The 57,671-nt window shown below is 71.5% G+C and carries 48 protein-coding genes (1 of these 48 only partly in view); 20 read left to right on the forward strand and 28 right to left on the reverse strand.

All coding sequences use genetic code 11. The features are described from left to right. Both LO762_RS28790 and LO762_RS33755 read left to right on the forward strand, forming a co-directional pair. A protein-coding gene (locus LO762_RS28790) for an FxsB family cyclophane-forming radical SAM/SPASM peptide maturase (RefSeq protein WP_230619276.1) crosses the window boundary here: on the forward strand, positions 1 to 957 show its 3' portion. The gene continues 240 nt to the left of window position 1, outside the view; 957 of the gene's 1,197 nt are visible here — the last part of the coding sequence; the start codon falls outside the window, past its left edge; it ends in the stop codon at positions 955 to 957. A 289-nt stretch (positions 958 to 1,246) separates the two neighbouring features. Continuing rightward, positions 1,247 to 1,600 carry a hypothetical protein gene (locus tag LO762_RS33755; RefSeq protein ID WP_230619277.1) on the forward strand — a complete coding sequence of 118 codons (354 nt, stop codon included), beginning with the start codon at positions 1,247 to 1,249 and terminating at the stop codon, positions 1,598 to 1,600. Positions 1,601 to 1,631: 31 nt separating this feature from the next. Here LO762_RS33755 and LO762_RS28800 read toward each other — a convergent pair whose 3' ends face one another. After that, positions 1,632 to 2,069 (reverse strand): MarR family winged helix-turn-helix transcriptional regulator, encoded by a 438-nt coding sequence (locus LO762_RS28800; RefSeq protein ID WP_230619278.1) that lies wholly within the window; start codon positions 2,067 to 2,069, stop codon positions 1,632 to 1,634. Positions 2,070 to 2,156: 87 nt separating this feature from the next. Here LO762_RS28800 and LO762_RS28805 point away from each other — a divergent pair, with 87 nt between their 5' ends. The 3 genes from LO762_RS28805 to LO762_RS28815 all read left to right on the forward strand — a co-directional run bounded on the left by LO762_RS28805 (position 2,157) and on the right by LO762_RS28815 (position 5,077). Then, complete coding sequence (locus LO762_RS28805; RefSeq protein ID WP_230619279.1) at positions 2,157 to 2,789, forward strand: maleylpyruvate isomerase family mycothiol-dependent enzyme; 633 nt, start codon at positions 2,157 to 2,159, stop codon at positions 2,787 to 2,789. A 123-nt stretch (positions 2,790 to 2,912) separates the two neighbouring features. Further along, positions 2,913 to 3,686, forward strand: a complete 774-nt coding sequence (locus LO762_RS28810) for an SDR family oxidoreductase (RefSeq protein WP_230619280.1) — start codon at positions 2,913 to 2,915, stop codon at positions 3,684 to 3,686. Between the two features lie 17 nt (positions 3,687 to 3,703). Further along, on the forward strand, positions 3,704 to 5,077 hold the full coding sequence (locus LO762_RS28815) for a sugar porter family MFS transporter (protein ID WP_230619281.1): 1,374 nt from the start codon (positions 3,704 to 3,706) through the stop codon (positions 5,075 to 5,077). 79 nt (positions 5,078 to 5,156) lie between these two features. Here LO762_RS28815 and LO762_RS28820 read toward each other — a convergent pair whose 3' ends face one another. Both LO762_RS28820 and LO762_RS28825 read right to left on the reverse strand, forming a co-directional pair. After that, entirely contained in the window at positions 5,157 to 6,146 is a 990-nt protein-coding gene (locus LO762_RS28820; RefSeq protein WP_230619282.1) for a malate dehydrogenase, read from the reverse strand. A 218-nt stretch (positions 6,147 to 6,364) separates the two neighbouring features. Further along, positions 6,365 to 7,582 (reverse strand): NADP-dependent isocitrate dehydrogenase, encoded by a 1,218-nt coding sequence (locus LO762_RS28825; protein ID WP_230619283.1) that lies wholly within the window; start codon positions 7,580 to 7,582, stop codon positions 6,365 to 6,367. A gap of 235 nt (positions 7,583 to 7,817) precedes the next feature. On the opposite strand from LO762_RS28825, the gene LO762_RS28830 reads away from it, so the two are divergent. After that, positions 7,818 to 8,849 (forward strand): transposase, encoded by a 1,032-nt coding sequence (locus tag LO762_RS28830; protein WP_230619284.1) that lies wholly within the window; start codon positions 7,818 to 7,820, stop codon positions 8,847 to 8,849. Positions 8,850 to 8,918: 69 nt separating this feature from the next. Here LO762_RS28830 and LO762_RS28835 read toward each other — a convergent pair whose 3' ends face one another. Beyond that, on the reverse strand, positions 8,919 to 9,281 hold the full coding sequence (locus LO762_RS28835; RefSeq protein ID WP_230619285.1) for a DUF3017 domain-containing protein: 363 nt from the start codon (positions 9,279 to 9,281) through the stop codon (positions 8,919 to 8,921). Between the two features lie 221 nt (positions 9,282 to 9,502). On the opposite strand from LO762_RS28835, the gene LO762_RS28840 reads away from it, so the two are divergent. Next, positions 9,503 to 10,093 carry an FHA domain-containing protein gene (locus LO762_RS28840; protein ID WP_230619286.1) on the forward strand — a complete coding sequence of 197 codons (591 nt, stop codon included), beginning with the start codon at positions 9,503 to 9,505 and terminating at the stop codon, positions 10,091 to 10,093. A gap of 88 nt (positions 10,094 to 10,181) precedes the next feature. Here the strand turns inward: LO762_RS28840 and LO762_RS28845 are convergent, their stop codons facing one another. The 5 genes from LO762_RS28845 to purN all read right to left on the reverse strand — a co-directional run bounded on the left by LO762_RS28845 (position 10,182) and on the right by purN (position 14,826). Next, the gene (locus LO762_RS28845; RefSeq protein WP_230619287.1) at positions 10,182 to 11,033 is read right to left on the reverse strand and encodes a bifunctional methylenetetrahydrofolate dehydrogenase/methenyltetrahydrofolate cyclohydrolase; all 852 of its coding nucleotides are present in this window, start codon (positions 11,031 to 11,033) and stop codon (positions 10,182 to 10,184) included. A gap of 65 nt (positions 11,034 to 11,098) precedes the next feature. Continuing rightward, entirely contained in the window at positions 11,099 to 12,175 is a 1,077-nt protein-coding gene (locus LO762_RS28850) for a DNA glycosylase AlkZ-like family protein (protein ID WP_230619288.1), read from the reverse strand. Between the two features lie 77 nt (positions 12,176 to 12,252). Then, positions 12,253 to 12,417 (reverse strand): hypothetical protein, encoded by a 165-nt coding sequence (locus LO762_RS28855; protein ID WP_230619289.1) that lies wholly within the window; start codon positions 12,415 to 12,417, stop codon positions 12,253 to 12,255. Between the two features lie 196 nt (positions 12,418 to 12,613). Continuing rightward, positions 12,614 to 14,173, reverse strand: coding sequence for a bifunctional phosphoribosylaminoimidazolecarboxamide formyltransferase/IMP cyclohydrolase (gene purH / locus LO762_RS28860; protein ID WP_230619290.1), 1,560 nt, complete (start codon positions 14,171 to 14,173; stop codon positions 12,614 to 12,616). Next, positions 14,170 to 14,826, reverse strand: a complete 657-nt coding sequence (gene purN / locus LO762_RS28865; RefSeq protein WP_230619291.1) for a phosphoribosylglycinamide formyltransferase — start codon at positions 14,824 to 14,826, stop codon at positions 14,170 to 14,172. Before purN ends, purH begins: the two co-directional genes overlap by 4 nt. Positions 14,827 to 14,976: 150 nt before the next feature. Between purN and LO762_RS28870 the strand changes: the two genes are divergently transcribed. Beyond that, a complete protein-coding gene (locus LO762_RS28870) occupies positions 14,977 to 15,411 on the forward strand; it encodes a hypothetical protein (RefSeq protein WP_230619292.1) in 435 nt (144 codons plus the stop codon). A gap of 40 nt (positions 15,412 to 15,451) precedes the next feature. Here the strand turns inward: LO762_RS28870 and LO762_RS28875 are convergent, their stop codons facing one another. From LO762_RS28875 to sucC, 3 genes are all read right to left on the reverse strand, one after another. After that, positions 15,452 to 16,807 (reverse strand): DUF6350 family protein, encoded by a 1,356-nt coding sequence (locus LO762_RS28875; RefSeq protein ID WP_230619293.1) that lies wholly within the window; start codon positions 16,805 to 16,807, stop codon positions 15,452 to 15,454. Positions 16,808 to 17,564: 757 nt separating this feature from the next. Beyond that, complete coding sequence (sucD, locus tag LO762_RS28880; protein WP_230619294.1) at positions 17,565 to 18,452, reverse strand: succinate--CoA ligase subunit alpha; 888 nt, start codon at positions 18,450 to 18,452, stop codon at positions 17,565 to 17,567. After that, entirely contained in the window at positions 18,452 to 19,636 is a 1,185-nt protein-coding gene (gene sucC, locus LO762_RS28885) for an ADP-forming succinate--CoA ligase subunit beta (protein ID WP_230619295.1), read from the reverse strand. The genes sucD and sucC overlap by 1 nt, the downstream gene beginning before the upstream one ends. A gap of 268 nt (positions 19,637 to 19,904) precedes the next feature. On the opposite strand from sucC, the gene LO762_RS28890 reads away from it, so the two are divergent. Next, entirely contained in the window at positions 19,905 to 21,263 is a 1,359-nt protein-coding gene (locus LO762_RS28890; protein WP_230619296.1) for a glycoside hydrolase family 15, read from the forward strand. A gap of 195 nt (positions 21,264 to 21,458) precedes the next feature. Here the strand turns inward: LO762_RS28890 and LO762_RS28895 are convergent, their stop codons facing one another. Together LO762_RS28895 and LO762_RS28900 are read right to left on the reverse strand one after the other, a co-directional pair. Beyond that, the gene (locus tag LO762_RS28895; RefSeq protein WP_230619297.1) at positions 21,459 to 23,231 is read right to left on the reverse strand and encodes a tetratricopeptide repeat protein; all 1,773 of its coding nucleotides are present in this window, start codon (positions 23,229 to 23,231) and stop codon (positions 21,459 to 21,461) included. Positions 23,232 to 23,748: 517 nt separating this feature from the next. Further along, entirely contained in the window at positions 23,749 to 24,192 is a 444-nt protein-coding gene (locus tag LO762_RS28900; protein WP_230619298.1) for an SRPBCC family protein, read from the reverse strand. A 75-nt stretch (positions 24,193 to 24,267) separates the two neighbouring features. Here LO762_RS28900 and pcrA point away from each other — a divergent pair, with 75 nt between their 5' ends. Continuing rightward, entirely contained in the window at positions 24,268 to 26,499 is a 2,232-nt protein-coding gene (gene pcrA / locus LO762_RS28905; RefSeq protein ID WP_230619299.1) for a DNA helicase PcrA, read from the forward strand. A gap of 4 nt (positions 26,500 to 26,503) precedes the next feature. Here the strand turns inward: pcrA and LO762_RS28910 are convergent, their stop codons facing one another. The 3 genes from LO762_RS28910 to LO762_RS28920 all read right to left on the reverse strand — a co-directional run bounded on the left by LO762_RS28910 (position 26,504) and on the right by LO762_RS28920 (position 29,768). Continuing rightward, on the reverse strand, positions 26,504 to 27,874 hold the full coding sequence (locus LO762_RS28910; protein ID WP_230619300.1) for an LCP family protein: 1,371 nt from the start codon (positions 27,872 to 27,874) through the stop codon (positions 26,504 to 26,506). A 128-nt stretch (positions 27,875 to 28,002) separates the two neighbouring features. Next, positions 28,003 to 28,632: a response regulator transcription factor gene (locus LO762_RS28915; RefSeq protein WP_230619301.1), complete on the reverse strand. Its 630-nt coding sequence runs from the start codon at positions 28,630 to 28,632 to the stop codon at positions 28,003 to 28,005. After that, positions 28,629 to 29,768 carry an ATP-binding protein gene (locus tag LO762_RS28920; protein ID WP_230619302.1) on the reverse strand — a complete coding sequence of 380 codons (1,140 nt, stop codon included), beginning with the start codon at positions 29,766 to 29,768 and terminating at the stop codon, positions 28,629 to 28,631. Before LO762_RS28920 ends, LO762_RS28915 begins: the two co-directional genes overlap by 4 nt. Positions 29,769 to 29,890: 122 nt before the next feature. On the opposite strand from LO762_RS28920, the gene LO762_RS28925 reads away from it, so the two are divergent. Together LO762_RS28925 and LO762_RS28930 are read left to right on the forward strand one after the other, a co-directional pair. Continuing rightward, positions 29,891 to 31,171: a PspC domain-containing protein gene (locus LO762_RS28925; RefSeq protein ID WP_230619303.1), complete on the forward strand. Its 1,281-nt coding sequence runs from the start codon at positions 29,891 to 29,893 to the stop codon at positions 31,169 to 31,171. Then, positions 31,161 to 31,349: a hypothetical protein gene (locus LO762_RS28930; protein WP_230619304.1), complete on the forward strand. Its 189-nt coding sequence runs from the start codon at positions 31,161 to 31,163 to the stop codon at positions 31,347 to 31,349. The genes LO762_RS28925 and LO762_RS28930 overlap by 11 nt, the downstream gene beginning before the upstream one ends. A 423-nt stretch (positions 31,350 to 31,772) precedes the next feature. Here LO762_RS28930 and LO762_RS28935 read toward each other — a convergent pair whose 3' ends face one another. Further along, on the reverse strand, positions 31,773 to 32,192 hold the full coding sequence (locus LO762_RS28935; protein ID WP_230619305.1) for a cysteine dioxygenase: 420 nt from the start codon (positions 32,190 to 32,192) through the stop codon (positions 31,773 to 31,775). Between the two features lie 281 nt (positions 32,193 to 32,473). Between LO762_RS28935 and LO762_RS28940 the strand changes: the two genes are divergently transcribed. Further along, positions 32,474 to 33,532 carry an SRPBCC domain-containing protein gene (locus LO762_RS28940; protein WP_230619306.1) on the forward strand — a complete coding sequence of 353 codons (1,059 nt, stop codon included), beginning with the start codon at positions 32,474 to 32,476 and terminating at the stop codon, positions 33,530 to 33,532. On the opposite strand, the gene LO762_RS28945 is transcribed toward LO762_RS28940, so the two are convergent. From LO762_RS28945 to LO762_RS28960, 4 genes are all read right to left on the reverse strand, one after another. Then, a complete protein-coding gene (locus tag LO762_RS28945) occupies positions 33,522 to 36,881 on the reverse strand; it encodes a CDP-glycerol glycerophosphotransferase family protein (RefSeq protein ID WP_230619307.1) in 3,360 nt (1,119 codons plus the stop codon). The two genes, LO762_RS28940 and LO762_RS28945, sit on opposite strands and share 11 nt — an antisense overlap. Continuing rightward, positions 36,878 to 40,027 (reverse strand): CDP-glycerol glycerophosphotransferase family protein, encoded by a 3,150-nt coding sequence (locus LO762_RS28950; RefSeq protein ID WP_230619308.1) that lies wholly within the window; start codon positions 40,025 to 40,027, stop codon positions 36,878 to 36,880. Before LO762_RS28950 ends, LO762_RS28945 begins: the two co-directional genes overlap by 4 nt. Further along, positions 40,028 to 41,584, reverse strand: a complete 1,557-nt coding sequence (locus tag LO762_RS28955; RefSeq protein WP_230619309.1) for a CDP-glycerol glycerophosphotransferase family protein — start codon at positions 41,582 to 41,584, stop codon at positions 40,028 to 40,030. It abuts the gene before it with no gap. A 209-nt stretch (positions 41,585 to 41,793) separates the two neighbouring features. After that, complete coding sequence (locus LO762_RS28960) at positions 41,794 to 42,687, reverse strand: hydrogen peroxide-inducible genes activator (RefSeq protein ID WP_230619310.1); 894 nt, start codon at positions 42,685 to 42,687, stop codon at positions 41,794 to 41,796. 130 nt (positions 42,688 to 42,817) lie between these two features. On the opposite strand from LO762_RS28960, the gene LO762_RS28965 reads away from it, so the two are divergent. From LO762_RS28965 to LO762_RS28975, 3 genes are all read left to right on the forward strand, one after another. Beyond that, positions 42,818 to 43,372 carry a peroxiredoxin gene (locus LO762_RS28965; RefSeq protein WP_230619311.1) on the forward strand — a complete coding sequence of 185 codons (555 nt, stop codon included), beginning with the start codon at positions 42,818 to 42,820 and terminating at the stop codon, positions 43,370 to 43,372. 2 nt (positions 43,373 to 43,374) lie between these two features. Further along, positions 43,375 to 43,911, forward strand: a complete 537-nt coding sequence (locus LO762_RS28970) for a carboxymuconolactone decarboxylase family protein (RefSeq protein WP_230619312.1) — start codon at positions 43,375 to 43,377, stop codon at positions 43,909 to 43,911. Between the two features lie 204 nt (positions 43,912 to 44,115). Next, positions 44,116 to 44,781, forward strand: a complete 666-nt coding sequence (locus tag LO762_RS28975) for a DedA family protein (RefSeq protein ID WP_230619313.1) — start codon at positions 44,116 to 44,118, stop codon at positions 44,779 to 44,781. Between the two features lie 74 nt (positions 44,782 to 44,855). On the opposite strand, the gene LO762_RS33760 is transcribed toward LO762_RS28975, so the two are convergent. Then, positions 44,856 to 45,869 (reverse strand): zinc metalloprotease, encoded by a 1,014-nt coding sequence (locus LO762_RS33760; RefSeq protein ID WP_230619314.1) that lies wholly within the window; start codon positions 45,867 to 45,869, stop codon positions 44,856 to 44,858. A gap of 187 nt (positions 45,870 to 46,056) precedes the next feature. On the opposite strand from LO762_RS33760, the gene guaA reads away from it, so the two are divergent. Further along, positions 46,057 to 47,616: a glutamine-hydrolyzing GMP synthase gene (guaA, locus tag LO762_RS28985; RefSeq protein ID WP_230619315.1), complete on the forward strand. Its 1,560-nt coding sequence runs from the start codon at positions 46,057 to 46,059 to the stop codon at positions 47,614 to 47,616. On the opposite strand, the gene LO762_RS28990 is transcribed toward guaA, so the two are convergent. After that, positions 47,600 to 48,190, reverse strand: a complete 591-nt coding sequence (locus LO762_RS28990) for a TetR/AcrR family transcriptional regulator (protein WP_230619316.1) — start codon at positions 48,188 to 48,190, stop codon at positions 47,600 to 47,602. The two genes, guaA and LO762_RS28990, sit on opposite strands and share 17 nt — an antisense overlap. A gap of 182 nt (positions 48,191 to 48,372) precedes the next feature. On the opposite strand from LO762_RS28990, the gene LO762_RS28995 reads away from it, so the two are divergent. Both LO762_RS28995 and LO762_RS29000 read left to right on the forward strand, forming a co-directional pair. After that, positions 48,373 to 49,935 (forward strand): succinic semialdehyde dehydrogenase, encoded by a 1,563-nt coding sequence (locus tag LO762_RS28995; RefSeq protein WP_230619317.1) that lies wholly within the window; start codon positions 48,373 to 48,375, stop codon positions 49,933 to 49,935. A gap of 21 nt (positions 49,936 to 49,956) precedes the next feature. Continuing rightward, a complete protein-coding gene (locus LO762_RS29000) occupies positions 49,957 to 51,690 on the forward strand; it encodes a GMC oxidoreductase (RefSeq protein WP_230619318.1) in 1,734 nt (577 codons plus the stop codon). A 27-nt stretch (positions 51,691 to 51,717) separates the two neighbouring features. Here the strand turns inward: LO762_RS29000 and glpD are convergent, their stop codons facing one another. The 3 genes from glpD to guaB all read right to left on the reverse strand — a co-directional run bounded on the left by glpD (position 51,718) and on the right by guaB (position 56,446). Further along, the gene (gene glpD / locus LO762_RS29005) at positions 51,718 to 53,397 is read right to left on the reverse strand and encodes a glycerol-3-phosphate dehydrogenase (protein WP_230619329.1); all 1,680 of its coding nucleotides are present in this window, start codon (positions 53,395 to 53,397) and stop codon (positions 51,718 to 51,720) included. Between the two features lie 340 nt (positions 53,398 to 53,737). Then, the gene (locus LO762_RS29010; RefSeq protein ID WP_230619319.1) at positions 53,738 to 54,853 is read right to left on the reverse strand and encodes a GuaB3 family IMP dehydrogenase-related protein; all 1,116 of its coding nucleotides are present in this window, start codon (positions 54,851 to 54,853) and stop codon (positions 53,738 to 53,740) included. 93 nt (positions 54,854 to 54,946) lie between these two features. Further along, the gene (gene guaB / locus LO762_RS29015) at positions 54,947 to 56,446 is read right to left on the reverse strand and encodes an IMP dehydrogenase (RefSeq protein WP_230619320.1); all 1,500 of its coding nucleotides are present in this window, start codon (positions 56,444 to 56,446) and stop codon (positions 54,947 to 54,949) included. A 109-nt stretch (positions 56,447 to 56,555) separates the two neighbouring features. Here guaB and LO762_RS29020 point away from each other — a divergent pair, with 109 nt between their 5' ends. Then, entirely contained in the window at positions 56,556 to 56,936 is a 381-nt protein-coding gene (locus LO762_RS29020; RefSeq protein ID WP_230619321.1) for a DUF5319 domain-containing protein, read from the forward strand. 30 nt (positions 56,937 to 56,966) lie between these two features. Here LO762_RS29020 and LO762_RS29025 read toward each other — a convergent pair whose 3' ends face one another. Continuing rightward, positions 56,967 to 57,569, reverse strand: a complete 603-nt coding sequence (locus tag LO762_RS29025; RefSeq protein ID WP_230619330.1) for a sigma-70 family RNA polymerase sigma factor — start codon at positions 57,567 to 57,569, stop codon at positions 56,967 to 56,969. Positions 57,570 to 57,671 lie beyond the last annotated feature (102 nt).

A 57,671-nucleotide genomic window follows, 5' to 3' on the forward strand; every position in this document is an offset into this window, starting at 1 on the left:
GACCAGGTGGGGGTCATCTTCCACGGTGGTGAACCGCTGCTGGCCGGGCTCGACCTCATCGGCGAGGCGGTCGCGAGCGTGCGGCGCGAGGTCGGGCCGGGGGTCCTCACCCGGTTCGGCGTCCAGACCAACGGGCGGATGCTCACCGCCGCCATGACGGCCGGGCTCGCCGGACTCGGCGTGCGGGTGGGCGTCAGCGTCGACGGCACCGCCGAAGCGCACGACAGGCACCGCAGGGGCAAGGACGGCGGGGGCAGCCACGCGGTCGTCCGGCGGAACCTGCTCCGGCTGCGCGACGGCGAGCACGCCGCGATCTTCAACGGCGTCCTGTGCACCGTCGATCTCCGCAACGACCCGCTCGAAACCTACGAGGCGCTGCTGGAGTTCGCGCCGCCGTCGGTGGACTTCCTGCTCCCGCACGCGAACTGGTCGGCGCCGCCGCCGGGCGCCGGCCCCGGCACCCCGTACGCGGACTGGCTGCTGCGCGTCTTCGCGCGGTGGTACGACGCGCCCGTCCGGGAGACCCGGGTGCGCTCGTTCGAGGAGATCCTGCGGCTCCTCCTGGGCCGTCCGGCCCGGCTGGAGAGCCTCGGCTCCGCCCCGCTGCGCTACCTGGTGATCGAGACGGACGGCTCCTTCCGCCAGAGCGACGCCCTCAAGACCGCCTACGCGGGCGCCGCCGACCTGGTGGGCAACGTCCACACCCATCCGATCGACGCCGCGCTGGCCCAGCCCCCCATGGTGGCCCGCCAACTCGGCGTCACCGGCCTAGCCCCAGAATGCCGCCACTGCCCCGTCGTGTCCGTCTGCGGCGGCGGCCACTACGCCCACCGCTACCACCCCGACACCGGCTTCCTCAACCCAACGGTCTACTGCCGCGACCTCTACGCCCTCATCCAGGGAATCCGCCTCCGCCTCGAAGCCGACGTCTCCGCCCTACGCGACACAGCCTCCTGACAACAGGCCGGGACCGCGCTCGGGGGTGGCCCGATGGGGACGGGGGCGTGCGGGGGGTGGGGGTTGTCCTTTATGTTGCGGATTGTCGGGTGAGAGGGCGCTTACCTGTTATGGAATTCTCGGACGTGGGGGCGGGGGACGTGCGAATCTGCTGGTGGCGCCCTGGAGAGTGGGCGGGAAGAGCGCGCGGCGTCCGGACGGGCGGGGGCGCAGGGTCGGCAGGAAGGAGGGCGCTGCCGTGAGCGGTGCCGTGTTCCAGGAACCCCAATTTGGTGAGGCAGTTAGAGCGGTGCTTGAAGGGGAGGCGCCTTACGTCGTGTTCCGGGTGGAGGAGGGTGAGGGCCACGTGGTCGTCAGGGTGGACCCGCCCGAGGTGGAGGAGGCTGCCTTCCTCGCGCGCTTCCCCTACAGCGTCTGCCGGTACGCCCTGTACGCGCTGGACATCAGGGACGAACCCACGCCCGTCCTGGTCCGCTGGACGCCCCCGGCCGCCCCGCGCACCGAACAGCTCCGCTACGCCCGCCACGAACCCGCCGTCCACCGCGCCCTGGGCCCCTCCGTCACGCACACCCTCAGCGCCACCCACCACGCCGACCTCGGCGAACCCCTCCCCCGCCCCAGAACCCACCCCGCCCCCGGCTGACGCCCCGAGCCACACACCGCCCGGCGCGGCTCTAGGAGTCGAGGTAGGGGTCGGTGATGGGGCGGAGGCGGGTGAGGGCGTCCCGGAGGGCGGTGTAGCGGCGCGGGCCCAGGTGGGCCAGCCATTCGGCCTCGACGGCTGCGGTGGCGGCGTCCGCGACGGGGCGGGCCGCCTCGGCGCGCGCGGTGAAGCGGACCAGGCGGGCGCGCGCGTCGGTCGGGTCCAGGACGCGTTCGACGTAGCCCGCGCGCTCCAGTTGGTCCACGAGGTACCCGGCGGTCTGCTTGGTGATCTGGGCGGATTCGGCCAGGTCGGTGACGCGCGACCCGTCGTCGGCGATCCGCGCGAGCAGCCGGGCCTGCGCGGGCGTCAGCTCGTGTCCGGCTTCGGCCAGCGCGGCGAACACACGCCGCTCCATCTCCCGGTACGGGACGAACAGCAGCACCCCGAGGCCGATCTCGTCCGGCACGGCACACCCCACAGGCTTGACGATAGTAAGAACCTCTGCCTAATTTAGACAGAGACACTCACTGATTCTAGCCGTGGAGGAAGGCCCGTGCGACTCACCGAAGCCGAACAGTGGAAGGTGATCGACGGGGAGCGCGCCTCCCTCGCCGTCCTCCTGGCCACCCTCACGCCGGCGCAGTGGGCCGCGCCGTCGCTGTGCGCGGGCTGGACCGTCCGCGAGGTCGCCGCGCACCTGGGCGCCGGGCCCACCGCGCGCCTGCCCCGGGTGCTCCTCGACGTCGCCAGGGCGCGCGGGAACTTCAACAGGTTCGTCGACGCCACCGCCCGCCGCGACGCGCGCAGGCCACCGCACGAACTCGTGGCGACGCTCCGGGGCGCCGTCGGATCGCGACGGCTCGCCCCAGGCCAGAAGCTCTCTTACGCCCTCCTCGACGTCCTCATCCACGGCCAGGACATAGCCCTCCCCCTGGGCCTCGACAGGCCGATGCCGCTGGCAGCCGCCCGCCAGTCCGCCGAAGTCATCTACCGGATGGGCTCCCCCTTCCACGCCCGCAAACACCTCACAGGGCTCCGCCTCCAGGCCACCGACATCAAGTGGAGCGCAGGCGAGGGCGCCTTGGTCGAAGGTCCTATCGCGGCCCTCCTCCTGCTCGTCTCCGGCCGCCCCGCCGCCCTGCCCCGCCTCACCGGCCCCGGCGTCACCACCCTCGCCGTCCGCTGAACCCGCGCCCGTCCCGCGACGGGGGTCCGGGACGGGCGCGCGGGATTTGCCACACGTTGGTCACCGTGCGCGTTTTCGGGTGGCCGGGTGGGGTGAGCACTCTCCTGACAGGGAGGGGTGCCGGTGACCGGTAGCGGACGGGTGCTGGACGGCCGGGCAGGGCTCATCACCGGGGCGGCGCGCGGCATCGGACGGGCCATGGCGCTCGCGTTCGCGGCGGCCGGGGGCAAGGTCGTCGTCGGCGACATCGACGACCACGAGGGGCGCCGCACCGTCGCGCTCATCCACGAGGCCGGAGGCACCGCCGTGTTCGTCGCCGCCGACGCCGCCGTGGACGAGGACGTGCACCTGCTCGTCGCCGCCGTCGTCGACCACTACGGGCGGCTGGACTGGGCCGTCAACAACGCGGGCCTCGGCTCGCCCGCGCAGCCGGGACAGGAGTGCGGCCCCGACCGCTGGAACCAGGTCATGGGCGTCGGCCTTGAGGGCGTCAGGTCGGCGCTCGCGCACGAGATCGAGCAGATGCGCAAGCAGGGCGACGGAGGCGCGATCGTCAACACCGCCGCCTCGCCCAGGCTCAACGTGCAAGGCGGCCTGTCGCCTTGGGTCGCCGCCAAGTCCGGCGTCCTCGGCCTCACCATGGCGGCCGCGCTCAGGTACGCGCAGGACGGCATCCGCGTCAACGCGCTCAGCCCCGGCCGCACGCTCACCCCCGCCGTCGAGCGGCAGATGGCCGAAGACCCGGCGGCCGCCCGCGCGCTTATCGAACGCATCCCCCTACGCCGTCTCGCCACCCCCGAGGAGCAGGCACAGGCCGCGCTCTGGCTCTGCTCGCCGCTCGCCTCGTACGTGACGGGTGTCGCCCTGAACGTCGACGGCGGCGCCTCGATCGCCTGACGTCCGAAGGGGACCCCATGCACGACGCCCGCCTGGCCCGGGTGACGGCCTACGCGGCAGCCGCCGCGATGGGCGGCTTCCTGTTCGGCTACGACAGCGCCGTCATCAACGGCGCGATAGCAGGTATCGAGCACAGGTTCCCGTCGAGCCCCGGCATGACCGGGTTCGTCGTGGCAGCCGACTTGCCTGGCGCGGCCATAGGCGCGGCCATCGCGGGTGCGACAGCCGACCGGCTCGGACGGCTCGGCGCGATGCGCGTCGCGGGTGTGCTGTTCGCCATCACCGCGATCGCCTCGGCCGTGCCGTTCAGCATCTGGGACCTCGCGTTCTGGCGGCTCATGGGCGGCGTCGCGATCGGCATGGCGTCCGTCATCGCGCCGACCTACATCGGCGAGATCGCGCCCGCCGCCTTCCGGGGCCGCCTCGCCTCGCTCCAACAGCTCGCCGTCGTGCTCGGCATCGTCATGTCGCAGCTCGTCAACTACGCGCTGGCGATGGCGGGCGGCGGCTCCGCCGGGCACCTCGGGCCGCTCCAGACGTGGCAGTGGATGTTCCTCGTGAACCTGCTGCCCGCCGCCCTCTACCTGTGGCTCAGCACCGTCATGCCCGAATCGCCCCGGTACCTGGTGCGGGTCGGCCGGGACGACGCCGCCCGGAGCGTCTTCGCCAAGACCGAGGGCGGCGACCCGGCCGAACACGTCGCGGACACCCGCAGGGCGCTCGGCGGCGAGGTGACGTCGAAGCTGGGCGACCTGCGCGGCCCGCACCTGCTCCTCCCGATCGTCTGGACGGGCATCGGCCTGTGCGCGCTCCAGCAGCTGTGCGGCATCAACGTGATCTTCTACTACTCCGCGACGCTCTGGGAGTCCGTCGGCGTCGAGGAGAGCTCCTCGCTGCTGCTGAGCCTCTTCACCTCGGTGATCAACCTGATCGGCACGTTCATCGCGATCTCCCTGGTGGACAAACTCGGCCGCCGCCCCCTCCTCATGACGGGCTCCGCAGGGATGGCCGTCGCCTTGGCGGTGACGGCTTACGCGTTCTCCCATCAGGCCGACGGGGGTGTGCTGCCCTTCGGCTGGGGCCTTGTCGCACTCGTGGGCGCCAGCTTCTTCGTCCTCTTCTTCGCGCTGTCGTGGGGCGCGGTCGTCTGGGTGCTGCTGGGCGAGATGTTCCCGTTGAGCATCAGGGCCGCCGCCATGAGCGTCGCCACCGCGACCCAGTGGCTGACGAACTGGCTGGTGACGCTCACCTTCCCGACGCTCAGCGCGTGGAGCCTTCCGGCGACGTACCTGATCTACGCGGCTTTCGCCGCGCTGTCCTTCTTCTTCGTCCGCCGCAGGGTGGCCGAGACGAAGGGCAGGTCGCTGGAGGCCATCTCGGAGGCGTCCTAGCCCATCCGGGCGCCAGGGCCGTCGCATGAAGGCGGGCCCCGGTCCACGAGGGAACCGGGGCCCGCGGCCGACCTCAGCGTCAGATGAGGCCGAGCCCCTTGACGGCGTCGCGCTCCTCGACCAGCTCGGCGACCGAGGCGTCGATCCGGGTCCGCGAGAACTCGTTGACCTCCAGGCCCTGGACGATCTTCCACTCGCCGTTCTCGGAGGTCACCGGGAACGAGGAGATGATGCCCTCGGGCACGCCGTAGGAGCCGTCCGACGGGATCGCGGCCGACGTCCAGTCACCCTCCGGGGTGCCGTTGACCCAGTCGTACACGTGGTCGATCGCGGCGTTCGCGGCGGACGCGGCCGACGACGCGCCACGCGCCTCGATGATCGCCGCGCCGCGCTTGGCGACGGTCGGGATGAAGTCCTCGGCCAGCCACTTCTCGTCGTTGATCAGCTCGGCCGCGTTCTTGCCCGCCACCTCGGCGTGGAAGATGTCCGGGTACTGGGTCGCGGAGTGGTTGCCCCAGATCGTCAGCTTCTTCAGCTCGGTGACCGGAACGCCGGTCTTGGTGGACAGCTGGGACAGTGCCCGGTTGTGGTCAAGACGGGTCATCGCGGTGAACCGCGAGGCCGGTACGTCGGGGGCCGCGGCGGCCGCGATCAGCGCGTTCGTGTTGGCCGGGTTGCCCACGACCAGCACCCGGATGTCGTCGGCCGCGCCCTCGTTGATGGCCTTGCCCTGCGGGCCGAAGATGCCGCCGTTGGCCTCCAGCAGGTCGCCGCGCTCCATGCCCTTGGTGCGGGGCCGGGCGCCGACGAGCAGCGCCACGTTCGCGCCCGCGAAGCCCTCGGTCGGGTTGTCGAAGATGTCGATGCCCGCGAGCAGCGGGAAGGCGCAGTCGTCCAGCTCCATCGCGGTGCCCTCGGCCGCCTTGACGGCCTGGGGAATCTCCAGGAGGCGCAGCTTGACGGGCACGTCCGCGCCGAGCAGCTGGCCGGAGGCGATGCGGAACAGCAGGGCGTAGCCGATCTGGCCTGCGGCGCCGGTCACCGTGACGTTGACAGGGGTGCGAGTCATTGCGCGATCACTCCAAGATGGGCGGGATCTCTCGGTATCGAGATACTGCACCCGCCAGGCTATCGCGCGCCTCCACGATCAAGGCCGCGCACCCCCGGTGAGGTGCACGACCTTGGACATACGACGGGCGCGGCCCCGAGGATCGCCCGGAGCCCGCGCCCAAGAGGTTCCCGGTGCGGACCGCCCTCCCGTGCCGAGGGCGGGCCCACCGAGGGGAGTTACTGCGCGATCTTCTTCTGGAGGTTGACGTCCAGGGCGTGCAGGAACTCCTCGGTCGTCAGCCACGGGGTGTCGCCGCCGACCAGGAGAGCCAGGTCCTTGGTCATCTGTCCGGATTCGACCGTTTCGATGCAGACCTCTTCGAGCTTGGTCGCGAACTCGGTGACGGCCGGGGTGCCGTCGAGCTTGCCCCGGTGGGCGAGGCCACGGGTCCACGCGAAGATCGACGCGATCGGGTTCGTCGAGGTCGGCTTGCCCGCCTGGTGCTGGCGGTAGTGCCGGGTGACGGTGCCGTGCGCGGCCTCGGCCTCGACGGTCCTCCCGTCCGGCGTCATCAGGACCGACGTCATCAGGCCCAGCGAGCCGAAGCCCTGCGCCACGATGTCGGACTGGACGTCGCCGTCGTAGTTCTTGGTGGCCCAGACAAAACCGCCCTCCCACTTGAGCGCGGCGGCGACCATGTCGTCGATGAGCCGGTGCTCGTAGGTGATGCCCGCGGCGTCGAACTCGGCCTTGAACTCGGCCTCGAAGATCTCCTGGAACAGGTCCTTGAAGCGGCCGTCGTACGCCTTCAGGATCGTGTTCTTCGTCGACATGTACAGCGGGAACTTCCGGTCGAGCGCGTACCGCATGGTCGCGCGCGCGAAGTCCCGGATCGAGTCGTCGAAGTTGTACATGCCCATGGCGACGCCGCCGCCGGGGAACTTGGCGACCTCGAGCTCGATCGGCTGGGAGCCGTCCTCGGGCACGTAGGAGATCGTCACGGTGCCGGGGCCGGGGACGACGAAGTCGGTGGCGCGGTACTGGTCGCCGTGCGCGTGCCGGCCGATGATGATCGGCTGGGTCCAGCCGGGCACCAGCCGCGGAATCGTCTGCACGACGATCGGCTCGCGGAACACCACACCGCCGAGAATGTTGCGGATCGTTCCATTGGGGGAACGCCACATCTTCTTGAGGCCGAACTCCTCGACGCGCGCCTCGTCGGGGGTGATGGTGGCGCACTTGACGCCGACGCCGTACTGCTTGATGGCGTTGGCGGCGTCGATGGTGACCTGGTCGTCCGTGGCGTCGCGGTGCTCGATACCGAGGTCGTAGTACTTCAGGTCGACATCGAGGTAAGGCAGGATCAGGCTGTCCTTGATGAACTGCCAGATGATCCGGGTCATCTCGTCGCCGTCGAGTTCAACGACGGGACCTTCTACTTTGATCTTGGGCATGGCTGGTGGCTTTCCCTTTCCTCGCCCCTGCGGTCCCTTGTAAGGCTCACTGGCGAGCGTATCCGAGCCCCCTCACAGGTCTAGACCGCCACCCCCGGTTTTCTTTACTTGACAAAACCTCCAACGCTGGAGGGCTTCCTGGGACCCGCCGCGTGCTCCCGAACTCCCACGGCGAAGCCGCCGCCAATCCTTCCAGCAAGTCACCAAACATGCACCAGATGTTAGATTCACGCGTGTGCAGTTGCGCTACAGCTTCAGGCTCTATCCGACGCCCGGCCAGCAGTCCGCCTTGGCCAAGGCGTTCGGATGCGCACGCGTGGTGTTCAACGACGGCCTGCGTGCACGGCAGGAGGCCCGCAAGGCCGGTCTGCCGTACATCAAGGTCGCTCCGCCCCGGTATCGGTCGCGCAAGGCCAGCCGTCAGGCGATCCGGCTGACGCGCAACGGGTTCCTGATCCGGCCGGACGGCCGCCTGTACGTGGCCAAGATCGGCGACATCGAGGTCCGCTGGTCACGGGCTCTCCCCTCGCCGCCGTCGTCGGTCACCGTCATCAGGGACGCTTCCGGCCGCTACCACGCCTCATTCGTCGTCCAGTGCCCGGGCACCCCAGCGTCCCCCGTGGACGCGGAGATCGGAATCGACCTGGGGCTGGCGTCGTTCGCCGTCTGCTCGGACGGCACGGTCATCGACAATCCGCGCCTGCTGCGGCGAGCCGAACGGCGGCTCGTGAAAGCACAGAAAGCCCTGTCACGCAAAGCCAAGGGAAGCAGGAACCGGGCCAAGGCACGGGTGCGGGTATCAAAGATCCACGCGAGGGTGGCGGACCTCCGCCGAGACCACGCGCATCAGCTCTCCACACGCCTCATCCGCGAGAACCAAGCGGTGTACGTGGAAGACCTGTGCGTCACGGGTCTGGCCCGAACCCGGCTCGCCAAGTCCGTGTACGACGCGGGCTGGTCTCAGTTCCTTCGGATGCTCGAGTACAAGGCCGCACGCCATGGTCGGTACTTCGCGCGAGTCGGCAGATTCACCCCCACTTCGCAGACCTGCTCCTCATGCGGCGTGAAAGACGGACCCAAGCCTTTGCGCGTCCGGGAATGGACCTGTGGGAACTGCGGATCGACCCATGACCGTGACATGAACGCGGCGAAGAACATCCTGGCCGCCGGGCGGGCGGACAGACTCAACGCCTGTGGAGCACCGATAAGACCGGGCCACGGCCCGGCGCGGCGCTATGAAGCAGGAACCCACCGGAGCATCGCATGAGCGATGTGGGAGGAGTTCCGGCCTTCCCGCCGGGACGGACGCCAAAAGAACCTCACCTCTTGGTTCGGGCTAGGTGGCGGCTCTGGGGGCCAGGAAGGCGAGGATCGCCAGGCCCGTGCCCAGGGCGACCAGGGTGAGGACGTCTGTGGGCTTCTTGCGGGTGACGAGGAAGCCCAGGCGGTCGGAGGGGAGGGTGAGGCGCAGGGCGGCTCCGAGGAGGAGGGCGGCGGCCATCACGTAGGCGCCCGCGCGGAAGTTCTGCCAGGCCGTCGCCAGGCCCAGGAGCACGCCCCCCGCGACGACGAGGTAGGCGCCCTGCGCCCGGAGTGCCGCGCCGAGGGAGGGCCGGTCCTTCGCCTTGGGGGCCGTGCGACGGCGTCGCCCGCCCCCCGTGCGGCTCGCGGCCCGGGGCTCGCGGCGTTCGCCTGACATCACCCACTGATTTTAGCCGCCGCCACGGCAAACCCCGCTCCGGCCAAAGTGCTACCCACGAGTAGGTCGTGTGACCCACCCGACGCCGGGTAACCCCGACGACAGGGGTCGCTAACTGAGTGGGAGGAACCACAGTGGAGGGGCCGTTCATACGCATCGAGGAGAGCGGCGCGGTAGTGCCGCTTCGCCCCGACGTCACGACGGTCGGCAGAGGAAGGGGGGTGGACATCCGCCTGGACGATCCGAGCGTGGCACGGCTGCACGCGGAGATCATCCGGCGCGGGCCCTACGTCTACGTGGTGGACATGGGCCTGTCGCGCACCGGAACCAGGGTCAACGGACGTCCCATCGCTCGCAGGGTCCTCGAAGACGGAGACGTGATCAGCTTCGGCACCGCCCGAGGCAGACTGGGGGGCATCCCCCGAGAGGAGGTCGATCCGGAGACCGAACTGCGCAGGGCGCCAGCCCCTGAGCTCACCCGGAGGGAACTCGACGTGCTGACGGCGCTGTGCCGTCCCGCGCTGTCGGACGAGGCGTTCGTCGCCCCGGCCGCGGCCAAGGACATCGCGCTGGAACTCGTCGTGACGGAGGCGGCGGTCAAGCAGCACCTGCTGCGCCTGTACCAGAAGTTCCGCATCCCCGAGGGCATCAACCGCCGCACCCGCCTCGCCAACGAGGTCATCGCCATGGGCCTGGTGCGCCCGCTGCCGACGGTCCAGATACCGCCGCAGCGGCAGCCCCTGCCCGTCCCCCCGGAGCCGCGCCGACCGGGCATCGCCGCGCGGACCCCCGTCACCCGTCGGGCCAGCTGAGGGAGGCCCGCGCGCGAGCGCGGGACAGCTGACCGGAACCGGACGCGTGCCCAGCCGACAGCGGGGTCGGCTGGGCTGCCGCGACGGCCTAGCGCGCCGCGGCCTCGGCGGACTCCACGACGTTCGCCAGCAGCATCGCGCGGGTCATCGGGCCGACACCGCCGGGGTTGGGCGCGACCCATCCGGCGACCTCGGAGACGGCGAACGACACGTCGCCGGCGAGCTTGCCGTCGACGCGGGACACGCCGACGTCGAGGACGGCCGCGCCGGGCTTCACCATGTCCGCGGTGATGAGCCCGGGGACGCCGGCGGCGGCGACGATGATGTCGGCGCGCCGGGTGTGCCGGACGAGGTCGCGGGTGCCGGTGTGGCAGAGCGTGACCGTCGCGTTCTCGCTGCGCCGGGTCAGCAGCAGGCCGAGCGGCCTGCCGACGGTGAGGCCGCGCCCGATGACGACGACCTCGGCGCCGTTCAGCGGCACGTCGAAGCGGCGCAGCAGCGCCACGATGCCCTTCGGCGTGCACGGCAGCGGCGCGTCCTTCAGCATGACGAGCCGGCCCAGGTTGATCGGGTGGAGGCCGTCGGCGTCCTTGGCCGGGTCGATCAGTTCGAGAACGCGCTGCTCGTCCAGGCCCTTGGGCAGCGGGAGCTGCACGATGTAGCCGGTGCAGGACGGGTCGGCGTTGAGTTCCGCGACGGCGGCCTCGACCTGCTCCTGGGTGGCGTCGGCGGGCAGGTCGCGGCGGATCGAGGTGATGCCGACCTCGGCGCAGTCGCGGTGTTTCATGTTCACGTACGCGTGGCTGCCGGGGTCGTCGCCCACCAGGACCGTGCCGAGACCGACCGAGACCCCCCGGTCGGCCAGGGCGGCGACCCTCTTGGTGAGGTCCGCCTTGATCTCGGCGGCCGTGGCCTTGCCGTCCAGAATCTGTGCGCTCATTGCTCTCCTCGCTGCGTCGCCCCATTCTCCCAGCGGCGGTGCGGTGGGCCGAACGGGGCGGCGGGTCAGGCGAGGGCGGGCGGCCGGGCGCTGTCGGGCGTGGTGCCTCGGACGTCACCGAGGTCGTCGCGTAGGAAGGCGGCGGCCCTGTCGATGATCGCGACGAGTTCGTCGTCGGGCCTGGTCCAGGTGGTCCAGACGATCTCGCCCCGGTCGGGGTCGTAGTCCCAGAAGCCGATGAGGCGGCCCCGGTCGATGATCGCCTGGGCGGGCAGGCCGCGCAGGTCGCCGTGCTCGGGGTCGAGCACGCCCTTGAGGTCGTGCCGCAGGTGGTGGAGGCCGTCCAGGGCGCTGACGAGCGCGTAGGACGGCCCGAGCGGCTGGGCGAAGTCGCCGAACTCGTCGACGTCCTGGATGAGCAGGTCGCCGTCCACCTGCGGGTGCAGGTCGAGCGGGGCGACGGCGCCGCGCGCGGCGTCCTCGGACAGGCCGGAGAACCAGCGGAAGTTCGCGAGTGAGGCGACGCCGATCCAGCGCCAGTAGTGCTCGGCGAGCGCGGTGCGGGCCTCGGTGGACTCGGGGACGGGCGGCGGCGTCCAGCGGACGTAGCCGTGCCGTCTGCGGTCGAGGCGGCCTTCGAGCGGGACGCGTTTGATCTCGCCCGACGCCTCCAGCAGGGCGAGCGCGGCGCCGAGCGCGATCCGGCCGGCCTCGCCGGGTGGGAGCAGGCCGTGCAGGTCGAGCGCGGCGGCTTCGACGGGTTCGTCGGTCATCGCGTCCTGCACGAGCGTGATGAGCTGGTCGAGTGTCTGGTGCGCGACGCCGCGCGCGTCGCAGGCGTCGACCTCGGCGCGGGCGGCGGGTGTGGCCATGCGCAGGCCGAGCCCGTAGTCCTCCTCGGGGAGCACGTAGGTGCGGCCGCGCGCGGTGCGGATCTCGCAGATGCGGCCGTCGGCGACGGCGTTGTCGGTGCCGTGGCGGCCGGTGCCGGATCTGCTGTAGATCGTGAGGTAGGGGTTGAATCCCCCGACGGACCGGGCCCAGCCCGTCTGTGCCAGCACCTCGGCGGGGGCGGCGCCTTCCAGCGACCCGTCGAGTCCCTGGCGGGCCGCCCAGAAGGCCCTCAGTTTCTCTTCGTCCATATGCGGGGTGTTTCCCCGACAGAACCGCCCAACCCGTGCCTTATGTCCTGATTTGCCCAGGTTGGTTGGGGTGTTCCTTACCCTTCGGGGTCGGCGCGGCGGCTCATCAGCCAGTCCGTCGCCTTCCAGCCCGCCTGCCCGGCCAGCATCGCCGCGGCGAAGCCCGCCCCGAGCCCGAGCACCTCGCGCCCGTCGGTGAACCAGAGCGAGCCCTCCAGCATCAGCCCCATGACCAAGTCCACGGCAATCCCCCGACCTCGTGACCGTCAAGACAAGGGCAGAGGCTACCCAATCCCACCCCATGACCACCAACGCCGCCCCAGCAAAGAGGCCCGGACCCGGCGCGAACACCGACCCCGGACCCCTTTTGACGGCCCTCATCCCCCACTCCAGGGGCAGGCACCCACCCGGGTGCGAGACCCGCGGAGCGAAGCGGAACTAGTGGAAGAAGTGCCGGGTACCCGTGAAGTACAGCGTGACCCCCGCCGCCTCACACGCCTTGATGACCTCCTCGTCACGGATCGAGCCCCCCGGCTCCACGATCGCCTTGACGCCCCCCTCGATGAGGATCTCCGGGCCGTCCGCGAACGGGAAGAACGCGTCCGAGGCCGCGACCGAGCCCACCGCCCGCTCCCCCGCCCGGGACACCGCGAGACGGCACGAGTCGACCCGGTTCACCTGACCCATGCCGACGCCGACGGAAGCGCCACCCGAAGCCAGAAGGATCGCGTTCGACTTGACCGCGCGGATCGCCTTCCACGCGAACTGGAGGTCGGCGAGCTGCTCGGGCGTCCCCGCCGGGCCCGCCTTCAGCTCCCAGGAGGCCGCGTCGTCACCCGTCTCGGCGACGAGGTCGGCGTGCTGCAGCAGCAGGCCACCGCTGATCTGGCGCAGCTCCGGACGGGCCGCACGCGGCAGGTCCTCGGCGATCAGCAGCCTGATGTTCTTCTTGCCCCTGAGGATCTCCAGTGCCTCATCCTCAAAGCCCGGCGCGACGACGACCTCGGTGAACACCTCGGCGACCTGCCGCGCCATCTCGGCGGTGACCGGCCGGTTCGCGGCGATCACCCCGCCGAACGCCGACACCGGGTCGCAGGCGTGCGCCTTGCGGTGCGCCTCGGCGACGTCCGCGCCGACCGCGACCCCGCACGGGTTGGCGTGCTTGATGATCGCGACGGCCGGCTCGGTGAAGTCGTAGGCGGAGCGGCGGGCAGCGTCGGTGTCCACGTAGTTGTTGTAGGACATCTCCTTGCCGTGCAGCTGCTCGGCTCCCGCGAGGCCGCCTCCTCCCGTCGTGTAGAGCGCAGCCCTCTGGTGCGGGTTCTCCCCGTACCGCAGGACGGCCTTGCGGGTGGCGGCGGTGCCGGTGAAGTCCGGCCAGCCCGTCTCGGCGGCCGTGTCGTCGGGCGCGTAGGACGAGGCGAACCAGGACGCGACGGCGACGTCGTAGGCGGCGGTGTGCGCGAACGCCTCCGCGGCGAGCCGCTTACGCTGCGGCAGGGTGAACCCGCCCTCAGCGACGGCCTCCAGCACCGCGCCGTACGCCTCCGGCGACGTCACCACGGCCACCGACGGGTGGTTCTTGGCGGCGGCCCGGACCATGCTCGGCCCGCCGATGTCGATCTGCTCCACACACTCGTCCGGCGAGGCGCCCGACGCGACGGTCTGCGTGAACGGGTACAGGTTCACCACCACCAGGTCGAACGGCTCGACGCCCAGCTCGCCGAGCTGCGCGACGTGCTCGGGCAGCCGCCGGTCCGCCAGGATCCCGGCGTGGACGCGCGGATGCAGCGTCTTCACCCGGCCGTCCAGGCACTCGGGGAACCCCGTCAGCTCCTCCACCTTGGTGACCGGCACGCCGGCCGCCGCGATCCGGCCCGCCGTCGACCCGGTCGACACCAGCCGCACGCCCGCCTCGTGCAGGCCGCGCGCCAGCTCCTCAAGGCCGGTCTTGTCGTAGACGCTGACCAGCGCCCGCTTGATGGCGATCCGGCTCACGGCTGGGACCCCTTCTCGTTCTCCTCGGCACCCACCGGGGCGCACACCTGACATTTCATGGACACGTGGCGTTCGTCACGGAACGTCCACCCGTTGCGGGCGAGCCTGCCGACCACGTCGACGACCAGCCGCCGCTCGACCTGCTTGATCTTCTCGTGCAGCGACTCCTCGTCGTCGTGCCAGCCGACCTTCACCGCCTCCTGGGCGATGATCGGGCCGGTGTCCACGCCCGCGTCCACAAAGTGCACGGTGCAGCCGGTGACCTTGACGCCGTGCGCCAGCGCGTCCCGGACGGCGTGCGCGCCCGGGAACGCCGGAAGCAGCGCCGGATGCGTGTTGACGACGGTGAACCGGTCGAGGAACCGGGGGCCGAGGATCTTCATGAACCCCGCCGAGACCACAAGGTCCGGCTCGTGCGCGGCGACGGCGGCCGTCAGCGCGGCGTCCCAGGCGTCCCGGGAGGGGTGGTCGGAGATCCGCTCGACGAACGACGGGATGTCCGCCTTGTCCGCCCGGTCCAGTCCGGCGACGCCGGAGCGGTCGGCGCCCACGGCAACCACCCGGGCCCCATAAGCTGGATCCGCGCACGCGTCGAGCAGCGCTTGAAGATTCGTCCCCGCACCGGAGACGAGAACGACGAGCCGGGCGGTCAACGGAACTCTCCTGACGGAAGAACGTTACAGGTCACGGGGCTTCGTCCCCGACCAGGGCGGAGCGACTCCGCCCGTCGAAGCCTATCTTCCGCCCGGAAGACCCATGACAGCGGCTGTGGAAGGCCGCGCGGAACCAGGAGGAATCAACCGGTGAACGAGCAGGGCAAGGGCCCGACCACCCCCGAGACGCGGAGCCGGGCCGGCCTGCGAGTCCTCTGGCTGGGCCTCGGCGCCCTGGTGACCATGATCTGGTTCCCGCCGCTCGGCCTCGGCCTGGGCATCGCGGCCATCGTCGTCGCCGTCCGGACCCGCCGCGCCAACAAGGGCGAGAAGACCCCCGGCACCATCGGCGGCGCGATCATGGGCGGCGCCGCCGTCCTGTTCTCCGCACTGTCCCTAACGCTCGCGGCCGTCGTCTGGTCGGAGGTCCAGGGCCTCGCCGAATGCCAGACCGTCGCCAACACCAAGACCGACGAGCAGAACTGCCGCGACATCTGGACCCCGAAGATCGAGAAAAAACTCGAATCGACCTTCAACCTCCCCGAGGGCTCCCTTAAGGACATGCCCTGGGACAGATACCTGTAGAGCCGTCCCCCCTGCGCCGCCCGTGTTCGGTCGGGGGCCGTCAGTCGCGGCGGCGCAGGATCGGTTCGGACTCGACGAAGGCGAAGGGGTCGTCGGCCGGGCGGCGCGGTTTGGGCGGTTCCGGGACGGGCGCGGGCGGCGGCTCCTCGTCGTCGTCTGGCTCGTCGTCGTAGAGGTACTCGGGTTCCGGGTCGCGGCGCCGTCGGCGCGGCCTGCGCTCCCGGAACATCCACCAGTTGACGATCCACGCGGCGCACGCCGCCGCCAGGCCCACCTCCAGGGCCGTGAGCAGCCCCACCCGCCACGCGGACGGGCCCATCGTGGCCATCCGGCCGTCGCCGAGCGGGCCGCCCGAGAGCGCGGCGAGGCCCGTCATGACGGCGCCGGTGAGCGCCCCCGACAGGAACCCCCACAGCGGCGCCGCCTCGTAGACGGTGCTCGGGAACGACCTGACCGTCAGCGCCCCGCCGACGATCCCCGCGACGAACGGCGCGAGCAGCGCCACCAGCGAGACGACGGGCGCGGGCCCCGGCTCGGGCAGCGCGGCCAGCGGCGGGAACGTCGGCAGCGCCCCCAGGAACACACCGGTCGGCGACACGCTCGTGCCCGCGCCCACCGCGAAGCCGGGGCCGACCGCGAACGACACACCCCAGATCACCGCGTTCGGCAGGTACAGCAGCTCGACGAGCAGCAGCAGCGCCCCGCCCGGCCTGCCCGGCGCGAGCATCGTGTACAGGTCGGCCGCCTCCCGGTGGTTGACGGCGAGCGACGCGCCAACGAGGATCGCGCCCGCCGCGACGAGCACCGCGAGCGCCCCCAGCACGCCCGTCACGACCGAGCGCGGCCGGTCGGGCAGCAGCCGCAGCAGCGCGCCCACCCCCGACCGCACCCTCCCGCGTGACGCCGAGATCGCCCTCGCCGCACCCAGGCCGCCCGCAAGGACGGCGAGCGTGAAGGCGGCGATGAACGCCTGCCAAGGCGACGGCTGAAGGTTGGGCATCCGTGCGATCAGCGCCAGCGCGACGGCGAACGTCGCGTAGGGCGCCGCGAGCAGGAGCGCCACCTGCAGCACCCCGATCCGCTGCCGGTACCGTGACTCGGCCGCCCGGATGATCCACCCACCGCTGCGGTACAGCAGCGCCGCGGGCAGCAGCGTCAGCCCCAACGGCAGCAGCCCGACCCGGCCCACCTCCGCGTCGAACCCCGCGTGGTGCGCCACCAGCCAGAAGTTCACCGCGAACCGGAACACTCCGGGCAGCCCGTCCCCGATGCCCGTGTCATGCGGCGCCGTCGCCCACCCCGCCAACGTCACCGTCGTCAACACCACAAGCCCCAACGCCACCGACCACGCCGCCGCCACCATCCCCGTCACCGCCAACGGCCGCGCCGGCGCCACCCCGACCCGCGCCCCCCTCCCCCGCCCAACCTCGCCCTCCTCCGAGCCCCCCACCCCACCAGCCACCCCCTGACGCGCCGGACGCACACCGCGCCCTTCGGCATCGCCCTCGCGCCCCACACCACCCGACGCCCCACGGCGGCCCGCCCGCACACCGCCACCCTCTTCCGCCACACCGGGAGAACGACGGGCCGGACGCGCACCTCCGCCTTCGGAGTCATCCTCGTGCCCCGCGCCACCCGACGTCCCACGACGGCCCGCCCGCGTGCCGCCGCCTTCCGTCACGCCGGAGGAACGACGGGCCGGGCGCGAGGCGCGGCCTTCGGAGTCATCCTCGTGTCCCGCACCACCGGACGTCCCACGACGAGACGCCCGTGTACCGCCGCCGCCTTCCGGCACGCCGGGGGAACGGCGGGCCGGGCGGGTGCCTCGGGTCTCGGCGTCCTCGGGGGTGCCGGGGCGGGACGGGGGTGGGGGGGCGGCCTCGGCGGGGGGTGCGGTCTCCCCGTCGCGGACGACACGGAGCCTGCGTCCGGGCTGCTCGGCGTTGCTCATGGCGTCAATGCTGACAGCACCGTCCGGGCGGCAGCCCGTGTCGGCACGGCGTGTCGCGGGGCAGAGACGAACAAAACGGCCGCCCCCGGAGAAGGGGACGGCCGCCGTCAGATCCCGCACACCCACCTCGGACGGCGCGGAGCCGGACACTCCGGACGCCGGTGGGCTTGTGCCGCGTCGGGGGCGCGCCCCCGCGCGAGCCTCAGAGGTTCTGCATGATCTCCCGCATCAGGCGCGCGGTCTCGCTCGGGGTCTTGCCGACGCGGACGCCGACCTTCTCCAGCGCGTCCTTCTTGGCCTGGGCGGTGCCCGCCGAGCCGGACACGATCGCGCCCGCGTGGCCCATCGTCTTGCCCTCGGGGGCGGTGAAGCCCGCGACGTAGCCGACGACCGGCTTGGTGATGTGCTGCTCGATGTAAGCGGCGGCCCGCTCCTCGGCGTCGCCGCCGATCTCGCCGATCATCACGATCGCGTCGGTCTCCGGGTCGTCCTGGAACGCCTGGAGCGCGTCGATGTGGGTGGTGCCGATGACGGGGTCGCCGCCGATGCCGACGCAGGTGGAGAACCCGAAGTCGCGCAGCTCGAACATCATCTGGTAGGTCAGCGTGCCCGACTTGGACACGAGGCCGATCCGCCCGCCGGGCGTGATGTCGGCGGGGATGATGCCCGCGTTGGACTTGCCGGGCGAGGCGATGCCGGGGCAGTTCGGGCCGATGATCCGGGTCTTGCCGCCCTTGGCGACGGCCAGCGCCCAGAACTCCGCCGAGTCCTGCACGGGCACGCCCTCGGTGATCACCACGGCGAGCGGGATCTCGGCCTCGATGGCCTCGACCACCGCGTCCTTGGTGAACTTCGGCGGCACAAAAACGACGGACACGTCGGCGCCGGTGGCCTTGATGGCCTCCGCGACGGTGCCGAAGACCGGCAGCTCCCTGCCCTCGAGCGTGACGGTCGTGCCCGCCTTGCGGGCGTTGACGCCGCCGACCACGTTCGCGCCGGAGCGCAGCATCCTGGCGGAGTGCTTGGAGCCCTCGGAGCCGGTGATGCCCTGGACGATGATCTTGCTGTTCTCCGTCAGCCAAATGGCCATTACGCACCTACCGCAGCGAGTTCGGCGGCCCGGCGGGCCGCGTCGTCCATGGTCTCGACCTGCTCGACACCCTTGAGCTCGGCGTCGTTCAGGATCTGCCGGCCGAGCTCGGCGTTGTTGCCGTCGAGGCGGACGACGAGCGGGCGGTCCACGGTCTCACCGCGCGAGGCGAGCAGCTCGTAGGCCGCGACGATGCCGTTGGCGACCGCGTCACAGGCCGTGATGCCGCCGAAGACATTGACGAAGATCGACTTCACGGACGGGTCGGAGAGGATGATCTCCAGGCCCGCGGCCATCACCTCGGCGGAGGCGCCGCCGCCGATGTCGAGGAAGTTGGCGGGCTTCGGCGAGCCCGGGAACTCCTCACCGGCGTAGGCGACGACGTCGAGGGTGGACATGACGAGGCCCGCGCCGTTGCCGATGATGCCGACGTTGCCGTCGAGCTTCACGTAGTTGAGGTCCTTCTCCTTGGCCCTGGCCTCCAGCGGGTCGGCGGCGGCCTTGTCCTCCAGCTCCGCCTGGCGGGGCTGGCGGAAGGAGGCGTTCTCGTCCAGGGAGACCTTGCCGTCCAGGGCGCGGACCTGGTCGTCGGCGGTGAGGATCAGCGGGTTCACCTCGACCAGCGTGGCGTCCTCCTTGGTGAAGACGGTCCACAGCTTGGCGATGATGTCGGTGGCGCCGTCGAGCGCGACCTCGGGCAGTCGGCCGGCGACGGCGATCTCCCGGGCCTTGGCCGCGTCGACGCCTTCCAGCGGGCTGATCGGGATCAGCGCGAGCTGGTCGTGCGGGACCTCCTCGATCTCCACGCCGCCTTCGACGGTGCAGATCGACAGGTAGGTCCGGTTGGCGCGGTCGAGTAGGAAGGAGAAGTAGAACTCCTGCGCGATGGCGCTGCCCTCCTCGACGAGGACCTTGTGGACCGTGTGGCCCTTGATGTCCATGCCGAGGATCTGGGTGGCGAGGGCCTCCGCCTCGTCCGGGGTGTCGGCGAGCTTCACGCCGCCGGCCTTGCCGCGGCCCCCGGTCTTGACCTGGGCCTTGATGACGACCTTCTTGCTGCCGGCCGCAAAAAGCTCGGTAGCGATCGCCTTGGCCTCTGCCGGGGTGCTGGCGACCTTGCCGGTGGGCACCGGTACGCCGTACTCGGCGAAGAGTTCCTTCGCCTGATGTTCGAACAGGTCCACGAGGACGTCCTTCTGAGGGATCGACGGGTGATGACCGCACGTGCGGTAATCACGGCGGTCCGCTCCGGCAGGCAAGCCTAGCCAACCGGGCACCCGCTCCCGGCCAGCGGGGTTGCTTACCGCCCGGTAGGAAAGGGAACGGAACCCGTGACCGACGATTTGGTGTCCTCTGATCTACTAGCTGGAGATATACCGGTGAATGCAGGGGGATGAGCCGATGTGGCGACGCCGGGCACGGCTGAGTGTGGCACTCATCACCTTGGCCGCGGTGGCCACCTGCAGCGCCCGCGACCCGTTCTCCGGGCCACCCGGTTACGAGAGCCCGGGGCTCGTCGGAGGCGGCGGCTGGCCTTACGCGCAGGCGGCCGTCAGCCCCGAGCAGGCCGAGGGCGCCCGCTACATCCTCAACAGCTCGGTGCTGCGCCTCGCCGACGGCCGCGCGATGCTCATCCCGCACGGCGGCACCGAGGCCGTCACGCTGCCCGTCACCGATCCGCGGGTCGGCGCGGCGGTGAAGGGCGACCGCGACTGGCTCAATTCTGGAACGGTCCCGGGCGGCACGCTGGAGCACCGCGGGATGGCCGCGCGGGCGTTGCTCGACCTGCGCCTGCTCACCACGCCGACGGGCGCCTCCACCGCGTCCTGGTACGGCATGTGGAACTACGTGTGGCCGCGTGACGCCGCCTTCCACGCCGCCGCGTTCGCCGCCACCGGCCATCCGCGCGAGGCCCGCGACGTGCTGGCGTTCCTCGCCCGCGTGCAGGAGCCCGACGGCCGCTGGGACACCCGCTACCGTCCGGACGGCAGCGCGGTGGACGACGGCCGCGCCGTCCAGCTCGACGAGATCGGCTGGGTGCTGTGGGCCACCTGGTTCACCTCCCGGTACGCCGACGGCGCGACCACCGCGCCCTGGCCGATGGTGCAGCGCGCGGCCGACTGGATCGCCCGCAACCTCGGCCCCGACGGGCTGCCCCCGGCGGGCTCGGACTACTTCGAGCGCAGGCCCTCGGCCGAGCAGGACCCGGACCGTCCGACGCTCGGTGTCTCCGCCCCGCTGCTCGTCGGGCTGCGCGCGGCGGCGGCGCTGGCGCAGCGGAGCGGCCACCCTGTGGACGAGGCCCGCTGGACGAAGGCCGCACAGAAGCTCGACCAGGCGATCCGCCGCGAGTACGGCGCCCACGGCTACCCGCGCTCGCCGATCCCGAACGGGAACATGGACGCCTCCGTGACGTTCCTCGCCCCGCCGTTCGCGCCGCACGACATGTCGGTCGAGTTCGCGCTCGGCCACGCCGTGGAACGCCTCAGCCTGGACAACGGCGGCCTTCTCCCCGGCGAGAACTGGCCGGGCAACCCGACCACCGCCTGGACGCCGGAGGTCGCCCTGTTCGCCCTGGCCGACGCCGCCTCGGGCCGCACCGTCCAGGCCGCCGCCTGGCTCGACTGGCTCGCCGCCCACCGCACCTCCCTCGGCGTCCTCCCGGAGAAGGTCGACGCCGACCACCGCCCCGCCTCCGTAGCCCCCCTCGGCTGGACCGCCTCCCTGGTCCTCCTCACCCTCACCGCAGGCGAACACCCCCTCCCCATCCCACCCGTGCCGGCCACCCCGACCCCCGAAGACCCGTCCTGACCCGCACAGCCCCGCCACTCCGGCCGCGAGCACCAGCACCACAAACCACGGACCCATCACCCTCACCCCCACAATCCGGACCGCCCGCGCTTCGGAACGCTCCGTGCCCAGCACACTACGCACCCCCTCTGACAAAACCGCGCCGCCCGCCGCCGAGCACCGGCAGGCCGGCTGGAAAGTGCGGCGGGGCGGGGCTTATGGGGTGGTTTGGGGGGTTGTGGTGGGGGGTGGGGTGGTGAGGGCGGCGTGGATTTCGGGGTCGTCGGGGGCGAGGGTGTGGGCGCGGGCCAGGTCGGCTTCGGCTTCGGGGTGGCGGCCTGCGGCGCGCAGGGCCAAAGCGCGGTTGAACAGGAGGCCGGGGTCCTCGGTGAGGGCGAGGGCGCGGCCGAAGTCGGCGATGGCGGCGTCCACCTCGCCGCGCTCGTAGGCGAGGACGCCGCGGCCCGCCCAGGCGAGGGGAAGGGACGGGTCGCGCCGCACCGCCCGGTCGAACGCGGCGCGGGCCCGGACGACGTCGCCGCACGCCTGCTCGATCTGGCCGAGCGCGCACAACAGGTAGGCGTTGTCGGGGTCCACGGTCAGCCCGTGGTCCACGTCGGCCCGCGCCCTGTCGTGCTCCCCGGCGGCCGTCAGCAGCCCGGCCCGGTTGACGAGCGCGTCGACGAAGTCGGGGTCGAGTTCCAGCGCGTAGTCCAGATCGGCCAACGCCCCCTCAAGGTCGCCGCGCGTATAGCGCACCTCCGCGCAGTTGAAGTACGCCTCCGCGAAGGGAGGCCCGACCCTCGCGGCCTCCCGGTAGTCCGCGACGGCCTCGTCCGCGCGTCCAAGGCGTAGAAGCAGGTTGCCCCGGTCGATGTAGTAGTCGGGGTATCCGGGGTCGGCGGCGATGACGGCGTCGAGGTCGGCCAGCGCCTCCTCCAGTTCACCGCGCGCGACCCGCAGCTGGGCGCGGTTGGCGCGCAGCACGAGCCGGTGGATGCGCTGCGCGTCCGGGGGCAGGTCGGTGTCGGCGAGCGCGAGCGCGGCCTCGACCAGGTCGAGCGCCTCGTCGGTGCGGCCGCGCCGGGCCTGGATGAGCGCCTTGCCGTTGAGGTCGAAGCCGAGCTTCATGGCCCGGTCGGGCCGGTCGGGCAGCAGCCCGCACAGCGCGATCCCGATGTTCACCCAGGACAGCGCGGCGTCGAGGTCGCGCCGGGCGGGGTCGTGGTGGCGGGTCAGCAGCATCGCGCTCGTGTACGCCATCGTGGAGTGCCGCGCGGGGTCGGTGGTCGCCGCGCGCGCACGGCCGAGGAGTTCTTCGGCCTCCTCCTCCCGTTCGAGCGAGCCGAGCCCGACGGCGACGGCGTGGACCATCGCCCACCAGTCGTCACCGTCCGGTTCGGCGAGGGCGAGGCCGCGCGTCCCGAGGTCGATGACGGCGTGGTGGCACCCGCGTTCCTGACACCATTCGACGGCGGCGCGGTACCCGGCGGGCCCGTCGTCGGCAGGTCCGCCCCAGAACGGCGCCGGCCCCTTTTCTGACCACCCTGAGAGGTCGCACGTCAGGATGGTCAGGTCGGGGACCCGTCGGACGAGCACCTCGATGATCTCCCGGTCGGCGAAGTCGGCCTCGGCGAACCCGGTGACGAGGAACGAGGCGGGCCCGGTCAGGGTGGCCGCGACGAACTCGGCGAATCCGTTGGCGACGCGCAGGGTGCGTTGCGGCGCGGGGATGAGGATCCGTTCCGGGCGCGCCACGGTGTCCGACAGGGTGGTCCGCGCCATTGGGACGGGCAGGTCGGGCGCGATCGCGCGCAACTCGATGTCGCGGGCCGCGATCGTCGCGGCGGACGCGCGCGGGTACAGGGCGCGGGCGAGCACCGCGGCGGCGGCGTAGGGGCCGCCGGCGCGGCGGTCGGCGTCCGCGGTGGCCAGCAGGGGCGGGATGCCGGGCGGGGGGACGGGCGCGTCGACCGGTAGCAGGGGCACGGGGGTCTCCGGAAGGTGAGGTCGCCGGTTGACGGGGAAGGGGTTTTGCGGTTGGACCGATCCCGCCGGGGCGGGACCGGCCGCGAATTCACGCGTGTTTGGCGCTCGCCTTGCCCCGGAGCGAGACCGTGCCCTTCTTGTGTACGACGACCTGCTTCACGTCCATCCCTCCCTGGATACGGCGGAGCCCGTTGACCGTGGTCAACTGCTCGGATGAGGCCCCCGCCCATGGTTAAGCCATAGATCAACAGAGAAGCACTATTGCGGCATTCGACTCTTATCCCCAAGTTCTGACCGCATTCGGACGTGCATTACTGACATGGGTGAAACCCCGACGAACAGGAGCCCGAAGCGGTTTACCGGACGAAAGACCGGACCCGGCCGTCCACCGGCCTTGCGCGTCCCCAGGGCCCCGCGTTAGAGGCCCCCGCAAGCCAAAACGCCCCGGTGACCGCGTGGTGCGGTCGCCGGGGCGCCGGGGTGTTCAGCGCCGCCCATCAAGGGCGCAAGCAGAACGTCAGTGGGCGGGACACGAAGGGGTGCACCGGGCCGCGTGCTTGACGAGCAACCGCGTCAACGTCTTCGTCGCGAACCTCAACCCCGCGCGGACGACGGCGTTGGTACCCGGAACATAGGACGACCCCTCCGCCGTCCACTCAAGCAACGTCCCGTCCCCCTTGGACGTCAGCCGGACGTCCGCCCGGTACCCCTTGACGATCTTCGGGAACAGCATCACGTAGGCGTAGTACTCGTCTTGCGTGTAAGCCACACACTGCTCACGCACCGGAAAGATCGCGCGGATCGCGCCCACCCCGTCCGGCTCGGGCGCCCCGGCGGCGGCCCGGCGGCCCCGCGTGGGCAGGCGCATCCAGACCGGCCACGCCTCGGCGACGGCGAGGTGCCGGAAGACACGGTCGGGCGCGGCGGTCGTCAGGGCGGAGAAGCTCGCGGTCTGCAGCATGCGGTGACTGTAAGGCCCTCCTTACGCCAGGGACAAGGAGCGGTGGGCGTGCGCTCGGCCATAGACTCGAAGGCGATGTCGACTGCAACCTCGAACCCTCTCCTGGACGGCCTGAACCCGCAGCAGCGCGCCGCCGTGATCCACTCCGGCGGCCCGCTGCTCATCGTCGCGGGCGCCGGGTCCGGCAAGACCAGGGTGCTCACCCACCGCATCGCCTACCTGTTGTCGGAACGGGACGTGCACCCGGGCCAGATCCTGGCGATCACCTTCACCAACAAGGCAGCCGGGGAGATGAAGGAGCGCGTCGACGCCCTGATCGGCCCCCGTTCGCGCGCCATGTGGGTGATGACCTTCCACTCCGCCTGCGTCCGGATCCTGCGCCGGGAGGCACACCGGCTCGGCTTCCCCAGCTCGTTCTCGATCTACGACCAGGCCGACTCGCAGCGGCTCATGGCGCTCGTCTGCCGCGAGCTCGACCTCGATCCCAAGCGCTACCCCCCGAAGTCGTTCTCCTCGCAGGTCTCGAACCTGAAGAACGAGCTGATCGACTACGAGACGTTCAAGACGCGCGCGACCACGCACATGGACCAGACCCTGGCCGAGGCGTACGAGATGTACCAGGCCCGCCTCCAGCAGGCCGGCGCCATGGACTTCGACGACCTCATCATGACCACGGTCACCCTGCTGGAGCTGTTCCCGGACGTCGCCGAGCACTACCGGCGCAGGTTCCGGCACATCATGGTGGACGAGTACCAGGACACCAACCACGCCCAGTACGAGCTGGTCCGCCAGCTCGCGATGCCGGTCGAGGGCCTGGGCGCGGCCGAGCTGTGCGTCGTCGGCGACGCCGACCAGTCGATCTACGCCTTCCGCGGCGCGACGATCCGCAACATCCTGGAGTTCGAGCGCGACTACCCGGACCCCACGACGATCCTGCTGGAGCAGAACTACCGCTCCACCCAGACGATCCTGTCGGCGGCCAACGCGGTGATCGAGCGCAACGGCGACCGCAAGCCCAAGCGGCTGTGGAGCGACCAGGGCCAGGGCGAGAAGATCACCGGCTACGTCGCCGACAACGAGCACGACGAGGCGGCGTTCGTCGCCGCCGAGATCGACAGGCTCGCCGACAACCACAACGTGAAGCCCGGTGACGTCGCCGTCTTCTACCGGACCAACGCGCAGTCCCGTGTCTTCGAAGAGGTCTTCATCCGGGTCGGCCTGCCTTACAAGGTCGTCGGCGGCGTCCGCTTCTACGAGCGCAAGGAGATCCGCGACCTCCTCGCCTACCTGCGGGTGCTGGCGAACCCCGAGGACACCGTCTCCCTGCGCCGCATCCTCAACGTGCCCAAGCGCGGCATCGGCGAGCGCGCCGAAGCCTGCGTGGAGGTGCACGCCGCCCGCTCCCGCGTCTCGTTCTGGCAGGCGCTGCGCGCGGCCCGCGACGTCCCGGGCCTGGCCACCCGCTCGCTCAACGCCATCAACGAGTTCGTCGCGCTGCTGGACGAGCTGGGCGCCATGGTCAGCGGACACAGCCCGGCCGAGATCATCCAGGCGGTGCTGGACAAGACGGGCTACCTGGCCGAACTGAAGGCGTCCAAGGACCCGCAGGACGAGACGCGGGTGGAGAACCTCCAGGAGCTGGAGAACGTCGCCCGTGAGTTCGAGGACCTGAGCGCCGAGCGGGAGGAGGGCGACGTCGAGCCGCCCAACCCCCTGACGGCCTTCCTCGAACGCGTCTCCCTGGTCGCCGACGCCGACCAGATCCCCGACGACGGCGAGGGCGTCGTCACCCTGATGACCCTGCACACCGCCAAGGGCCTCGAGTTCCCCGTGGTGTTCCTCACCGGCCTGGAGGACGGGGTCTTCCCCCACCTGCGCGCCTTGGGCAACCCGAAGGAACTGGAGGAAGAGCGGCGCCTCGCCTACGTCGGCATCACGCGCGCGCGCGAGCGGCTGCACGTCTCCCGCGCGGCGATGCGCTCGTCGTGGGGCGCGCCGCAGATGAACCCGGCGTCCCGGTTCCTCAGCGAGATCCCCGAGGATCTCCTCGTGTGGGAGCGCGTCGCGGCCTCGACGGCGGCGCCCTCGCTGGCCGCCGTCGCGTCCCGTCCGGGCGTGCGCTCGCCGGGCAACCGCCCGGTGCCGACCCTCGCGCCCGGCGACAGGGTGACGCACGACGCGTTCGGCCTCGGCACCGTCGTCGCCGTGGACGGCGCGGGCGAGCGGGCGGCGGCGTCGATCGACTTCGGCGGCGAGTACGGCGTCAAGCGGCTCGTGCTGCGCTACGCGCCGGTCGAGAAGCTGTAGCGGCTCAGGCGCACTTGGCGGCGAGGGAGTCGGGCTTGCCCTTCTCCTCCGCCGTCTCCGCGCTCGCGGTGGGCGTCGCGCCGCTGGCCGAGGCCGGGCTCATCGCGATGTCGGGACGGGCCGCGGTGGCCGACGGCCCCGGCGTGCCGGAGCCCGCGAGCGTCTCGGTGACGGTCGTGCGGATCAGCTCCCAGTCCGGATAGCCGGTGTTGATGAGCGGCGGCACGAACTGGACGCTCTGCACGTCCTTGCCGCGCATCTTCTTCGACAGCCGGATCAGCACGGGAAGGGCGTTCTGCGGCAGGTCGGTGGAGACGGCCCGCTTCGTCGCCCCGGCGATGCCGTGGAAGCGGGTGAGCAGCGTGCCCGGGTCGGCCTGCTGCGACAGCGCGTACAGCAGGCACTTCTGCCGCGACATGCGGTGGTAGTCGTCGCTGTTGGTGCGGGTCCTGCCGAACCAGAGCGCCTGCTCGCCGGAGAGGATCTGGTCGCCCGCCGGAATCCTGCCCTGGCTCTGCTTGCCGTAGACCAGCTCCTCGGCGACGTTGACGCGCACCCCGCCCACGGCGTCGACGAGCTCGGCGAACCCGGCCATGTCGACCATCACGTAGTAGTCCACCTGGAGGCCGAGCACTTCGCTTACGGCCCCCTTCAGCAGGGCCGGTCCACGCTTGCCGTCCGCGACGCCCGGCACGATCTCAGGGTGGTCCTCCGCCCACTGGAAGACCTCGTTGAGCAGGCCGGGCGTGCCCACGCCGTCGCCCTTGAAGCCGTCCGGGAACGCCGCCTTCGACACCGGGGTCGGCATCGGCACGTCCTCAAGGTTGCGCGGCAGGCTGAACAGCGTGGTGACGCCGCTGCGGGTGTCCACGCTCGCGACGGTCATGCTGTCGGTGCGCACACCGGGCCGGCTGGGCGCCGCGTCGGCGCCGATGAGCAGCAGGTTGACGCGCGACATGCCGCGGAACGGGTTCTTGCCGGTGTCCTTGGCGAACACGTCGGTGACGAGGTCGTGCGAGACGCGGGTGAGCTCCACCGCGTACGCGAGCGGCGCGACGACGACCAGGCACAGCGCCACAACGAGCGCGACGAGCACCGGGCGTCCCGGCGAGACGAGCTGGTAGGAGCGGATGATGACCGCCGCCCAGACCGCGCCGAGCACAACGATGCCCCAGCGCAGCGCGTCGAGCCAGCGGGTCTGCACGAACCACTCGGTCGCGGTGTCGCGCAGCGGCCAGGCGAGCAGCACGAGCCCGACGACGAGGGAGAGCTGGAGGGTCAGCAGAAGCGCGCCCGTCACCCGGCGTCCGGTGACGAAGTGGGCGGTGCCCCACACCACTGCCGACGCCGCCGTGGCCACGATCGCGCGTTTCATCCCCGCCAACATACCTTTGCCCACCCAGGCAGAACTCTTTACCGATGACGTGATGTATGACGCGACAGACGACTGAAATGTTCACGTGAGCGCCGTTGCCGGGGACATCTCCGGCACGTCGGGCCAGCTCAGACCAGCCGCCGCGCCGCCGCCCACCGGCTCAACTCGTGCCGGTTGGACAGTTGGAGCTTGCGCAGCACGCTGCTCACATGCGTCTCAACCGTCTTGACCGAGATGAACAACTCCTTGGCGATCTCCTTGTAGGCGTAGCCGCGCGCGATGAGCCGCAGCACCTCGCGCTCCCGCGCGGTGAGCTGGTCCAACTCGGGGTCGGCGGCGGGCGCGTCGGTGGCGCTGAACGCGTCAAGGACAAACCCGGCGAGGCGGGGCGAGAACACCGCGTCCCCCTCGGCCACCCTGCCGATCGCGTCCGTCAGCTCAGGCCCGGAGATGGTCTTCGTCACATAACCCCGGGCGCCGCCCCGGACCACCCCGATGACGTCCTCAGCCGCGTCCGACACCGAAAGCGCCAGGAACCGGACGCCCTTGGACGGCAGGATCCGGCGCAGCACCTCCACCCCGCCGCCGCCCGGCAGATGGACGTCCAGGAGCACCACCTCGGGCTCCGTCGCGGTGATCACCTCGACCGCCGAGTCCACGTCGGCCGCCTCCCCGACCACCTCGATCTGGGGGCCGAGCTCGGCGCGCACGCCGGTCCGGAACATCTGGTGGTCGTCCACCAGCACCACACGCGTCACTTCTTCAGCTCCAACCTGATCTCGGTGCCCTCACCCGGCGCGCTACGCACCCGCGCGGTGCCGCCGTGCCGCTCCATCCGGCCGATGATCGAGCCCCGCACCCCCATTCTGTCCTCCGGGACGGCGTCCAGGTCGAATCCCTTGCCCCGGTCCCGGACGAAGATCTCCAGTTCGTCGCCCGCCACCTCGGCGTACACCGAGACACTCGGCGCGCCCGAGTACTTCGCCGCGTTCACCATGGCCTCGCGGGCCGCCTGGACCATCGCCGCGATCCGCTCGTCCAGCGGGCAGTCGCCCACGCACACCACCTCGATGGGGACGCCGTGCAGGTCCTCGACCTCGGCCGTCGTCTCCCGCACCGCCGCCGCGAACATCTGGGACGAGTCCGACTTCGGCTGGTACAGCCAGGCGCGCAGATCACGCTCCTGCGACCGCGCCAGCCGCGCGACCTCCTTGGGGTCGTGCGCCCTGCGCTGGATCAGCGTCAGCGTGTGCAGCACCGAGTCATGGATGTGCGCCGCGACCTCGGCCCGCTCCTGCGACCGGACGCGCTCGGCCCGCTCCTCGTCCAACTCCTGCCACAGCTTCACCAGCCACGGCGTGATGATCACCGTCACGCCGCTGAGGATGATCGCGGTGGCCAGCAGCACCTGCGGGATCTCCTGCGGCGACACCCGCTGCGCGAAGAACCCGCCCACCCCGGCGATCACCAGCACCGCGCCCAGCAGGCTCCGCCACCACATGCCCTGCGGCAGCACCGCCCAACGCTCCCGCTGGTCGCGGCTCGCCTGCTGCCACAGGATCACCGCGCCTATCCCGACGACGAGCACCGGCCACAAGGCGACCTGCGCAAGGCCCGTCACCCCGGTGAGCAGCGAGAGCCCGCCACCCAGGAGCGTGTAAGCCAGAAGCTGCCAGGGGTTGCGCCGCCGGGACTCCTCCTCCCGCGCGGGAGTGAGGATCCAGAAGGCCGCGTAAGCCGCGATGCCGTAAGGCCCGGCCGCGCCCAACACAACAAAGGCGAGCCTGACGACGAACGGCTCCACCCCGAGCTGCCCGGCGAGGCCCGCGCAGACCCCGGCCACCAGCCGCCCGTCACGCCGCCTCTCCAGACGGACCATCTCCCCGGAGCTCATAACCCGATGTTCACACGCCCGCGCGGCGCGCGCATCGGGGCAGCACCCCCGAAAGGCTCTCAGGGTCGGATCAGGGCTTCCCCGGATACCGGCCGACGCACCCGTGAGGGAGCATGGTGCGTATGACGACCGACAGGCTCACCCGGGGCTCCGAGGGCCGGCTCGTCGCGGGGGTCTGCGCCGGACTCGGCAGGTACACCGGGATCGACCCGCTCGTGTACCGGATCGGCTGGGGCGTGCTCCTCTTCGTGACGTGGACCACCGTTCCCCTCTACGTGCTCGCCGCCGTGATGATGGCCGAGCCGGACGGCGCGCCCGGCATCGTCGAACGGCACACCCGCCGCGTCATCGACGGCGGCGCCGTGCTCGCCCTGCTCGGCCTCGCGCTCGCGGGCGGCGTGATCATCGACCTCGTCGTCTCCGGCGCCGCCGGCCACCTCGACGCCGACGCGCTCGGCGCCACCATGGTGGTGCTGCTCATCGCGCTGATCGCGCAGGCCAGGAACGTCGATCTCGTCGCGACGGCGCGCGGCCTGCCGGAGCGGCTGCGCGGCACGCCGATGCCCGAGCCCGCCGGTCCCGCGTCGTTCACCGTCGCCTCCGCCACCGTGGCGCCGGGGCCCACCGTCGAGGTCGAGTGGATCGACCTGGCGACGCTCAAGCCGTTCAAGGTCCGGGTGCCCGCCGACGAGGCGGCGAGCGGCCAGCCGGAGGCCCGCCCTTCGCGGCCCTGGACGCCGCCGTCCCCGCCGCAGCCGGACGGGCCCGGCAGGCCCGCGCCGAAGCAGCGTCAGGGGCGGGCGCTCAGCCTGATCACCCTCACGCTGGCGCTCGCCGCCGCTGCCGCCGCGACCGTCGCGGCAGGCGGCGACATCGCCGAGCAGCAGGCGCAGCAGCTCGCCTTGGCGGCGGGGCTCGGCGTGATCGGCCTCGGCCTGGTCACCGGCACCTGGTTCGGGCGGCCGCGCGGGCTCGTCGCCGTCGGCACCCTGCTGTCCCTGGCCCTGCTGACCAGCGCCGCGACGACGGAGCTGCCGCCCGGCAGCAGGTTCGGCGACGTGCACTGGCGGCCCGTCGACCCCAACGCCACCCAGCCCTACCGGATCGTCGCGGGCACCGGCACGCTCGACCTGACCACGCTGTCGCTGGAGCCGGGGCGGCGCTACCGGGTGGACGCCAGGCTCGGCCTCGGCGGCATCCGGATCATGCTCCCGGCGCACGCCAGGGTGGAGCTGCACGCCGCGACGGGCCTCGGCGACATCACCGTCGACAAGAAGATCAACAGCGGCCCACGGGTCAGGGTCGACCAGGTGCTCGACGGTTCCGGCAACAACCCGCCGACCCTGGAGATCCACGTCAGAGGCAGAATCGGCGACGTGGAGGTGATCCGAGGTGCCGCATAAGACCGATCCCGGCGCCCTGGTCGCGGGCGTCTTCTTCCTCACCGTCGCCGCCCTCTTCACCGCCGCCGCCCTCACCTGGCTGGACCCCGTCCCCCTCCGCCACCTGGCCCCAGCCCTGGCCACCGGCTTCGCCCTGGTCCTCCTGATCCGCCTCCTCACCCGCTCCCGCCGCCCCTAACCCCGCCCGCCCCACCCCGCCAACCCTTCAGCGCCAATCGAACACAGCCCGAGCAGTCGGGCGCCCCCGAGGTCGCCCCGTAGGCCCCCAGGGCCGAAGGGGCAGCGCCGGGCCCGCAAAGCGCCCAGCCCCCCGGGCCAATCGAACACAGCCCGAAGAGGCAGCGCCAAGCCCACAAAACGCCCGGCCCCCCGGGCCAATCGAACACAGCCCGAAGAGGCAGCGCCAAGCCCACAAAACGCCCGGCCCCCCGGGCCAATCGAACACAGCCCGGGGGGTCGGGCGCTCCCGGTGTTGCCCCGTAGGCCCCCAGGGCCGGAGGGGCAGCGCCGGGCTCGCAAAGCGCCCGGCCCCTCGGGCCAATTCAACACAGCCCGGAGGGGCGGCGCCGGGCTCGCAAAGCGCCCGGCCCTCCGGGCCAATTCAACGCGCGTAGGCGTGGAGGGTGATGGCGTAGCCGTCGCCGGGGTTGACGACTTCGTGCATGTGGTCGCCGGTCTGGACGCGGACGCGGTTGGCGCGTAGCGGCCTGGCGTAGGCGCCGTCGTCGCCGACGGCGACCTCGGCGAGTTCGCCCGCGATCACCGTCAGGACCTGGAGGTGGCCGCCGTGGTCGTGCGCGGGGAGCCGGAAGCCGGGCGGCCAGACGATCAGGGTGAGCCCGCCGTCGAGATCGACCCGCACCCGCTCGCCGGGGACGAACCGCACAAGATGCCACCACTCGTGCGGGCGGGAGGCGGCCTCACGGACACGCCAGGCCAGTTGGCCCACGGTCGGGGCGGCTGCCGGGTTCACCGGGCCCTGGGCGGCCATGGTGAGATCGGGAAAAGTCTCAACCTTCACGGAAAGATCCTTCGGGTGGTCGACTGACGGGTCGGGAAGACGCGGGTCAGCGACAACAACACGAGAAGGCGGAGAACATGCGCGTCACTCTACCCGGCCTCGGCGCCCACGTCATGTGAACCCCCCAACACCCCGGGAAGCCCCGTGACGGCCTTTCGGGCGGCGCGCGCTGCCCCCCGGAAGAGCGCACGGGCATGCCGGTAAGAGACCCCAGGTGGCAGCGCCGGGGCCGCGCGCCGTAGGGTTTCGCGCGGAACCAGGCCGGAACCAGGGAGGCCCCCATGGAATTCGACGCCGCCTCGCGGTTCGGCAAGACGCTGGAGTTCGACACCGCGTTCACCCTCGCGACCGATCCCGACACCGCCTGGCATCTCCTCCTGGACGTGCCCCGCGTGACCCCGCACCTGCCCGGCGCCACCCTGGAGTCCAGCGCCGACGACGAGCACCACGGCAAGATCAAGATCCGCTTCGGCGCCACCACCGTCACCTTCAAGGGCACCGTGCGCATCGCCGTCCTGGACGACCTGACCCGCACCGCCATCCTGGAGGCCACCGCCCGCGAGGCCCGAGGCCCCGGCACCGCCACCGCCTCCTTCCAAGCCACGATCCTCCCCACCGAAACCCCCGCCCTCTCCCGCGTCACCCTGCACATCCGCGCCACCCTCACCGGCCGTTCCGCCGCCCTCCCCACCCCCCTCCTCCACGAGACCGCCACCAAACTCCTCACCCGCCTCGCCACCACCCTCCCCCTCCCCAACACCCCCCAACCTCCCCCCACCGCCACCCCCACCTCACCCCCAGCAACCCCCACCTCACCTCCGGCAACCCCCGCCCTCCCCACCAAGTCCAACACCAAGGCCCCAGCCAAAACCGAACCCGCCGCACCCTCCCCGGAACCCGAACCCGACACACAACCAGCTCCCCCCAGCGCCCCCGCCCTTCCCGGTGGGTCCGGGGCCGAGGCGACTTTCGAGGAGCGTGTCGCGGAGGCCGTGCGGCCCTCGGAGTTCGTGCCTTCCGGGGAGTCCGAGGTCGAGGCGGCTTTGGTGGAGCGCGGTGCGGAGATCGCGCGGTCTGCTGAGGTCGTCGCCGAGGTGGTTCTGGAGTCTGAGGGTGTTGTGGAGGCCGGGTTGGGTGTTGGGGTGGTTTCGGCGGTTGTGGGGGGCGGGCAGGGCGGCGAGGGTTCGGTTGGGGGCGGGGCGGAGGTCTTGTTGGCCGGGTCGGTGTTTCGGGGTGCGGCTCGGGTGGGTTCGGGTTGGCGGAAGGTGGTGGCGGTGGTGGGTCTTGGGGTTGTGGTGGTTTGGGTGGTTCGCGGGGTGGTGCGGTGGGTCAAGGGGTGATGGGGTGGCGGGCGAGGAGGTGGTCGATGGCCCGGGCGGCGGCGGTGCCGGTTTCGGCGGGGGTGAAGCGGGCGGTGAAGGAGTGGCGGGTGCGGCGGAAGGTGGCGGCCACCTCGTCGGTTGAGGCGAGGGCGTCGAGGAGCGCGGACGGGCTGTGCGCGACGGGGCCGGGCACGGTCGCCTCGTAGGGCAGCAGGAAGCCCGGATTGTCCCGGTGGGCCGCGAGGTCGTACGGATAGAAGATCATCGGCCGGTGGGTGAGCGCGAAGTCGAACATCGCGGACGAGTAGTCGGTGACGAGCACGTCGGCGATCAGGTAGAGCTCGGTGATGTCCGGGTACCAGGTGACGTCGCGGACGAAGGCGTCGTCGCGCAGGCCGGTGCCGCCGGTCGCCGGGTGGGCGCGCAGCAGCAGCACATGCCCGCCGCCGAGCCGGGCCCGCGCCTCCGCCAGGTCGAAGCGGAGATCGAACCGGGCGGTGCCGCCCGGTGCCGTCCCCCCGCGCCACGCCGGGACATAAAGGACGATCCGCCGGTCGGCGGGCAGCCTCAGCCGGTCCCGGACACGCGCGGCCCGCGCGGCGGCGTCCGGCGCGAACAGGAGGTCGTTGGCGGGCGAGCCGATCTCCAGCACCTCCCCCTGGTGCCCGAGCCCCTCGCGTAGCAGCGCGGTCGCCTGTGGGCCGGGCGAGAACAGCACGTCGGCGGGCACCCCGGGCGCCTCCATCGGGCGGCACAGCGAGACGCCGGGCCCGGTCCGCAGCCACGTGCGCCCGTCCCCCGGCTTGTGCCACGGCTGCGGCGCCCCGTCACTGACGACGTACCGTGCGCGCGCGAGCAACCGGTACGCCTCCCGCGTCCCGGTCCCGACGATCCTGGCGCCCTCGGGGGCGGTGAACCTGTCGTCGGAGCTCAGCCACACCAGGTCGAGCCCGGTGTCGCGGCGGCGCAGCTCCTCGAAGACGGCGCGCGGCCCGCCCGCGCAGGTCGCGCCCCTGCCGCTGAGGAACACCGCGGTGTCGGTGACCGGCTCGGTCCGGTACCTCGGGTACGCCTCCTCGCGCAGCTTCCGTTGGGCGTAGGCGCCGCATTCGTCGTCGGCCAGCGCGCGCGCTGCCCGCAGCCGGAGCCCCTCGCCGTACGTCGGCTCGTAGACGCGTCCCGCCACGACGAGTTCAGGCGGCAGCGCCGGGAGCAGTCGCCTTTCGAGGACGACGGGCCGCTCCCCTTCCGGCAGTTCCACGAGCAGTTCCCAGGTGCCCGCCGCCAGGGGCGCCCGCCCGCTCGGCCCCGGCAGGTCGGCCGGGTTGAGCGTGATCCGGAAGCCGTCGCCCGACCAGACGACGGGCAGCCGGTGCCGCAGGTGCCCGCACCGCAGGAGCACGTCACCCGGTCGCAGGTCGGGCGTCGAGCACCGGCCGTCCATGACGAGGGCGCCGTGGTCCCAGCGCAGGTCGGTGAGGGTGAGCCCGGCGGGCCTGACCACCACGGCCAGGGCCCCGTACCTGGTCCTGGTGACGGCGAGCTCGGTGTCGCCGTCGGCCCAGCGCGCCTCCGCGACGGAGGGTTCGGCGAGCGGCGTGAACTTCTGGTCGTCGGCGGCGATCCGCAGGTCCCACTGGGCGCTTCCGGCGAACGTGTCGTTCCTGGACGTGTTGAGCTTGGCCAGGGGCACCTCGACGGTGAAGATCTGCCCCTCCCGCCGGACGGGGAAGGCGAGCCGCCGGGTCCCGCACGTGGCCACCAGCGCGGTCTCGCCGTGCGCGGACACCCAACCCCGCGCCGTGAGCAGCCCCTCCTCGTCGACCGAGGTGGACGTCACGAGCGCGCGGATGCGCCGTACCCGGACGAACAGGCCCTCCTCGTCGTACATGGCCTGTGCCCTGAATCCGACGCCCACGTGCAGGTGAGGGGTCCAGCTTGCCCGGCCCGCCATCGGGCGGCCAAGCGGAGCCGTCCGCTTCAGCCCGCCCGAGGACAGTTCGAGGACGACCCGCCAATCACCACGGGGAAGCGCGGGGATCTCCAGGACGAACCCCGAGGCGTCGTGGGAGACGGCCGACTGCGCGGACGCCACGGTGGCCTCGGGCGCGGGCACCCTGCGCAGCCCACAGCGCCGCCGCTTACCCGTCTTCGCTTCGACGACCCAGGCACGCATCCTGTCCTGCGGCAGCGTCTCGATCCGGGAGATGTAGGCGTGCCCTTCGAGGAACAGGACGTCGCCCTCCCACCAGACGTCCTTGACGCGCGTCCGGAGCTGGAGTTCGTCCGTCACGTCGTACACGTCGTCGGGGACGCCGACCTCAGGGTCGTGCAGGAAGGGGTAGGCGGCGAGCCAGCGGCGCCGCACCCGGCCGCAGCGCACGACGGGCGCGGACTCGGCTTCGGCCTCGCCCCGCAGCACCTCGCCGAGTTCGGCGAGCATGCCCCTGCCGAGCAGGTGGTTGCGCAGCCGCACGTGGGACGGCAGGTCGCGGCCGGCGGCGGGGTCGAGCCCGGCGACGAACTCGCGGATCCGCGCGGCGGCCCCGGCGTCGGCGGACGCGTCGAGGGCCCAGGCGAGCTTCGGCAGGTCGAATTCCAGGATGAACCTGTCGAAGGCGGGCAGCGCGGAGCGGGCTTCGGCGGCGATCACCTCGCGCATCTCGCGGAGCACGGCGAGCCGGTCCCAGGCGTTGGCGGGCTCGCCCGACCGCTCCGTGATCGACGCCTCCCCCGCGTCCCGTACCCGCCACAGATAGACGGGCCCGCTCAGCACGTCGACGCTCCGCGCGCGCACGTGCGAGCGCAGAGCGACGGGGATGTCCTCGTACAGCCCTGCCGCGAACTCCAGCCCGGTGCGGTCCCAGAAGGAGCGCCGCCACACCTTGTTCCAGACGATCCGGTCGGCCACGAGGTCGGGGAAGCGGCTGATGTGGGTGGCGAGCCTGTCTCCGACAAAAGCCGCGCGGTGCAGGGGCGAGTGCCGCACGCCCCGGCTTCCGAAGCGGCGCAGCCCGCCGGACGCCAGGTCGGAGCCCGTCCTGTCCAGGGAGCCTACGAGTGAGGCGTACGCGTCCCGGTGGACGAGGTCGTCCCCGTCCACAAAGGCGAGCAGTTCACCACGGGCCTGGGAGACGCCGAGGTTGCGGGCGGGCCCCGGCCCTCGGTTCTCCTGCTGGATGAGCGTGAACCGCCGGTCACGCCGAGAGTAGGACTTGGCTATCAGGGCGCCGCCGTCGGTCGAGCCGTCGTCGACGACGATCACCTCGAAGTCGGCGAACGTCTGGGCGGTCAGCGAGTCGAGGCACGCCGGCAGATACCGCTCCACGTTGTAGATCGGGACGACGACGCTCAGCCGAGGGCTCATCGGGCCTTCCTCTTGCGCTTCTTGCGGGACACGCCGAAGACGCGTTCGTCCCTTGCCCTGTCGAACACCCGCCGCAGCACCCGGACGGAGGCGAGGCCGTCGTCCAGGGGGCAGAACCGCGCGGCGAACTCCGCGCTGGACCCCTCGGGGTCGCGCAGGGCCGCCACGAGTTCGGCCGGGTCGTCCAGCACCGGTCCCGGGCCCTCGGCCTCGACGTCGAAGAACCTGCGCCGCGCGACGGGCCGGTGGCAGAACACCGGCCGCCCGGTGACGGCGAAGTCGAACATGAGGGCGGAGACGCCGGTGACGAGCGTGTCGGCGGCGAGGCACAGGTCAGTGGGGTCGTGGTCGGCCGCGGCGAGGAACACGGTGCCGGGGGCGGCGGCGCGGCGCAGCGGGGCGAGGTCGAGGGCGCGGTCGTGCAGCACCACGTAGGCGTCGGCGGGCACGCCGAGCCTGGCCCGCGCGGCGGGGGCGGCCCGCTCGGCGGCCTCAGCGGACGCCAGGACGTCGTTGCGCGGGTAGCCCGACTCCACGACCGGCCCCTCGTATCCGAAGGCGCGACGGAGGATCTGGGTGCTGTAGGCGTTGGGCGAGACGAGCAGGTCCCACTGGGCGGCGTCGGCGGCGATCCGTTCCTGTCCGGCGGCCTCGGCGAAGCCGCGCGGCTCGCCGGGGTCGAAGCCGAGCCCGACGAGCGGGTTGCCGTGCCACGTCTGGAGGTAGATCTGGCCGTCGCGCTTGCGGAACCACTCGGGTTGCGGCCCGTCGCTCACCAGCCACCGGGACGTCGCGAGCGCGGCGTAGTGCTCGGCGCTGTCCCTGACGACGCAGTCGGCTCCTTCGGGCGCGGTGAAGGAGGCGTCACGCGCGACCCACAGGAGGTCGAGGTCGGGCCTGCGTTCGCGTAGGGCGTCGAAGAGGGCGAGGGGGCTGCCCGCGCACCGGGTTCCGCCGCGCGCCTCGAAGACGACCCTGTCGAACAGGGGCCGGGCGCGCAGCCGTGGGTAGTGCTGTTCGGCGAGTCTGCGCTGGTGGAAGCCGCCGCGTTCCTCGTCGCGCAGGCCGGGCCGTACGCGCAGCCGTAGGCACTCGCGCCCGGTGACGCGTAGGTCGAACTCGGCCCTTCCCTGCCGGACGGGTCCTGGCAGCCGGGCGGCGGCAGCCCTGTCGATCGTGGCGGGTGTGTCGTCGGCGTCCACGATGTCCCATTCGCCGCCGGTGATGGGCAGCAGTCCGGCGGGCCGCAGCGGCACCGCGCCGTCGGGGTCGGGCGGGAGCGCGCGGCGCTCCCCGGTGCCCGTGTGCCGCAGCCACAGCCCGCCGGGCAGGTCGCCGGACATCAGGACCCCGCCCTGCTCCTCGACCGCCGCACGGAGCACCCTGGGGCCGTCCTGGCGCCTGGCCAGCGCGAGCAGGCCGTACCTGGTGCGGCGCAGCACGAGGCCGCAGGCCGCGACGGGCGGCAGGTCGCCGGCGGTCAGCCGGGCGTCGCCGAGCCGCAGCGGCAGCGCGCCCGCCTCGGCGGCGGCGCGCAGCGGCCGCAGCGCGATCCTGGCGCGGAACCCGTCGCCGTCGGTCCACGCGACGGACAGGGCCGCCGGTCCGGCGAACAGTTCGCCCGGCGCGGCGGCCCAGCCGGTGAGCAGCAGGTCGCCGTCCTCGACCGAGCAGCCGGTGACGAGGGCGCGAAGCTGCCTGATCCGCAGCTCGAAGCCGTCGGTGCAGACCGGCTGCGCCCACAGGTCCGCGCCGATCCTCACGCCGGGCGGCCTACGGCGGCGCTCGTCGACGGCCCCGGTGACAAAAGCACGTCGCCGTACCCCGTGATGGGTGAAGTCCGCCTCCAGACGCCACACCCCCGGCTCCAGCCGAGCCGCGTCCACCACGGTGACGAACCCTCCGCCCCGGTAGGAGGCCGACGCCTGCGCCGAGTTGGCCGTGAGGTCGGGACGGTCCACCCGCTGGACGTCCAAGGGGATGCGCCGCCTTCCGGGCGCGTCCACAAGGGTCAGTTTCAGCTGCCCGTCTTCGGTGCCCGGCAGGTCGAGGAGTTCCACGTAAGCGTGTCCGGTGAGGGTGAACGCCGTGCCACGCGTGGTCTCGACCCTGTCCACGCGGGCCGTGAACGTCATCTCCCGGGCCGCGCGCAGCAGCTCCTGCGGTACCCGGTTGTCGAAGAGCTGCGGGTAGTGGTGGTACCAGGTACGCCAGAGCACGCCCCGCTGGATCACCCCTGCGCGCGTCCCCCACGCGTGCTCGTAGCGGGTGAGTTCGAGGAACTCGTCCAGGGAGCCCTCGGCCGTCAGGTGGCAGCGCATCCGGTGGACGGCGGGCGCGTCGTGGAACAGGTCACGCGAGACGCCGCGTAGGTAGGCGTGCGCGGTATCGAACAGCTCCTCCCTGCTGTCCTCCACCGTGGCGACGGTGTGCAGCAGCCAGCGCAGCTCCCGGCCGATGACGCTCCTGTCGAACTCGGTGCGCAGCCGTGGCGCGTGCTCCGCGAGCACCCCCGCCGCCTCGGTCAGCGCGGCGAGCAGTGCGCGCGGGTCCTGGGCGACGGGCGCGGGATGCCCGTGGACGGTCTCGGCGACGACGTCGGCGGTGGCCGCAAGCACGTCGGTCGTGACGAGGAGCGGGAGGTCGGCGTAAGGCCCCGTACGGAAGGCGAGCCCGTGCCTGTCCCAGAAGGACCTGCGGAAGACGCGCGCCCCCAGCGTCCGGTGGTGGACCAGTCGCGGCTCCCGGCGAAGGTTCAGGCCGGGCCTCGACTCCTCGAACAGCCCTTCCGGGTACCGCACCCCCGCCGACCTGCCCAATGCCAGATCCGCTCCGGTCCGCTCCAGCGACGCCACCAGTGGCGCGGGCGACAGCAGGTCCCCCGGATCGGCGAAAGCCAGGTACGTGCCTGTCGCATGGCGCACCCCGACGTTCCTGGGCGACTCGCCCTCCTCACCACCGACCAGGACGAACCGGTCGTCCTTGGCGGCGAACTCCTTGGCGACGGTGTCGGCGCCGTCGCCCGACCCGCCGTCGACCATCACGACCCGTAGGCCGGGGCCGCGCCTTCCCGCGAGCGCCTCCAGGGTCTCGGCGAGCCCCCGTGCCCCGGCGAAGGGCACCACGACGCTCAGCGCGTGCCGCATTCACATCCCCTTGAACACGTGCTCGATCACCCGCTCGGCGGCGGCGCCGTCGTCGAACGGGCAGAACTCGGCGCGGAACGCCTCGTCGGCGCCGCGCGTCACCCCGGCCCGCAGCGCCGCCACCACGTCCCCCGACGTGCGCAGGAGCGGCCCGGGGGCCTTCTCCTCCAGGTCCACGTACAGGCCACGGACCTCGTCCCGGTAGCGGTCCAGGTCGGGCGCGAAGACGACGACGGGCCTGCCGGTGGCCGCGAAGTCGACCATGGCCGAGGAGTAGTCCGTGACGAGCACGTCCGCGACGAGCAGCAGGTCGGCCGTCTCCGGATAGGCGGTGACGTCCCTGACGAACCCGTCGGGACGCGGCCAGCCCGCGCCCTTGCGCATGTGCCGGTGCGCCCGCAGGAGGAGCACGTGGTCGCCGTCCAGGGCGCGCCGCGCGTCGGCGACGTCGAGGGCGAGGTCGTGCGGTGTGCCCGTGAGGCGCAGGTCGTCCCGGAAGGTGGGCGCGTACAGGACGACCTTCTTGTCCTCAGGCAGACCGAGCCTCCTACGGACCTCCGCCTTGTACTCCTCGCCTCCCGGACGGTGCAGCACGTCGTTCCTGGGATAACCGACCTCCAGGACCTCTCCTTCGAAGCCGTAAGCACGACGCAGGATGGGCGTCGCGTACGGGCTCGGGGAGACGAGGTAGTCCCAGCGCGGCGTGTCCGCCCGGATGTGCTCAAGGGCCGCCTTGCGCTGGTCGGTGAGCGTCTCGATGTCGAGGCCGAGACGCTTGAGCGGCGTGCCGTGCCACGTCTGCAGGTACACCTGCCCCTCGCGCTTGCGGAACCAGCGCGGTAGCCGGACGTTCCCAACGAAGTACTTCGCTCGCGCCATCACCTCGTAGTGCGCGCGTGAGCCCGCGAGCACCACGGTGGTGCCGGGCGGCGGCGCGAACTGCCCGTCGGCGCTCACCCACACGAACTCCAGGCCCAGGTCGCGGCGGCACAGCTCCTCGTAGACGGCCCTGGGGTTGCAGGACGCCGAGCGCCCCGCCATCGAGTCGAACACCGCGACGTCAAGGAGGGGCAGCGCCCTGCGTCCCGCGTAGTGCCCGGACTGCAACCGCTCCTGCGCGCGCGGGCCGCGCTCGTCAGGCGCGTGGTTCGGGGCGACGACGAGCAGCAGCCTGGCCCCGCGCGGCGTAGGGGTGTAGACGTGCAGACCCTCCACCCGGCGGGCCGGAAGGCGTCTGCCTGTCCAGTAGGCGTCGCGCAGTTCCCACTCTCCGCTCGCCAGGGGGATCTCCTCCCCGAACGACAGCACGCGCGCGCACGGCACCCGGACGCCTTCCGCGCCCGCCGGGACGGTCACCTCACGTCCGCTCGCGCGATGCCGGAGCACGAGGCTCTGCGGCACCTGCGAGCCGGTCAGCAGGAGGTCGCCGTCCGCCGTCCACGCGGCCCGCTCGATCCTGAACTCCGGTCGGCCGCGGTCCCGCAGCCGCGCGACGCCTTTGCGGACCGTGGCCGGCACATGGGCGGTCGACCAGCGCAACAGCTTCAGAGCGGGCACGGACAGCTCCCCAATCGCCACTCAACGTCTTGATCAGCGCACCGAAAGTAACAACGCGATGGCCGACCCGCCACCGTGGCGCAGCGGGGGGCAGGCGTGGCCATGACGCTCAGCATGGTCACATTGCGCGTCCGCTGCTCACGTTGAGTGAGTAGATGGCACTGCCTTGACGCAATCTTGAGGTTGCGCCCGCCTCCTGAACCGCCCGGTCAGGCGGCTATGTGGACTTTCCAATCCTTGTCCCGCACCGCGCGGCGCATCGTCTCGGCGAGGAGGGTGAACTCCTCCGCGCGCGGTGACGTCGCCCGGTGGACGAGGCCGATCCTGCGGTACGGCGCGGGCTGCGCGAACCTGCGCACGTGCATCCCGGCCCGGCCTGCCTCGACGGGGACGGCGGATTCCGGCAGCAGCGTCACGCCGAGCCCGCCTGAGACGAGCTGCACGAGCGTCGAGAGGCTCGTCGCGTAGGTGGCGGCCGCCGCCTTGGCGCCGACCTCCCGGCACACTTCGAGCGCCTGGTCCCGCAGGCAGTGGCCTTCGTTGAGCAGGAGGACGTCGAGTTCGCCGAGCAGGGCGCGGTCCACCGGTTCCTCGATGTCCAGGCCGTGCGGCGCGGCCAGCACGAAGTCCTCCTGGTAGAGCGGGATCTCCACGATGCCCGGCATCGTCACGGGCAGCGCGAGGACGACGACGTCAAGGCGCCCGGCGAGGAGTTCCGCGACACACGTCGCCGTCTGCTCTTCCCGGACCGAAAGCTCAATGTCGGGAAAATCACAATTGAGCGCTGGAAGTACCGTAGGTAGCAAATAGGGGGCGACAGTCGGTATAACTCCGAAACGCAACGGACCCGCCAATGGCCCGCGATCGGCCGCCACTTCCTCGGCCATCCTGTCCAGTTCGGCGAGCACGATCGCCGCACGGCGTGCCACCAGCTCGCCCGCGGGGGTCAGCAAAACCTTGCGTGTGGTGCGCTCCACAAGCCTCGTGGCCAGGGCGTCTTCCAGGGCGGCGACCGCGGCGGACAGGGCCGGCTGGCTCATCCGCAGCGCGGCCGCGGCGTCGCGGAAGTGGAGATAGTCCGCGACGGCCAAGAACGCCCGCAATTGGGCGATCGTCGGGCGACTGATAGCTATCCCCTATCGCGAACACTCGGCTGAATCGATTTCTCACATGACGATACATGCGAGAGGCTGAGCACCGTCCACCGACCCCATCCGACCCTAGGAGGGCCCCATGCTCAGCATTGGCGACCAGTTCCCGGCCTACTCTCTGACGGCCTGCGTCTCCCTCGACGCGGACAACGCCTTCGAGACCATCACCGAGAAGTCCTACGAGGGCAAGTGGCGCGTGGTCTTCTTCTGGCCCAAGGACTTCACCTTCGTCTGTCCCACCGAGATCGCCGAGTTCGGCCGCCTCAACGAGGACTTCGCCGACCGTGACGCGCAGGTGCTCGGCGCGTCCGTCGACAACGAGTTCGTGCACTTCAACTGGCGCAAGAACCACCCCGACCTGACCGACCTGCCCTTCCCGATGCTGTCGGACCTCAACCGCGAGCTGTCCTCCGCGCTCGGCATCCTCACCAAGGACGGCGTCGCCCAGCGCGCCACCTTCATCGTGGACCCGAACAACGAGATCCAGTTCGTCATGGTCACCGCGGGCTCCGTCGGCCGGAACGTCAAGGAGGTCCTGCGGGTCCTGGACGCGCTCCAGTCGGACGAGCTGTGCCCGTGCAACTGGAACAAGGGCGAGAGCACCCTCGACGTCAACAAGCTGCTCGCGGGCGTCTGACGATGAGCATCGACAGCCTGAAGAACGCCCTTCCGGCCTACGCCAAGGACATCAAGCTCAACCTGGGCTCGGTGACCACCACCTCGCAGCTGACCGAGCAGCAGCTGTGGGGGACGGTGCTGAGCTGCGCCCTGGCCACCAAGAGCGGCCGTGTCATCGCCGCCGTCTCGGCCGAGGCGGGCGACTACCTCACCGCCGAGGCCTTCGAGGCGGCCAAGGGCGCCGCCGCGATCATGGCGATGAACAACGTCTACTACCGGGCCACGCACCTCATCGGCGACGACACCTACGCGACGCTCCCGGCGAAGCTGCGGATGAGCGTCATCGCCAAGCCCGGCGTGGACAAGGCCGACTTCGAGCTGTGGTGCCTCGCGGTCTCGGCCATCAACGGCTGCGGCCGCTGCCTGGAGTCGCACGAGAAGGTCCTGCGCGACGCCGGACTCTCCCGTGAGCTGATCCAGGAGGCGCTCCGCATCGCCGCCGTGGTCAACGCCACCGCCGCCGTTCTGGAGTCGGAGTCGGCCCTCACCACCGTGTGACCCGCCCGACCCCCGAGCGCCCCGCCCACCGGCGGGGCGCTCCGCTTTTCCCGCGCTCCCCGCCCCGCTCACCTACAGTGTGGGCATAGCGCGCGAAACGGACGAAGATCCTTACGTTGTCCTGATCAGGCACGGTCCACCATGCGAGGATGAGCCCTGGGCGCGCTCGCCCGACCAGGCCCCACTTCCCTAGGAGTCCCGCGCATGCACTCGTCGATCCTCGCCCAGGCCGAAGCACCGGCGGACGGTATCGCGGGCTGGGCCACCGACATCATCGAGAAGGTGGGCGGTCCTGGCGCAGGGCTCCTCATCGCCCTGGAGAACCTCTTCCCGCCGCTGCCGAGCGAGATCATCCTCCCGCTGACCGGCTTCACCGCGGGCCAGGGCAAGATGTCGCTGTTCGAGGCGCTGTTCTGGACGACGCTCGGCGCCGTCGTCGGCGCGTTCGCGCTGTACTGGATCGGCAGGCTCATCGGCCGCGAGCGCATGTACTGGGTGTGGGAGCGGATGCCGCTGGTCAAGGTCTCCGACCTGGAGAAGACCGAGGCGTGGTTCGCCAAGCACGGCACCAAGGCGGTGTTCTTCGGCCGGATGGTGCCGATCTTCCGGAGCCTGATCTCGGTGCCCGCGGGCGTCGAGAAGATGCCGATGCCCACCTTCCTGCTGCTGACGACCGCCGGCAGCCTGATCTGGAACTCGATCCTCGTGCTCGCCGGCTACTGGCTCGGCGACCAGTGGCACGTCGTAGAGACCTACGTCGGCGTCCTGTCGAAGATCGTCCTGGTGGCCGTCGTCGTCGGCGTCATCGCCTACATCGTCGTCCGCCTGCGCGGCCGCAACGGCACCGCGGGCGCCCACCGCGCCCCCTGACGCCAGGCGCCCCCAGACGACAGAACGTCCGGCTCCCCTCAGGGGACCGGACGTTCGTCGTTCGGCGCGGGCCGCTACTTCTTCTTCTTTGTGGCGGGGGCGCGGTACTTCTTCCACAGGGCCCGGACACGGTCGTTCTGGCCCTTGGTGAACTCGGTCATGCAGACGTCCGTCCCGTAGTCCATGTAGTTGTGGATCGGGTCGAGGCCCTCGGACGGGCAGGTGTCGGGGATGGCGTCGTCCGCCGGGCAGCCCGTGGTGGGCACGGCCTGGTCGGGCGTGTCGGCGACGCGGTCGCCCGCGGCGCAGCCGTCCTTGTACGGGTAGTCCCGGCCGAAGGTGTGGTAGAGGCCGAGCCAGTGGCCGACCTCGTGCACCGCGGTGTTGCCAAGGCTGTACTCCTGCAGGTTGCCGCCGGGCAGGCTCTGGTAGTGCAGCACGGCGCCGTCGCGCTTGGGCTGCTTCTTGTAGTCCCACGGGAAGGTGGCCCAGCCGAGCAGTTCCTTGCCGAGGTCGGCGGTGTACAGGTTCAGCGACGCCTTGCCGCCCTTGCGCAGCTTGCGCTTGTAGGTGGTCTCGTACTTCTGCGGGTCCTTGAACCAGGAACCCTTGTTCGTGTACGTGATCTTCTTCAGGTAGAAGTTGATCTTGAGGTTGTGACCGCCCGCGGCACCCTTGTAGCCCCGGTCCAGGACGTCGATCTGCTTGTTGACCGCCTTCTTGGAGAGCTTGCCCTTGTTCCCGTAGTGGATCACGTGGAAGTAGACGGGGATGTGCAGCCACTTCGTGGCCGCCTTGGCGCCCTGGCTGCGGGTGAGCAGGTTCTGCTTGGTCAGCTCGAACTGGACCGCGGCCTCGACGTCCGGGCTCACCCTGCTGTGCGGCTCGACGGCCTTGCCGCCCTTGCGGACACGGGCGACGCTGTGGTCGTCGGTCGCGGGGGCGTGACCGTGATCGTCGAGGCACTCCTCGGCCGCCGCGGCGGGCGCCGGCGCAGGCGCCTGGGGCGCCTTGGCCTGCGCGAGCTGCGGAACGGAGGCCACCACCGCCACGGACAGGCCGATGGCGGCGAGCTTCACGCTCTTCACTTGGCTCCTCGGGGGGTCGGGATCGGGGGTTGGATCAGGGGGGATGCAAATCTACAAGACACTTCCGACACAATGCCTGGCAACCGGGAGATGCCGGACGGACTGTTCCGTTGCCCACACACCGCGTTCACCCAGCGTGCGGGCCATCTAGACTTAGTTGACTCCTCGTTCCCGCGAAAGGTTCTCCGTGTCCGTGACCGAACAGTCGTTCGATACTGTTCTCGTCGTCGACTTCGGCGCGCAGTACGCGCAGCTGATCGCCCGGCGTGTCCGTGAATGCCAGGTCTACAGCGAGATCGTCCCGTCGACCATGCCGGTCAGCGAGATGCTCAGCCGGAACCCCAAGGCGATCATCCTGTCCGGCGGCCCCGCCTCGGTCTACGAGCCGGGCGCGCCCGCCGCGCCCGCGGGCCTGTTCGACGCCGGAGTGCCGGTGTTCGGCATCTGCTACGGCTTCCAGGTGATGGCCCAGACGCTGGGCGGCGTGGTCGAGCGCACCGACGTGGCCGAATACGGCCGCACCGACCTCGACGTCGTCGGCGAGGGCGCCCTGTTCGCCGGGCTGCCCGCCGCGCAGAAGGTCTGGATGTCGCACGGGACGTACGCGTCCAAGGCGCCGGAGGGCTTCACCGTCACCGCGGCCACCGCCGTCACCCCGATCGCCGCGTTCGAGAACCCCGAGGCGGGCTTCTACGGCGTGCAGTTCCACCCCGAGGTGCTGCACACCGAGCACGGCCAGACGGTCATGCGCCGGTTCCTCGAACTCGCGGGCGTCCGGCCGAACTGGACCATGCTCAACATCGCCGAGGAGCAGATCGAGGCGGTCCGCCGCCAGGTCGGCGACCGGCGCGCGATCTGCGGCCTGTCCGGCGGCGTCGACTCCGCGGTGGCCGCCGCGCTCGTGCAGCGCGCCATCGGCGACAAGCTGACCTGCGTCTACGTCGACCACGGGCTGATGCGCAAGGGCGAGTCCGAGCAGGTCGAGAAGGACTTCGTCGCCGCGACCGGCGTCAACCTGCACGTCGTGGACGCCCAGGAGCGGTTCCTGTCCGCGCTGGCCGGGGTCACCGACCCCGAGGAGAAGCGCAAGATCATCGGACGCGAGTTCATCCGCGTCTTCGAGGCGGCCGCGCGCGAGATCTCGGCCGAGGGCGACGTCGAGTTCCTTGTCCAGGGCACCCTCTACCCGGACGTCGTGGAGTCCGGCGGCGGCACCGGCACCGCCAACATCAAGTCGCACCACAACGTCGGCGGCCTGCCCGACGACCTGCGGTTCGCGCTGGTCGAGCCGCTGCGCGCGCTGTTCAAGGACGAGGTGCGCGCGCTCGGCGAGCAGCTCGGCCTGCCCGCCGAGATCGTCTGGCGGCAGCCGTTCCCCGGCCCCGGCCTCGGCATCCGGATCATCGGCGAGGTCACCCGCGAGCGGCTCGACCTGCTGCGCGAGGCCGACGCGATCGCCCGCGAGGAGCTGACCCGCGCCGGGCTCGACCGCGACGTCTGGCAGTTCCCGGTCGTGCTGCTCGCCGACGTGCGCTCGGTCGGCGTCCAGGGCGACGGCCGCACCTACGGCCACCCGGTCGTGCTGCGCCCGGTCAGCAGCGAGGACGCCATGACGGCCGACTGGTCGCGGCTGCCCTACGAGCTGCTGGAGCGCGTCTCCACCCGGATCACCAACGAGGTGCGCGAGGTCAACCGGGTCGTCCTCGACGTCACCAGCAAGCCGCCGGGCACTATCGAGTGGGAGTAGGGCCCAGCACCAGGTCCATGCCGCTGCGGTAGACCTCGGCCGGCACCCGGTCGGGGTCGAGCAGGTGCTGGAGCGCCAGCCCCATCTCCATCGCCAGCGCCAGCGTCGCCCGCCGCCGCACCTCGGCGTCCTTCGCGTCGCCGCCCGCCGTGCCCGCCGTGCCCGCCTCCTCGCCGGGGGCTGCCGCGATGGTGTCGGCGAGGGCGGCGCGGCGGGCCTGGTACCAGTCGGCGATGCGCCAGGCGGCGGCGCCGTCGCGCATGCCGTACAGCCAGAACTCCACGAGCAGCTGGGCGAACTGCCTGTCGTCCTCGCCCGCGCCGATCCAGCGCTGCGTGACGTCGTCGTCGGCGCAGTGGTCGAGCAGCGCCAGGAGCAGGTCGTTCTTGCCGGTGAAGTTCGAGTAGACGGCGCCCTTGGTGAGCCCCGCCGCGTTCGCCACGTCGTCGAGGGACGCCCCGTGGATGCCGCGTTCGGCGAACAGCCGCCGGGCCGCCTCCAGCAGTGCCCGGCGCGTCTGGAGCCGCCGTTCCTGCCGTCCCGCGTGGACCTTCCGCTCCGACTGACCGGTCATCGGGCTCCCTCCCAGGCTGCTCTTCCTGGGATACACCGGACTGGCACCACCGATCCAGGCTTTACCTATGTAGAACGGTCCAAGCCCGACGGAACGCTGAACCGGGTCAACAATGACCGGGTGGACATTGTGAGTTACTTGCGGGTACCCAAAACTGGCCACTCGGTCATATGCTGAGCGTCATGGCTACCCAGACGGCACCCTCCCGCCCCCTCTCCGACGCTGTCATCGCCAAGATCACCTCTTTGGTGACCTCGGACGGGGGCAGCACCGTGATCAACGCCCCGTACACCGGTGAGCCGCTGGCCACACTCCCCCTGTCCTCGGCCAAGGACGTGGAGAGCGCCTCCGCCAAGGCCAAGGCCGCCCAGCGCGCCTGGGCCGCGCTCAGCCCGGCCGAGCGCGCCAAGCCCGTCCTGCGCTTCGTCGACGCCTTCCTCGCCCGCCGCGACGAGATCCTCGACATCCTCCAGTGGGAGACGGGCAAGGCCCGGCGCCACGCCTTCGAGGAGTTCCTCGACGTCGCCCTCGGCAGCCTCCACTACGCCCGCAAGGCGCCGAAGCTGCTCGCCCCCCAGCGCCGCCAGGGCGCCTTCCCCGTCCTGGTGAAGACCCGCGAGCTGCGCCAGCCCAAGGGCGTCGTCGGCATGATCACGCCGTGGAACTACCCGATCAGCATGGGCGTCGGCGACACCGTCCCGGCCCTGCTCGCGGGCAACGCCGTCGTGCACAAGCCGGACACCCAGACCGCGCTCAGCGTGCTGTGGTGCGTCAACCTCCTGATCGAGTCCGGCCTGCCGAAGGACCTCTGGCAGATCGTGCTCGGCGACCCCGCCGACATCGGCGACCCGCTCATCGGCACCGCCGACTACGTCTCCTTCACCGGCTCGACGCGCGCCGGACGCGTCATCGCGGAGAAGGCCGCGCCGCGCCTCATCGGCTACTCGCTGGAGCTGGGCGGCAAGAACCCGATGATCGTCCTTGAGGACGCCGACCTCGGGCGGGCCGCGCGCGGCGCCGTCCGCGCCTGCTTCTCCAACGCGGGCCAGCTGTGCATCTCCATCGAGCGGCTGCTCGTGCACGAGAAGGTCTACGACGCGTTCCTCGCCGCGTTCAAGGCCGAGACCGAGAGGATGGCGCTCGGCTCCGCGCTGGACTTCGAGGCCCAGATGGGCTCGCTCACCTACCCGCGCCAGCTCGACGTCGTCACCGCGCACGTCGACCAGGCCGTCGAGGCGGGCGCCACCGTCGTCGCGGGCGGCAAGGCGCGCCCCGACCTCGGCCCGCTCTTCTACGAGCCGACGATCCTCACCGGCGTCACCACCGACATGGACCTGTGCGCGGGCGAGACCTTCGGGCCCGTCGTCAGCGTCTACCGGTTCGGCACCGAGGAGGAGGCCATCGCGCGGGCCAACGACACCTCCTACGGCCTCAACGCCTCGGTGTGGACCCGCGACACCGCGCGCGGCGCCCGGATCGCCGCGCGGCTGCAGGCCGGCACCGTCAACATCAACGAGGGCTACGCCTCGGCCATGGCCTCGCACGACTCGCCCATGGGCGGGATGAAGCAGTCCGGGATCGGCCGCCGGCACGGCGCCGAAGGGCTGCTGCGGTTCACCGAGGCGCAGACCGTCGCCACCCAGCGGTTCATGGACATGGACGCGCCGCCGAACATGACCTACGCCGCGTACGCCGATCTGCTGACCGGCGCGATCAAGACCCTCAAGAGCCTTCGCCTCAAGTAGCGAGTGAGTGAGGACCCCCCTGTGGAAGGCAACAAAGGCAAGGACTTCGACGTCCTCGTGATCGGCTCGGGGTTCGGCGGCAGCGTCACCGCGCTCCGCCTCACCGAGAAGGGCTACAAGGTCGGCGTGATCGAGGCGGGCCGCCGCTACGACACCCGTGGCGAGGGCACCGGTGACCGTCCGCTGCCCAAGACAAGCTGGCGGCTCCGCTCGTACGTGTGGGCGCCGTTCCTCGGCCTCACCGGCATCCAGCGCATCCACCTCGTGCGCGGCAAAAAGGGCAGCATGGTCACCGTGCTGGCCGGCGCGGGCGTCGGCGGCGGCTCGCTGAACTACGCCAACACCCTGTACGTGCCGCCGGAGCCGTTCTTCCGGGACCGGCAGTGGGCGCACATCACCGACTGGCAGGACGAGCTCGCGCCGTTCTACGACCAGGCCAGGCGGATGCTCGGCGTGGTGCAGAACCCCGCGCTCACCCCGGCCGACCGGGTGATGAAGAAGGTCGCCGAGCGGATGGGCAAGGGCGACACGTTCCGCAAGACGCCCGTCGGCGTGTTCTTCGGCAAGCACGGCGGCTCGCGTGAGGCCGACCCGTACTTCGGCGGGGAGGGCCCCGAGCGGGTCGGCTGCACCCAGTGCGGCGAGTGCATGTCCGGGTGCCGCCACGGCGCCAAGAACATGCTCACCGAGAACTACCTGTACCTCGCCGAGAAGGGCGGCGCGCGGATCATGCCGCTGTCCCGGGTCACCGGCGTGCGGCCGCTCGACGGCGGCGGCTACGCGGTGGACATCGTGCGCACCGGCACCCCGTTCCGTGACCGCAAGACGCTCACCGCCGAGCAGGTGGTGGTCGCGGCCGGGACGTACGGGACGCAGAAGCTGCTGCACAAGCTCAAGGCTTCCTCGCTGCCCCGGCTCTCGGACCGGCTCGGCGTGCTCACCCGCACCAACTCCGAGGCGATCCTCGGCGCGGAGCGGCTCAGGTACGAGGGCGAGGACTACTCCAAGGGCGTGGCGATCACCTCCTCGTTCTTCCCCGACGAGCACACCCACATCGAGCCCGTCCGGTACGGGCACGGCTCGAACCTCATGGGCCTCGTCCGGTCGCTGCTGGTGGACGGCGGCGGCAGGCCCCGCTACCTGAAGTTCCTCGGCGAGGTCGGCCGCCGCCCGTGGGACCTGGTCCGGCTGTTCAACCTGCGGCACTGGTCGGAGCGGACGGTGATCGCGCTGGTCATGCAGACCCGCGACAACTCCATCACCGTGCGGGGCCGCAGGGGCCCGCTCGGCTGGGACGTGCGGGCCGAGCAGGGCCACGGCGAGCCCAACCCGACGTGGATCCCGGTCGGGCACGAGGCGGTCAGGCTGATGGCCGAGGAGACCGGCGGCATGCCGGGCGGGAGCTGGGGCGACCTGTTCGACATCCCGCTCACCGCGCACTTCATCGGCGGCTGCGTCATCGGCGACTCGCCGCAGACCGGCGTCATCGACGCCTACCACCGCGCGTACGGCCACCCCGGCCTGCACATCGTGGACGGCTCGACGATCTCGGCGAACCTCGGCGTCAACCCGTCGCTGACGATCACCGCGCAGGCCGAACGCGCGATGTCGCTGTGGCCGAACAAGGGCGAGCAGGACGCGCGCCCAGCCCTGGAGACGCCCTACACCAGGCTCACGCCCGTCCTCCCGAAGAACCCGCTTGTCCCGGCCAACGCCCCCGCCGCCTACCGCCTCCCCATCGTCGACATCACCTAGCCGCCCGGTTCCACCGGGCACAGCTCTTCAACTGAAGGCGGCTTCGTGGCCGGTGGTGGGGACGATCTCGGGGGCGCCGCGTAGCAGGGCGTCGGCCTCCTGGTCGTCTTCGGACGACTGGGAGGCCCGCTCGGCCTCGACGCCGATCCGGTAGTACTCGACCTCGCGGCGGGCCTGCTCGGCCGTCCAGCCCAGCACGGGCGCGACGAGTTCGGCTGTCTCCTCGGCCGCGCCCAGGCCCCGGTCCCACGTCTCGATGGAGATCCGGGTGCGGCGGGACAGGATGTCGTTCAGGTGCCGCGCCCCCTCGTGTGCGGCGGCGTAGACGATCTCGGCCCGCAGGTAGTCCTCCGCCCCGGCCAGCGGACGGCCGAGGTCGGGCCGTTCGGCGACCAGCGCCAGCAGGTCGTCGATCAGGGTGCCGTACCGCCGCAGCAGGTGTTCGATCCGCGCCACGTGCAGCCCCGACGAGGCGGCGAGCCGGTACCGGGAGTTCCAGACCGCCTGGTAGCCGGTGCCGCCGACCAGGGTGATCCGGTCGGTGCAGGAGGACGCGATCCGCCCGTCGAGGCCGTGCACGACGGCGTCCACCGCGTCCTTGGCCATCACCCGGTAGGTCGTGTACTTGCCGCCGGCGATCATCACCAGCCCCGGGACGGGATGCGCCACCACGTGCTCGCGCGACAGCTTCGACGTCTCGTCGGACTCCCCCGACAGCAGCGGACGCAGCCCCGCGTACACGCCCTCGACGTCGTCATGCGTCAGCGGCACGGTGAGCACCTCGTTCACATGGTCGAGCAGGTAGTCGATGTCGGCCTTGGACGCCGCCGGATGGTCCTTGTCCAGCGTCCACGTGGTGTCGGTGGTGCCGATGATCCAGTGCCGCCCCCACGGGATGACGAACAGCACCGACTTCTCGGTGCGCAGGATGATCCCGGACGCGCTGTGGATGCGGTCGCGCGGCACCACGAGGTGGATGCCCTTGGACGCCCGCACGTGGATCTGCCCGCGCCCGCCGACGAGGTCCTGGATGTCGTCCGTCCACACGCCGGTGGCGTTCACGACCTGCCGGGCCCGCACCTCCACCTTGTCGCCCGACTCCAGGTCGCGCACCCGCACGCCGGTGACCCGCTCGCCCTCGCGCAGGAACCCCACGCACTGCGTCCGGGAGGCGATCTGCGCGCCGTAGCCGGCGGCGGTGCGCAGCACCATCATCACGTACCTGGCGTCGTCCACCTGCGCGTCCCAGTACTGCACCGCCCCGGTGAACGACGACCGCTTCAGCGACGGCGCCACCCGATGCGCCTGCTTCCTGGTGAGGTGCCGGTGCCCCGGCACCCCGCGCGTCGCCCCCATCGAGAAGGACAGCGCGTCGTACAGCGCCACACCCGCCCCCACATATGCGCGCTCCCAGACGTGGTGCGTCATCGGGAACAGGAACGGCACCGGCCGCACCAGGTGCGGGGCGATCCGCTGCAACAGCAGCCCGCGTTCGGTGAGCGCCTCGCGCACGAGGTCGAAGTTGTACTGCTCCAGGTACCGCAGCCCGCCGTGGATCAGCTTGGACGACCGGGAGGAGGTGCCCGAGGCGAAGTCCCGCGCCTCCACCAGCGCCACCCGCAGCCCGCGCGTCACCGCGTCGAGCGCGACGCCCGCGCCGACGATGCCGCCGCCCACCACAACGACGTCGAACTCCTCGACCGCCATCCGGCGCAACGCCTGCTCGCGCTCACCGGGACCCAGCCTCGACGCGCCCAACCCGACGGCGTCCCGCCCGTCCGTACCGTGTCCGTCCGTGCCGTGTCCGTCCGTGTCACGCTCAGCCGCACCGCTCATGTCCCACGCTCCCCCGACCTTAGGTTTCAGCGTTGTCCGTTCCCACGCTAGGCGTCCGCGCAACCCGCGGCATAGCGCCGACCACCAATCATTACCGACTGGTAACAAATCGCGCCGAGCACTTCCCCGCGCGCTGACAAGTCACATAAGGAGGGACGCCGTACACGTGTGCGTACGACGTCCCTGGAGATCACCGGAAGTAACAGAACTCTTACTGCGGGGTGATGACGACCTGGACCCGCTGGAAGTCCTTGACCTCGGTGTATCCCGAGGTCGCCATCGCCCGCTTGAGCGCCCCGACGAGGTTCATCGAGCCGTCCGCGACGTGCGACGGGCCGAACAGGATCTGCTCCAGCGTCCCGATCGTGCCCAGCTCCAGCCGGGTGCCGCGCGGCACGTCGCCGTGGTGCGCCTCGCTGCCCCAGTGGTAGCCGCGCCCCGGCGCCTCGCTCGCCCGCGCGATCGGCGACCCGACCATGACGGCGTCCGCGCCGCACGCGACGGCCTTGGCGATGTCGCCGGACGAGCGCATGCCGCCGTCGGCGATGACGTGCACGTACCGGCCGCCCGACTCGTCCAGGTAGTCCTTGCGCGCCGCGGCGACGTCCGCGACGGCGGTGGCCATCGGCACCGCGACGCCCAGCACGCCGCGGGTGGTGTGCGCCGACCCGCCGCCGAACCCGACGAGGACGCCCGCCGCGCCGGTCCGCATGAGGTGCAGGGCCGCCTGGTAGGTGGCGCACCCGCCGACGATCACCGGCACGTCGAGCTCGTAGATGAACTGCTTCAGGTTGAGCGGTTCGGCCCGGCCCGAGACGTGCTCGGCCGAGACGGTCGTGCCGCGGATGACGAACAGGTCGACGCCCGCGTCCACCACGGTCTTGGAGAGCTTGGCGGTGCGCTGCGGCGACAGCGAGGCGGCGACCGTCACCCCGGCCTCACGGACCTCGGCGATGCGCCGCCCGATCAGCTCCTCCCTGATCGGCGCGCTGTAGACCTCCTGGAGCCTGCGGGTCGCGCGCGCCTCGTCCAGGCCCGCGATCTCCGCGAGCAGCGGCTCGGGGTCCTCGTAGCGCGTCCACAGCCCTTCGAGGTCCAGGACGCCGACGCCGCCGAGCCGTCCGATCGCGATGGCCGTCGCCGGGCTCACCACGCTGTCCATCGGCGCGACCAGCAGCGGGATCTCGAATCGGTAGGCGTCGATCTGCCAGGCGACGCTGACCTCTTCGGGGTCACGCGTCCGGCGGGACGGGACGATGCCGATCTCGTCGAAGGCATAGGCCCGGCGCCCGCTCTTGCCGCGCCCGATCTCAACCTCAGCAGCCACCCTCTAGCCCTTCATAAGTCGCGCCCCCTCGGAGGGGCGACGCGTCATCGTCACCCCTGGGAGGGGCCCAACGCCAAGTCGAACGCGGCGAGTCTATCGACCCTGGTAGTTCGGGGCTTCGACGGTCATCTGGATGTCGTGCGGGTGGCTCTCCTTGAGCCCGGCGGAGGTGATCTGCATGAGCCGCCCGCCCTCCTGGAGTTCGGAGATGGTGCGGCTGCCGGTGTACCACATGGCCTGCTGGAGGCCGCCGACGAGCTGGTGCGCGACGGCCGCGAGCGGACCCCGGTAGGGCACCTGGCCCTCGACGCCCTCGGGGATCAGCTTCTCCTCGGAGGAGACCTCGCCCTGCGCGTACCTGTCCTTGGAGTAGGACTTCCCGCGCTCACGGTTGCGCATCGCGCCCAGCGAGCCCATGCCCCGGTACATCTTGTACTGCTTGCCGTGCACGAACACCAGGTCGCCGGGGGATTCGTCCACACCCGCGAGCAGGGAGCCGAGCATCACGGTGGAGGCGCCCGCGGCGATGGCCTTGCCGATGTCGCCCGAGTACTGGAGGCCGCCGTCGCCGATCACCGGCACGCCCGCGGGGGCGCAGGCCCGCGCCGCCTCGTGGATCGCGGTGATCTGCGGCACGCCCACGCCCGCCACCACGCGGGTGGTGCAGATGGAGCCGGGGCCGACGCCCACCTTGACGGCGTCCGCGCCCGCGTCCACGAGCGCCTTGGCGCCCGCGTAGGTGGCGATGTTGCCTGCGATCACCTGGACGCGGCTGTTGGCCTTGACCTTGGCGACGGTGTCGAGCACGCCCTTGGAGTGGCCGTGCGCGGTGTCCACGATGATCGCGTCGACGCCCGCGTCGATGAGCGCCTGCGCCCGGCGGATCGCGTCCTCGCCGACCCCGACGGCGGCCGCCACGACGAGCCGCCCTTCCTCGTCCTTGGTGGCGTTCGGGTAGCGCTCGGTCTTGGTGAAGTCCTTGACGGTGATGAGGCCGCGCAGCCTGCCTTCGCCGTCGATCAGCGGCAGCTTCTCGATCTTGTTCCGGGCCAGGAGCGCGAACGCCTCCTCCCGGTCGACGTTCTCCGGCGCGGTGACCAGCGGCATCGGGGTCATCACCTCGGCCACCGGACGGGACATGTCGGTCTCAAAACGCATGTCCCGGTTCGTCACGATGCCCAGGAGGACGCCGCGCTCGTCCGTCACCGGGACGCCGGAAATCCGGTAGCGGGCGCACAGCTCCTCCACGTCCGCGAGCGTCGCGAACGGGGTGCAGGTGACCGGGTTGGTGATCATCCCGGCTTCCGACCGCTTCACCGTGTCCACGTACTGGGCCTGCTCGTCCGCCGACAGGTTCCGGTGCAGCACGCCGATGCCGCCCTGGCGGGCCATCGCGATGGCCATCCGCTCCTCGGTGACGGTGTCCATCGCCGCCGACAGCAGCGGGATCTTCAGGGTGATGCCCCTGGAAAGCCGCGTCGTGGTGTCGGCGTCGCCCGGCTGCAGGTCGGAGAAGCCCGGCAGCAGCAGCACGTCGTCGAAGGTCAGCCCCACGGGAGCGAACTTGCCGGGGTCCTGAGCGGCGGGGTTCATGATCGGCCTTTCCTGCGGGGTTGGCGGCTTTTGGTTACCCATCGTAGGGGTAACACCCCGTGGGACCTGCGACTTCCCGGCATCCCCGCGCGCGCAGTAGTTTGGGACTGTGCACGACGAAGCTCCGCTCGACCCGTTCGCCGGCGACCCGGACGACCCGGCCGCCGCCCTCGGCGAGCTCGAAGAGATCGCTCCGCTGAGCTCGGCGGAGCGTGAGGACGTGCTCGCCGACCTCGCCGACCTCGAGGTCTTCCGGACCCTGCTGGAGCCGCTGGGCGTGCGCGGCCTCACCGTGGACTGCGAGGACTGCGGCAGGACCCACTACATCGACTGGGAGCTCCTGCGCGGCAACCTCAGGCACCTGCTCGACGAGGGCCAGCCCAGGGTGCACGAACCGGCCCTCGACCCCGATCCCGTGGATTACGTCACATGGGAGTACGCCCGGGGCTACGTCGACGGCGTGATCGACAGCGAAGAGGGCAAGGGCTGACGCCCCGCACGCCCGCGTAAGCCCGCCGGTTCAGGCCGACTCCTCCAACTGGTCCATGGCCAACGCCATGGCCCGCAGCCGTGCCAGCGCCCGGTGCTGCGCCACCCGGACGGCGCCCGCCGTCATGCCCAGCACCGTCCCGGTCTCCTCCGCCGACAGGCCCCGCACCACCCGCAGCAGCACGAGTTCCCGCTGCTGCTCGGTGAGCCTGCCCAGCATCTCCCTGGCCTGCGCCGCCTCCAGGTAGCGGACGACGGTCTCCTCCGGCCCTGGACCCTCGTCGGGGCCGTCCGGCAGGTCCTCGGTGGGCACCGCGGTGCGGATCGCCGCGCGCAGCGCGTCGGCGACCTTGTGCGAGGCGATGCCGAAGACGAACGACACGAACGGCCGTCCCATGTCGCGGTAGCGGGGCAGCGCCGACAGCACGGCGATGCACACTTCCTGGGCGACGTCGTCGGCGGCGTGGTACTGCCCCGAGACCCGGCCCAATCGGGCCCGGCAATAACGCACCACCATGGGCCGTACGTGCCCTATCAGCACCTCGGTCGCTTTTGTGTCTCCTTGGACCGCGAGATGCGCCAATTCCCGTAGGTCCGGCTCGCTCTCCCCGGTACGGGACGGTACCGGCTCCAGCCGGTGATCGGTCCCGACGATCGCAGCCTCCGTCACGTAGAGCACTATGCCCACGTGGAAGGTTCAAGTCTTCACAGATCTCGGCAACAGAATGGTCACAGT

It is taken from the genome of Actinocorallia sp. API 0066 (assembly GCF_020991275.1).
GTDB lineage: Bacteria > Actinomycetota > Actinomycetes > Streptosporangiales > Streptosporangiaceae > Actinocorallia.

Coding starts and splice junctions, on each gene's coding strand:
- LO762_RS28815 (WP_230619281.1), top strand. CDS start 3,704: ATGCACGACGCCCGCCTGGCCCGGGTGACGGCCTACGCGGCAGCCGCC.
- LO762_RS28820 (WP_230619282.1), bottom strand. CDS start 6,146: ATGACTCGCACCCCTGTCAACGTCACGGTGACCGGCGCCGCAGGCCAG.
- LO762_RS28825 (WP_230619283.1), bottom strand. CDS start 7,582: ATGCCCAAGATCAAAGTAGAAGGTCCCGTCGTTGAACTCGACGGCGAC.
- LO762_RS28835 (WP_230619285.1), bottom strand. CDS start 9,281: ATGTCAGGCGAACGCCGCGAGCCCCGGGCCGCGAGCCGCACGGGGGGC.
- LO762_RS28845 (WP_230619287.1), bottom strand. CDS start 11,033: ATGAGCGCACAGATTCTGGACGGCAAGGCCACGGCCGCCGAGATCAAG.
- LO762_RS28850 (WP_230619288.1), bottom strand. CDS start 12,175: ATGGACGAAGAGAAACTGAGGGCCTTCTGGGCGGCCCGCCAGGGACTC.
- sucD (WP_230619294.1), bottom strand. CDS start 18,452: ATGGCCATTTGGCTGACGGAGAACAGCAAGATCATCGTCCAGGGCATC.
- LO762_RS28900 (WP_230619298.1), bottom strand. CDS start 24,192: ATGCTGCAGACCGCGAGCTTCTCCGCCCTGACGACCGCCGCGCCCGAC.
- pcrA (WP_230619299.1), top strand. CDS start 24,268: ATGTCGACTGCAACCTCGAACCCTCTCCTGGACGGCCTGAACCCGCAG.
- LO762_RS28910 (WP_230619300.1), bottom strand. CDS start 27,874: ATGAAACGCGCGATCGTGGCCACGGCGGCGTCGGCAGTGGTGTGGGGC.
- LO762_RS28920 (WP_230619302.1), bottom strand. CDS start 29,768: ATGAGCTCCGGGGAGATGGTCCGTCTGGAGAGGCGGCGTGACGGGCGG.
- LO762_RS28925 (WP_230619303.1), top strand. CDS start 29,891: ATGACGACCGACAGGCTCACCCGGGGCTCCGAGGGCCGGCTCGTCGCG.
- LO762_RS28940 (WP_230619306.1), top strand. CDS start 32,474: ATGGAATTCGACGCCGCCTCGCGGTTCGGCAAGACGCTGGAGTTCGAC.
- LO762_RS28945 (WP_230619307.1), bottom strand. CDS start 36,881: ATGAGCCCTCGGCTGAGCGTCGTCGTCCCGATCTACAACGTGGAGCGG.
- LO762_RS28950 (WP_230619308.1), bottom strand. CDS start 40,027: ATGCGGCACGCGCTGAGCGTCGTGGTGCCCTTCGCCGGGGCACGGGGG.
- LO762_RS28965 (WP_230619311.1), top strand. CDS start 42,818: ATGCTCAGCATTGGCGACCAGTTCCCGGCCTACTCTCTGACGGCCTGC.
- LO762_RS28970 (WP_230619312.1), top strand. CDS start 43,375: ATGAGCATCGACAGCCTGAAGAACGCCCTTCCGGCCTACGCCAAGGAC.
- LO762_RS28975 (WP_230619313.1), top strand. CDS start 44,116: ATGCACTCGTCGATCCTCGCCCAGGCCGAAGCACCGGCGGACGGTATC.
- LO762_RS28990 (WP_230619316.1), bottom strand. CDS start 48,190: ATGACCGGTCAGTCGGAGCGGAAGGTCCACGCGGGACGGCAGGAACGG.
- LO762_RS28995 (WP_230619317.1), top strand. CDS start 48,373: ATGGCTACCCAGACGGCACCCTCCCGCCCCCTCTCCGACGCTGTCATC.
- glpD (WP_230619329.1), bottom strand. CDS start 53,397: ATGGCGGTCGAGGAGTTCGACGTCGTTGTGGTGGGCGGCGGCATCGTC.
- guaB (WP_230619320.1), bottom strand. CDS start 56,446: ATGAACCCCGCCGCTCAGGACCCCGGCAAGTTCGCTCCCGTGGGGCTG.